Genomic DNA, 57,671 nt, shown 5'->3' with positions numbered 1-57,671 from the left:
TTACCCAGCGTATCCATTTTCTTGCGCACGGTCTCCAGTGTGTCGCGCAGGGCCGTGACCGGATAACCGGCGTTTTGGCCCGCCAGATATTGCACCCACGGATGGTTGGTATCGGCGCGCGCATAGTCGCTTGGGCGCATTGACATGTACCAGATATCGAGCCCGTTAGTGCGATACGGGCCGGGCTTATAGCTATAGGGGCCGTCTTTGCCGAACATGGTCGGCACCATCGACACACCGTCGACTATCTTCGCCTGCGCATTGATGGCGTCGGTCTGATCGCGCCAGACCTGAAGATATTTGTCATCGCCGGTCAGAAGGTACGCGTTCAAAAAGGCCACAATCGCGCGCGGCACGCGGTTGCGGTCTTCGCGCTTGCCCGTTACCGGATCGACCGGCGAAAAGCTCCAGCCGTAGACATTGCCGTACCATGCTTTTTCCGGCCCGCCGATGCGGCCTTTCAGGTCGACGAAGCTTGGGAAAATACCGTTATTGCGACGGGCGCGCTCGATCCAGGCATCCAGATAGCGGGTGATCCAGTCGCGATATTTGCGCTCACCGGCCACCATATAGCCATTCATGACCAGACTGGTCGCCTGAAGATTTAAGGGGCTATCACCGACCACATCGGTATATTCGACATAGTGATCGAGCGTTTCCTGATAGGTCGTCTCCCCGTGCTCCATGAAAAAGCCGGTCGGGTCGAACGGATCACCGGCCCAGTCGAGCGCTGTGGCTTTGCGCAGCAACGGGCCCTTTGAGCCGTTGATCATTGACCGCATCAGTTTGCGGCGCGGATCATAGTTGGGGGCGGTCTTGTCTTCGCCGGTATAAAAGCCGGAAAAGCGGCGGGCGCGATCCTGAAACGCCGGATCGTGTGGTGCTGACAGCCCCATCAGGTTAAACACCGACAGCCCTTCCGACAGGTGCTGCCAATCATTCATGACCGGAAATTCGCGGTAGTACATGCCGTCGCGCGCAATTTCGGTCTCGACCGTTTTCAGCTCAGAATACTGCTTGAGGTGCCCTTCCCACGCCTTTCTGTAAAGCTCAAGCACCCGGTCAGACCCGCCCAGCGCATGAAGATGCGGCCAGTCGTTGCAGTTCTCAATCGCATCGTCCGGCCCGTCATTGGCGCCCCAGCGCTCAAAGCACTGGAAATAGCCGCGGTCATCGAAATAGCGGTTATAGAACCATTCGACCGCCTCGCTCTGAACCCTTAAGGCCTCGCGTTGCAGCAAGGCCCACTCCGGCGGGGGCATTGGGGTGTTGATGCTGTGGGCCGCAGCCCGCGTGACAGGCAAGGTGGTGAAGGCAGCCGCAGCCGTGGCCCCCAGCAGGAAATGACGACGGTTCATACTAATGCTCAGACCTCACGACATCTTCAGGCGTTCGATCTTACCCGTAATCAGCCCAAAGGCCAGCATGGTGACGATGCAGTGAAGACCGACATAGATCAGCGCACCATCGAACGATCCGGTGGCCGCCACGATGTAGCCGATAACGATGGGGGTAACGATTCCCGCCGTATTGCCGAACATGTTGAACACCCCGCCCGCCAGACCGATATATTCGCGGGGTGCCACATCCGACACCACCGCCCAGCCCAGAGACGCCACGCCCTTACCGAAAAAGGCGACCGCCATCAGGGTGATGATCAGCCATTCCTGATCGACATAGGCGCAGGCAATGATGGACAGTGCCAAGGTCATGCCAATGAAGATCGGGGTTTTGCGCGAGGCGCTGACATTGCCGGATTTTTTGAGCAGATAGTCCGACAGGAACCCGCCGACCAGCCCGCCGATAAATCCGCACAGGGCCGGTGCGGCCGCCGCAAAACCGGCCTGCATGATATTCAGGCCGCGCTCCTTGACGAGGTAGATCGGGAACCACGTCACAAAGAAATAGGTCAGCACATTGATGCAATACTGCGCCAGATAGATGCCCAGCAGCATCCGGTTGGTTAGCAGCACCTTAAGGCGTGCGAAGCTGAAACCCGCCTTATCACCTTTGGCCTTGGCCTCCATGCTGACGGCGCCGCCGTCCTTCATGATCGCCAGTTCGCCGGCATTGACCATCGGGTGCTTTTCAGGACTCTGGATAAATTTGGCAAAGGCAAACGCGGCCACCAAACCCAGCGCACCCATGACGTAAAACACCGCCCGCCAGCCGAAATCATGCACCAGCCATGACATCAGGGGCGCAAAGGCAACCAGGGCGAAATATTGCGCTGAGTTAAAAATGGCTGACGCCGTACCGCGCTCGGACGCCGGAAACCAGGCCGCCACGATGCGGGCATTGCCGGGAAAGGATGGCGCTTCGGCCAGACCGACCAGAAACCGCAACACAAATAACGACCCGACAATCGACAGCCCGCCGATCAATCCGACAAAGCCCTGAAACGCTGTGAAGATCGACCACAGGGCAATCGCCCCGACATAGACCCGCTTGACGCCAAACCGGTCCAGCAAGGCCCCGCCGGGAATTTGGGCGGCCACATAGGCCCAGCCAAATGCCGACAGGATAAAGCCCATATCTACCGGCGACAGGCCCAAGGCCTCGGACGCCGACGCCCCCGCGATCGAAAAGGTCGACCGGTCGGCGTAATTGATAGTCGTGATAATAAACAGAAACGCAATCAGCCAGTAACGGACATGCGTGGGTTTTGTGGGGGCGGCAGCACGGCTTTTCGCCTGCGCATCGCGGGTAATATCCTGGGGCATGGTTTTCTCACTGTATTCATACCGGCCGTGTATCGCTGATGGCGACCCGGCCCCTTGTTGATGACAGTAAGACATAGTTTTGAGAGCTTGGGGAGGGTTTGATTGCGCCGTTCATTGCGTTGCACGCATTGATCGATACCGCCTTTGGCTTGGACGGGCGCGCAGCCGATCATTAGCGTTGATGTCACCGGGTAATGCGTCAGGTCTTAATGTCCCGCGACCGCAATCATACCCCAAAAAATCAAATTTAAGTACACGGAGGCCGGTAATGGCAGGCATCAGCCCAAAGGAAATGGCACAGACAATCGGAACCGGACTGTTGTCCTTTCCGGTTACGCATTTCGACAGCGATAACAAATTTGACGAAGCCCCCTACCGCGACCACTGCGCATGGATGCTGGAAAAACCGCTGGCCGGATTGTTCGCCGCCGGTGGCACGGGAGAGTTCTTTTCGCTCAGCCTGACCGAAGTGCGCAATGTCGTGGCCGCCGCCGTTCAGGAAACCAAAGGCAAGGTGCCGGTCGTGGCCGGTTGCGGTTACGGCACCCAGATCGCGGTTGAACTGGCCCAATCGGCTGAACAAAGCGGCGCGGACGGTATTTTGCTGCTGCCGCCCTATCTGATCAGCGGCAAGCAGGACGGCTTTGAGGCCCACATTGATGCGGTCTGCAAATCGACCAAGTTGGGCGTCATCGTCTATAACCGCGACAACGGCATTATCGAAGACGAAGCTCTGGCGCGGCTGTGTGACCGCAACCCGAATCTGGTCGGCTACAAAGACGGCGTTGGCGATATTGAACTGATGACCCGCATCTATACCCGCATGGGCGATCGCCTGACCTATATCGGCGGATTGCCAACCGCAGAAACCTTTGCCGCCCCCTATCTCAAGCTGGGCGTCACCACCTATTCGTCGGCGATTTTCAACTTCCTGCCCGACTGGGCGCTCGACTTCTATAAGGCCGTGCGCGCCGAAGATCAGGCGGCGGTTCTGGCGGGCCTGCGTGATTTTGTCATGCCCTACATCGCCCTGCGCAACAAAGGTAAGGGCTATGCCGTCTCGATCGTCAAGGCCGGCATGACCGCCATTGGCCGCCCCGCTGGTCCGGTGCGCACGCCGCTCAGCGATCTGGATGAGGCCGAAATGGCCGAACTGACCGCCCTGATTGCACGGGTACAGCCTTCCGCGCTAAAGAGCGCAGCCTGATGCAATTGCCGCGCCGCCAGGTCATCGGGGGCGCGGTCGCCCTCGGTGCGGCCATAGCCTCCGGACAGGCCCGATCGGCTCCCCCCAACCCACCGATCGTCCCTACTCTGTTCGGAAGGGTGCGTGGCCGCACCGAGCGCAACATTCATGTCTTCAAAGGGATAAGGTACGGGGCCGATACAGCGCCTTATCGGTTTCAGCCACCGCGCCCGCCACAACCGTGGACAGGGGTGCGCGACGCCTTTGACTATGGCCCCGCCTGCCCTCAACGCAGCGCCAAAGGTGCGGTCAGCGAAGACTGCCTGTTTCTCAATATCTGGACGCCTGCCCTGAAAGACGGCGGCAAGCGTCCGGTGCTGGTCTATCTGCACGGCGGCGCCCATGCTTCTGGCGACGGGTCATCCCCGCTGTATGACGGTGTTAATCTGGCCCGCCGCGGCGATGTGGTGGTGATTACCCTCAACCACCGCCTCAATGTATTTGGCTATGGCTATTTCGCGCGTTTAGGCGCGACAATCGGTGATGAGGATTTCGACTATTCCGGCAATGTCGGCCACCTCGATATCATTCAGGCGCTGACGTGGGTGCGTGACAATATCGCGGAGTTTGGCGGCGATCCGTCCAATGTCACCCTGTTCGGGCAATCGGGCGGGGGCGGCAAGATCGTCGGCCTTATGGCCATGCGTGCCGCCGATGGCCTGTACCGTCAGTGCCTGACCATGAGCGGCCAGCATGTCACGGCGTCAGCCCCACTCAATGCCACCCGCCGGGCCGAGGCCTATCTGAAGACGCTTAATCTAACGCCGGATCAGGTGTCGCAACTGAAAACCCTGCCGGTTGAGGCTCTGGTCAAGGCCCTGGATACGCCCGACCCGATCGTGGCCCGCGATAAGGTGCTGTTTGCGGCCACGCTTGATTTCAAAACCCTGTCCCGCCATCCGTTTTACCCCGATGCGCCGGAGGAAACGGCGCAGGTGCCGCTGATTATCGGCAACACCCTCCATGAAACGGCCGCCTTTATGCGCGGCACTATGATTGCCAACGACACGACGTGGGATAATCTGCCGGCGCGTTTGGCCAAAGAAATGCTGGTCGATATCTCACCCGAATATGTCATCGCCCATTACCGGCAATGGTATCCGGATATGACCCCGACCGAGGTTTTGCGCGCCGCGGCCACGGCGGGTCGAAGCTGGCGCCCGCACCTTATTCAGGCCGAAGCGCGCGGTGCTAAATCTACCCCGACCTGGATGTATCAGCTTGATTTCGGCTCGCCCCTGCATGGCGGACGGCTGGGGGCCTATCATGGCTACGATATCGGGCTGATCTTTGACAATATCAATGTGCCGGAAGCGGGTGTCGGCACGACGCCGGAGCAGATCGCGGCGGCACAAAAGGTGGCCGATATTTTGAGCACTATGCTCATTCAGTTTGCCCGTACCGGTAATCCGCAAAATGCCCTGATCCCTGAGTGGCCGCGCTATGAACTGACCAACCGCGCGACCCTGATCGTCGATCAGTCGCCACACATCGAAAACGATCCGCGCGCTCAGGAACGGCAACTCTTTGCCACCGTCCCCTATACTAAGCCGGGCACTTAATTTTTGTCGCGCATCTTATCCAAAAACCCCAGATACTAAGAATGCACACTTTTTGGCTTCGCCGAACTTCGTTTGGGATGCGCTTGCCTACTTCGTCCGCTCAGCCAGCGGGTAGGAAATAATCAGGGTCAGCGGCTCTGTGCCAACCTGTTTAATACCGACATTGGCGCCGGTATAGAGATAGGCCGCCATGCCGGAGGTCAGGGTTTTCGTCTCCCCGTCGGATGTCACTTCACCGGTGCCGGACAGCACATAATAGACTTCATCGTGATTGATCGGATGCAGGCCGATGGCCGAGCCGACATGCAGGATGCGCTTACGGAACTCCATATTGCGCTTAGGGGCCTGATCGCTGATGCGGTAGGACGTGCTGAGGCCGATCTTGCCGTGCGGATTGGGCTCAACCTTTTCGATCTTAGCCTCATCGACGACCACCATCGGCGGTAGTTCGCCCGCCTGAGCCACGCCGGCCGCCAGCAGGCCCAGCGATACCAAAACACAGTGCAAACGCATGATTTTTCTCCCTGATAAAGTTGCCACTATAGCCGACAGTCTGGCCTGATATCCATGCTGTTGATGAATGGTTTCATTCGCCTGAACGATAAATACGGCGATACTCACTAAGCCTGTGGCATAAAAGTTGAAACCCGCATTGCTATTGATACGGTCAGACGAACACATAAAGGGAAAACGACACGCTTATGGATCAGCTTGATACAGTTGTCATAGGTGCCGGTGTGGTGGGTCTGGCGGTCGGGCGCGCACTGGCCTTGCGCGGACACGAAACGCTTATTCTGGAAGCCGAAGATCATTTCGGCACCCAGACCTCTTCGCGCAACAGCGAAGTTATCCATGCCGGAATCTATTATCCGCCGGCTTCTCTCAAGGCTAAGCTCTGCCGTGAGGGCCGCATCCAGCTTTATGACTATGCCAAAAGCCGCAACATTGAGTTTAACGCCTGTGGTAAACTGCTGGTGGCGACCACCGAGGCGGAACTGCCCAAACTCGAAGCTATCGCCGAAAATGCCCGCTTAAGCGGCGTACACGATCTGATCCGGCTATCCGCGGATGAGGCTCATGCCCTGGAGCCCGAAGTGGTCTGTGTGGGGGGGTACCTGTCGCCCTCTACCGGCATTATTGATGTGCATGGCTTTATGCTGGCCCTGTTGGGGGATTTTGAAAATGCCGGGGGCACACTGGTGTGCGGTACACCGGTCGTAAGCTGGTCGGTTGAGGCCAATGGCTTTGTCATTGAAACGGGCGGTGCCGATCCGATGACGCTTAGGGCGCGCCGGGTGATCAATGCCGCCGGCCACGGAGCGCCGCGCCTGCTTCAGGGCTTGAGCGCCTATGCCCCGCCCTGCCCTCAGTATTTTGCCAAGGGCAATTACTTTTCGCTGTCGGGGCGCGCGCCGTTCAAGCGGCTGGTCTATCCTATGCCCGAAGCCGCCGGTCTTGGCGTTCATGCGACGATCGACCTGAGCGGTCGTGTCCGGTTCGGGCCGGATGTTGAATGGGTGGCCCATGATCAGGATCTGAAAGTTGATCCTGCCCGCGCAGATGCCTTTGCCACGGCCATCAGACGCTACTGGCCAAGTCTGCCTGAGGGCGCATTGATACCCGACTATGCCGGTATCCGCCCCAAGATACACGCCCCTGATCAGCCCATGCCGGATTTTCGCATCGAAGGGCCGGACCGTCACGGCATTAATGGCCTGATTAACCTGCTGGGCATAGAAAGCCCCGGCATGACGTCGGCGCTGGCTTTGGCTGATTATGTGACCCACATGATCGCCAGAACTGACAAAGCATCGGTAATTGCGGAAATATGAAATCCTTAACACTGTTATTTAAGGGTTTTTGAAGCATTTTGCGTCATGTCAGGTATGAGTTTTGCATTGCACATAAATTAAAGCTTTCGCGCCTGATAATTGTCGCGAAATGATCCATTTTACCTAGAGGCGCGAAGGGGTTGGTGCCAAATGAAAATTTTAATTGCCGGAAACATGGGTTATGTCGGCCCTGCCGTGGTGCGTCACCTGCGCGCCACCCATCCTGATGCGGTTTTGCACGGGTTTGACAACGCCTATTTCGCCCATTGCCTGACCGGCAGCGTGACCTTGCCGGAGCGGGCGCTGGATGAGCAGTTTTACGGCGATGTCCGCACCCTGTCGGCGGAGCGCCTGAGCGGCTATGACGCGGTGGTTGAACTGGCCGCCATCTCGAATGATCCGATGGGCAATCAGTTTGAAGCCGTGACCTTTGACATCAATCAGGGCTGCGTGGTGTCTATCGCCAAGGCCGCCGCTGCGGCTGGCGTCAAAAACTTCGTCTTTGCCTCAAGCTGCAGCGTCTACGGCATTGCCGCCGGTGGCCCGCGCAGTGAGACCGATCCGCTTAATCCGATTACCGCCTATGCCAAGTCCAAGATCGGTGCCGAAGGGGAACTATCCGCGCTTGACACCGATATGGTGATCACCTCGCTTAGGTTTGCCACAGCCTGCGGCATGTCGGATCGTCTGCGTCTCGATCTGGTGCTGAATGACTTTGTGGCCTGCGCCCTGTCGCAAGGGGAAATCACGGTATTGTCCGACGGTTCACCGTGGCGGCCGCTGATCGATGTGGCGGACATGGCCCGCGCCATCGACTGGGCGGCGACCCGCGCCGCCGACAACGGCGGGCAGTATCTGGCCATCAATGCCGGCTCCAACGACCGCAACTATCAGGTGCGCGATCTGGCCAAGGCCGTATCCGAAGCCGTACCCGGCACCAAGGTTTCAATCAATCTGGATGCGCCCGCCGACAGCCGCTCCTATCAGGTCTGTTTCGACCTTTATAAAACACTGGCCCCGAACCATCAGCCGCAGGTCAGCCTGAAACACTCGATCGAGAACCTGATCGAGGGTCTGACCCGCATGAACTTCAAGGATAGCCAGTTCCGCAATTCCGAGCTTATGCGCCTGAAAGTCCTTCAGGGGCACATATCGCAAAACCGTCTGAACATGGCGCTTGAGTGGCAATCCTGAAATACGCAGTCCACAATTGGGCCCACAATTCATCAGTATAAGCGTTCCCATCCTTAGCTGCACCCCAATAAGCCTTAGTCATCCGGGGATGCTCAAAAAACCGCAAAGGGAAAATAGTGGTAAAAGTGGCATTACTGGCCGGGGGCTTTGGCACCCGCCTGAGCGAAGAGACCAGCATCCGGCCAAAGCCTATGGTCGAAATCGGCGGCAAGCCGATCATGTGGCACATCATGAAGCTGTATGCCCATTACGGGCTGAACGATTTTGTCGTCCTCGGCGGCTATAAGGTCGAGTTTATTCGCGACTATTTCCTGCGTTATCAGTCGATGGTCAGTGATTTCACCATCGATCTGGGCACCGGCAAGGTCGACTGGCTGGAGGCCCGCACCGAAAACTGGCGCGTCACCGTGCTCGACACCGGCCCCGACACCATGACCGCAGGCCGCATCAAGCGCGCTCAGGCTCATCTGGGCAATGAAACCTTCTGCCTGACGTACGGCGACGGCGTGTCCGATGTGAATATTGCCGAACTGCTTGAGTTCCATAAGGCTCAGGGACGCTGGTGCACCGTCACCGCCGTCACCCAACCCGGCCGCTTCGGGGCGCTGGCCCTGTCAGATGACCGCACCCAGGTACGCGGCTTCCGCGAGAAAGGCAGCCATGACGGCGGCCTGATCAACGGCGGTTTTTTTGTGTGCGAACCGGAAATTTTTAGCGTCATCGATGGCGATCACCAGATGTGGGAAGAAGCTCCGATGGACCGGATCGTTGAGGCCGGGCAATTGTCCAGCTATCATCACCACGGCTACTGGCAGAGCATGGATTCCCTGCGTGACAAGATGACCCTCGAAGGGATCTGGTCGTCGGGCAAGGCCCCTTGGAAGGTGTGGAAAGACTGAGCATGATCATCGTCGATACCGCCCTAAAAAAACGTCACGCTGACAACAAACCGATCCGCGTTGCCCTGGTCGGCGCGGGCTTTCAGGGCCGCGGCATAGCGCTGAAAATCATCACCGCCACCCCTGGCATGGTTCTGGCGGGCGTCGCCAACCGCAACCTCGATCCGGCCCTTGCCGCCTATCGTGAGGCCGGGGTTGAGCCAGAAACTGCGGCCACCAAAGCCGAAATCGAAGCCCTGATCCGTGAGGGCAAACCGGTCGCCACCACCGACGCCATCGCACTTTCGACCGCTGACGGCATTGATGCTGTGGTCGAGGTGACCGGCTCGCTTGAATACGCCGCCCATGTGGTGCTGGCCGCCATCGAAGCCGGTAAGCATGTGGTACAGATGAATGCCGAACTGGACGGCACCATCGGCCCGATCCTTAAGGCGCGCGCCGATGCCAAAGGCGTGGTCTATTCGTTCTCGGACGGGGATCAGCCGGGCGTGCAGATGAATCTGGTGCGCTTCGTCGAAGGTCTGGGCGTCAGGCCGGTTCTGTGCGGCAATATCAAGGGCCTGCACGACCCTTACCGTAATCCGACCACGCAAAAGGCCTTTGCCGAAAAGTGGGGGCAGAAACCGGCGATGGTGGCCTCCTTTGCCGACGGCACCAAGATTTCGTTCGAGCAGGCCATTGTCGCCAACGCCACCGGCATGACGGTGGCAAAACGCGGCATGGTCGGCCCTGATTTTTCCGGCGGCAATCCCGGCGCCCCGCTGGTGCCGCTGGAGGACACCGTCAGCGCCTTTGCCGAGCATCTGGATCGCGTGCTGGCGCAAGGCGGTGAAGGCATAGTTGACTATGTTGTGGGCGCCCGCCCCGGCCCCGGCGTGTTTGTGCTGGGCACGATCGACAATGCCCGTCAGCAGCATTATCTGAATCTCTATAAGCTCGGCACAGGCCCTTACTATTGTTTCTACACCCCCTACCACCTCTGCCATTTCGAGGTGCCAACCTCCGTAGCGCGGGCAGTTCTGTTTGATGATCCTGTGCTCACCCCAAAGGCCGGGCCGGTTGTGGGCGTTATCGCTCTGGCCAAAAAAGACCTTGAGGTCGGTGAAACGGTCGAAGATTTCGGTGGCTATGAAGTTTATGGCGTTGCTGAAAACATCGATGTCATCCGCCGTGAAAACCTGATCCCGATCGGTCTGGCGCTGGGGGCCAAATTGCGCCGGTCTGTGCCCAAGGATCAACCGCTGACCTTTGATGACCTTGACCTGCCGTCGGGCCGCCTGATCGATCAGCTTTATGCCGAGCAGGAGGCTATGTTCGCGCCTCAAATGGCCATAGCCGGAGCCGCCCAATGATATTTCACGAAACCACCCTCAAAGACGCCTGGCTGATCGAGTTGCAAAAACGCGGCGATGAGCGCGGCTTTTTTGCCCGCACCTATTGCGAGACCGAATTTGCGGCTCATGGCCTGATCACCCGCTACGTTCAGCAGAATACGTCGTTTTCCAAAGAAAAAGGCACGCTGCGCGGCATGCACTTTCAGCGCGGAGAGGCCGCCGAGGCTAAGCTGGTGCGCTGCCTCAAAGGTGCGATTATGGACATCATCGTCGATCTGCGCGGGTCATCACCGACCTATATGCAGCACCAGGCCTTTGAACTGACGGATGAAAACCGTCATCAGCTCTATGTGCCGCCGGGCTTTGCTCATGCGTTTCAGACCCTGACCGATGATGTCGAAGTCAGCTATCTGGTGTCATCGCCCTATACGCCGTCGGCCGAAGGCGGTTTGCGATATGACGATCCGGCTTTGGGTATAGACTGGCCGGTGCCGGTCAGCGTGATTTCGGATAAGGATCGCGTCTGGCCGCTACTGTCGGCTGATGCCGAACCGATTTTTGCGTAAAGGCCGGGAGTAAGCGATGGGTGGCAACTTCCGGTTAATCAGTGATACGGCGGCCAATCCGGTGGGTACAGGCCAGCCCCTGATCACGATTGCTATAACCACAAACAACCGTTCCCAAAAGGCTGCGGAACTGATCAACGCCTTGCGCCCGCAACTGGACCCTGAGCGCAATGAGTTACTGATCATCGACAGCGGTTCTGATGCCGAGCACGCTCAGGCTTTGATAGAGACGGCGCAAATGCCGGGGTCAAACGCCGCCCGCGTGCGGCTGGTCCGGCTGGATATCTCCGGCTCCTCCCGCGCCCGCAATCTGGCACTGGCCTGCGCACATGGTAAATGGGTGGCGTTTATCCATGATGACGCCCTGATCTCCGATGACTGGGTACAGGCCTTGTTCCACGCCATAAACAACGTGCCGGAAAACTGCGCCATCATCGGCGGGCCGGTGATACCGGAATTCGATGGCGACACATCACATCTGACCGATGCCTGGCGCATCCTGATCTACCCCTACCCCTCGCGCGAAGGCGACTGCACCCTCAATCCGATGGTCACCGGCGCCAACCTTATGGTGCGCCGCGATGTGGCCATCACCGTCGGAGGGCACGATATGACCCTGGGGCGCCACGGCGACCTGTTGCTGAGCGGCGATGAACGCATTATGGTCAACCGCATCATCGCCAACGGTTGGCGGCTGTGGGTATTTGCCGAAATGGCCATCCGGCGCATAATTCCCGCGGATCGCCTGACCCTGAAATGGGCCAAGCAACGCATGTTCTGGGAAGGCGTTACTGAGCGGCGTGAGGCACACCTGATGGGCAACACTCCGGGACTTGGCCGAAATCTGTGGGTGAGCCTGAAACTGGCCGGCCATTTCCTGATGTCCTTCATACCGATCAATACCGCCAGGCATCATCTCAGCCTGGCATGGCATGAAGGCTATATTCACGAGTGGTTATTCCCCGCCCGAATTCCGCCCGCCTGAGCCGCTTTCGGCTTTACCCTCAGATCATTATGTTTTTGATAGAAACATAATGATCTGAATTTTTTAGTCCCTCGCCGGGCGGTGGCCCCGCCACCTAGGCCGCCGCCGGGGTGGCGGCTTGAGGGGTATGATTCCAGTAGAGATCATTCCGCTCTAGAAAGCGCTAAGGGCTTTGGTGCCGGACACGGTGAGCGTGGCCTTTGACCCGGCAACGTCGGATACCGGCTGACCGCCTCCGACCCACACATCGACCGGCCCGGCGTCCAGCACCCGCTCACCACCGGCTGTGACCACACTGATGGCCTTGGCATCGAGCATGAACCTTACCGTTTTCGTCTCCCCGGCCTTGAGGGCGACCCGCTCAAAGCCTTTCAGGGCGCGGATCGGCGCATCGGCACCGTTCCGTGACACATAAAGCTGCACCACCTCATCACCGTCACGCTTACCGGTGTTGGTCACATCGACACTGACGCGCACCGGCTGACCGGCTTTGATCTTGGTGCGATCCAGTTTGAGCTTGCCATAGCTAAAGGTCGTATAGCTCAGGCCATGACCGAAGGGATAGAGCGCCTCACCGGCAAAATAGCGGTAGGTGCGGCCGTCCATGCTGTAATCCTTGAACGGCGGCAACTGGTCGGCGGATTTGTAGAATGTCACCGGCAAACGCCCCGCCGGACTGAAATCACCGGCAATGAGCTTGGCGACCGCATGGCCGCCCTCACCGCCCGGATACCAGGCCTCAATGATAGCGGGCAGGTTTTTATCGGCCCAGTTGACGCTCATGGCGCTGCCGCTCATCAGCACCAGAACCACCGGTTTGCCCGTCGCGTGCAGGCGCTCAATCAATTTTTGCTGCGGCTCCGGCAAGTCAAGGCTGGTGCGATCACCACCGGCAAAGCCGGGCGCCAGCACCTTCATTTCCTCGCCTTCGAGACGGGCGGTAAGTCCTGCGGCGAATACAATGAGATCGGCATCCTGCGCCGCGGCCATCGCCTTGGTGTCATTGGCGCTGGGCTGGCTCCATTGCAGGCGGTGATCGCCACGTTCGCCCTTTTGCGCGGCTTCGATGCGGATCTTATAGGTCTTACCGGCCTCCAGCGGCACAGCCGTATCCGACGTCGGCCAGGCGATATCCCAGACATCGGCAATCAGCTTATCGTCGATCCAGACCCGGTATCCGGCATCACCGGTGTAGCGGAAACGGTAACCGCCGCTCTCGGTCGGGCGGACATAACCGCTCCAGCGGACGGAGGCCTCACGCGCCTGACGGGTCGGCCAGCCCCAGCGATACTGGGCATTGACCACTGTGGACGTGGCGACCGGTGTGCCTTCGGGTTTGGGGCCGCTGAAGTCTTCGAGTTTCAGGCCCGGCGTGGCGCAGGCCGCGTCCTGACAAAAGGCACTGTCCGGCACATTCTCCAGCGGTGGCGCGACCCAGCCGGTGCCCTCGACAAAGGTCACCTCGGCATTGGGATAGCGCGCCTTCAGGCCCGCATAGATGGTGACCGGCTTTGAGGGTGTGCCATTATAGTTGCCGACCAGCGCCTCAACACTGTTGGCATTGGGGCCGATCACGGCGATACGGCGCGGATCACCCTTAAACGGCAGCAGGCCATCGTTTTTGAGCAGCACCAGCGATTTTTCCGCCGTCTCCAGCGCCAGAGCGCGGTGTTCGGGCGTGTCGTAATCGGTCGGCTTGATACCCGCAAACGGCCCCGTATAGGGCTGATCCAGTAAGCCCAGACGATAGCGGATTTCAAACAGGCGGATCAGGGCCTGATCCAGCACCGCCTCGCTCAATAAACCTTGTTGGACCGCATTGACCGTAGTTTGCGGATCGAAAGTCTTGTTAGACACGAAATCGCAGTTGAGGTCGGTTCCGGCCTTCCACGCCACCGCGATCGCCTCTTCCGGCGTTTTGACATAGGCATGGGATTTCGGCAGGTAAAAATCGGCAATCGCGGCACAGTCGGAAACAATATGCCCCTTAAAGCCCCACTCCGTTTTCACACGGTCGCGCATATAGGGCGTATAGCCACAGGCGGGAACACCGTTGACGGCATTATAGGCGCACATGATCCCTTCGACGCGGGCTTCGGTAATCGCGGCATGAAACGCGGGCAGGTAGGTGTCGATCTCATCGCGCTTCGACGGGTGAATATCGTCGAAATGGCGGTCGGCTTCGGGGCCGGAATGGACCGCCAGATGCTTTACGGTCGCTGCGGTTTTGGGATGAGCCGGATCAGGCCCTTGCAGCCCCTTGATGAAGGCCACGCCCATGCGTGAGGTCAGGTGCGGATCTTCGCCATAGGTTTCCTGTCCCCGCCCCCAGCGCGGATCGCGGAAAATATTGACATTGGGTGACCATACGGTCAGGCCCTGATAGCGCTTGGTGCTGCCGTCGGCTGTGCGAAACCCAAGGTTCTTGGCGCGAAATTCGGTGGCGATGACATCAGCCACGCGCTGCATCAGCGGCGTGTCCCAGGTCGCGGCCAGTCCCACCGCCTGCGGGAACACCGTCGCCTCTCCGGCGCGCGCCACCCCGTGCAGGCCCTCATTCCACCACTCATAGGCGGGCAAACCCAGACGGGGCACAGCGGCCGCATTATTCTGAATCTGAGCCGCTTTTTCCTCAAGTGTCAGGCGCGACACGATATCTTCTGCCCGCGCCTGCGGGGTCAGGGTCTGCGTCTGATAAGGCGCAGGCGTTTGTGCCATTGCCGGTGCCGTCAGTGCAGCCAGCATAACCGAAGTCAAAGCCATCGTGCGAAAGGTTTTCATGATTTCACGCCCTGTATTTTATAATTTTCGCACGCAGCCTAACCTAAAAAAGAGCAGGTTGCGATCGGGATGACGACACAACCTGCCCGCACGTTAAATGGTCAGCAATTTTCGCGCGTAGTTTAGGAAGAAGGCCGCCCCAACGGGAAGGAGAGGACGGCCAGAGATGAGCGCACCAGTATCGTGAATTCAAAGTTCGCATCATTTTGATATCAAGTACAAAGCGAACTTTGATTTCAAAACAATACTAGAATTCAGTTAGTTACTAGTGTCCTGTTGAATCTGAAATTCGCTAAAGCTTGATATAGCCATGAGGCGAATTTCAGATTCAGGACACTAGTACTTATAGCGCAACCCAAGCCTGAAGTTCCGACCGGTTGAGCTGTAGGAGGTCAGCGCAGGGTCGGTGTATGCGTACTGACGTCCGGTCTCATTGGTCAGATTGAGGGCTTCGAACGTGATATTTACCCGCTTGATCGGTGCATAGCGCATCGACATATCGACATTGGTCGTGCCGTCGGTGATGCCGAACTCATTGATCAGCGGTGAGTTACAGGCCGAACCATTGGCCTGAAGCCCCGGATCGCAGCTTCCGACGCCGATCGGATAGGTCTTATAGAACTCATCACGCTTGGCGACAGAAACGCGGGCATTGAACTTTTCGGTCTCATAATAGAGGGTGAAATTCATCCCCTTGGGCGAAGACCCCAGCCACGGCCCCGGCGCCCAGGTCGCCGGACGGGTCACCACGCCGGTACCCGGTGTGACACTGCCCGGATCGATCAGGTACTGGAACTCAGACTCCAGCTTGGTCATATTGAACTGGACACCGAGGTTTTTGAAATACCACGGCAGGAAGGTCAGATCCTGCTGATAACTGAACTCCCATCCCTCAAGATAACCGCCCGGTGTGTCGCGCATCTGGCGGGCCTGAACCAGACCGTCATTATCGATCCAGGCCCGACGGTTGACATCGCCGCCGGTCAGGCCGGGGAACTGAAGCTTTAAGGCCGCACGCTCTTCGTCGGTCAGGAACTCAGACAAAGCCCCTTCATAGAAAATCGTCTGCGGGAAGGAATCGATCTCCTTGCGGAACCAGCCGAGGCTGATCAGACCGCCCTGAGTGAAGTACCACTCCGCCGAGACATCAAACGACTTACCGCGATACGGCGCCAGTTTCGGATTACCGACCGAGAGCGTGCCATAGGCCGACAGGTCCGTACCGGACGGGATATTGATCGCGGTGATCTGCGGGCTTAAGACCCCCAGCGACGGACGGGCCATGACCTTGGCGGCGGCGGCGCGGATATAGAGGTTTTCAAACACCTCAAAGGTGACGTTCGCCGCCGGCAGGGTATCAGTATATTCGTTATGGCCGGTAACGATGCGGCCGACCGTATTCTGACCGATCGAGTTGATCTCGGTCTTGGCCTGACGTACCCCGATATTACCGGACAGACGACGCCCGCCCAGAACCTCATATTTGAAGTCTAACTGACCATAGAACGAGTCGTTTTTCTCAGAGACGTTGTAGGCAGCACGGCCGCGCTTGGTGGAAATGCGCCAGTCGCCATATGCGTTGACGCAATCACACATAAAGCCAAAAGTCGCATCGAAGGCTTCGAGATTGGGCACGAAGAAGCTGGTGACCGTCCCTTCCTGAAGATCAAGCCCCTGCCCGAATTCAACGATGTTGCCCAGTGAAGCGACGCTGACGCCGGCTTCTTTTTCGGTCGGATTGACGATATCGCTGCCGCGCGTCCAGTTCTGGGTAAAGAAGTCGAATTTGCGCTGGGTCGCGCCAAATTTGAAGGTCAGATGCTCGGTCAGATCGTAGCTGAAATCGGCTTTCCAACCCGCATATTCGTTTTCGGTGACGCTGCGGTAGTGGCGCATGGCCGACAGCCCCTTGACGATACCCCAGTTGGCCGGATTGGCCGCATCAAAGCCCGGATCGAACACCGGCAAAGAATCCTTATTGCGCTGATCCCAGGTGTAGGTTTCCTGCGCATCCAGCCGATTGAACTCGACCAGATACCCGTGCTGGTCATTGCTCGATTTCGATGCCCCGACGGCCAGTTTACCAAACAGGCGCTCACTGAACTGATGGGTCAGTTCAAACGACACCTGCGAGAACTCGGTCGTATAGACGCCCCGGTCAGCGCCGGAACGCCAGTCGACATTGGAAAGCTCAAGATAGGTGGCATTCTGGCCTTCGACTTCTGCGGCCAGAACCTTGGTCGACGGACGCCCGATCAGATCGCCGCGGAACGGCAAGGTCGCCGCAGGGCCCGCATAGCCGGGGGAATTGACGTTGGTGTAGTATTCATACGGATCGAGATTTTTGGGGTTAAGGCTGTAGGTATAGCCCGCCGCCGGTGTGGTGCCGTAAATTTGCTGGCCGCAATCATAACCGGCATTGAGCGCATCTTCGACCGCGAACGAACACCCGCCGGGATAGAGGGCGCGGCGCTGGGCATCGGTCATGGCGGTGCCTGAGCGTGCGGTGGCGGTCGGCACGTTGGCCCCAAAGGCATAGGCCGCATTGGTGTTGTTGCGGTTCAGGCCAACGGCACCCAACTGGTAATTGGTGCTCTCACTCTCAAACTTTGAATAGAGGAAATCGACCGACAGGCGGGTACGCGGGGTGATCTGCGCCTGAAATGCTGTGGTGATCCCCAAACGCTCGGTGTCGACATTGCGCTGACTGACAGAGGCCAGAGCCGGAAAGCGGATCAGGGAATCGTTACAGCCGGGCGACGTGGGCGTCAGGTTTGCCACTGGCTGGGACGTTGTCGTCGCACAATTCGGATGCAGCTTGGCATAGGCCGCCGGATCGGAACCGGTCAGTTCCGCATAGGCCAGAGGATTGGCGACCGGATTATAATAGTTGGCCGGATTGGCCTTATAGGCCGTAAGTGCGGCCCCCGTGACGTTAGCTGGCGCCGGAATCAGCGCGGTAAATACAGTCCCGGTCGGAGCCGCGAAACCGGCGCGCCCCGGCAGTTCGTCACCGGTGAAGTCTGTTGAGCGATAGACATATTCCACGCCACCGGGGCTGCGGGCATAGTTATCGTCTTCGGACGACCGCTTGGCCCAGGCGACCGATCCCAGAAAGCCCAGACGCCCGTCGGCCCAGCGGCGGGAGAACAGGCCGGTCACGCGCGGGCTGCTTTTGCCGCTGTTCTCATAGTATGAATTTTCCGCCGAAAAGGCGATGGCGCCGGTCTTAAAATCAAACGGACGCCCGGTGATCAGATCGACGGTCGCGCCCAGCGAACCTTCGTCGGCTTCGGCGGATGAGGACTTGCGCACCCGCACCGAACTGAACAGCTCAGACGCAAAGGCGTTGAAATCGAACGAGCGTGACCGGTTGGGGCTGCCGTCGGCATTGTTGGCACCGCTGGTCGACAGGGCTTCCATATTGTTGATACGCACCCGGCTAAAGCCGCCATCAAGACCGCGCACGCTGATGGTACGGCCTTCGCCATTGTCCCGGTCGATGGAAATGCCGGGGATACGCTGCAGCGATTCAGCCAGGTTCGAGTCCGGGAAATCGGCAATGTCTTCGGCGTCAATCGCATCCATGATGACATCAGCATTCTTCTTGCTGCGCAGCGCACTTTGCAATGAGGCCCGGTAGCCGGTCACGACCACTTCGGTCACATTGTCAGCCGGTGCAGCCGGTGCGGCTTCCTGCGCCATGACACCGGTGGCAATCATAAGCGCACCGGCCGAAATTCCGGCCAGCAATATCCCGCGCGCACCTGCGTGCGCCTCCCTTTTGATTTTCATTTGGCATTCCCTGTTGTTTTCGCGTTCGCTTTGTATCGAACTTTTCGCACCACCAAGCATTGGCGACACTATTTGTAATTTCAATACGCAAATTATCGTATATTCGACAATGTTAGCGCTAACCTATTTCGTTTTGCAAGGCAGTAAATGAAAATAACGAATCTCATTTTATGCAAATTAAACCAGTGTTGCACGATAACAACTGTTTAAATTATAAATTTAAACACAACAATACACGAACAATACTTTAGTATTGCACGGTATAAATAAAATAATTCATTGCACATCTGAATGGCACATTACGGCGCAACCCGGCGAACAGTGCCTTCATCTCAGAAGACATCCGGGGATGGAAAATCAGACAAAATTTATGGAAATTATCTCAGGCAGGTGCGCAACACCCCGACAGGCCTTAACGGCTGTAGCGGAAACCGACATAAAGCTGGCGGCCGCTGTAGCGTGCATCCCCGACCAGATGGGCATCGGTCTTGTCCCAGGTGACATTGGGCTCATTCGACAGATTAAGCCCCTCCAGCGTCAGGGCCAGTCTGGGCGTCAGGCGATAGGTGAACGCCGCATCGATATAGGTCGCGGCTTCGATCCCGCCCGCATCGGCCCCGTATGAGCCCGGCACACTGGTCAGGTACTCGTCCCGGTAATTGACGGATATCCGCCCCTCAAAACGGGCGCGTTCATAATAAAGCGTGGCATTGTACGATGAGCGCGATACGTTGGTAAGGTCTGCAGAAATCAGCGCCGGGGACACATAGTTGGTCGTAAGGTACTCCAGCGAACTGTTGACATAGGTGTAGTTCAGATTAACCCCGAAATCGCGCCAAAAATCATGTAAGGCGGGGCTGAGCCCGGACAGCCGGTTCTGATAATAAAGCTCCACACCGCTTAGCCGACCACCGGGTGTATTGACATATTGCGCGACTGAAAATTCATCCTGCGCCGACACGCCCGTGCCTTCGATCAGACTGAGCGGCAGATCCGTATCTGAAAACCGCGCTATATAGGTGCGGTTTTGAATGTAATTGTGAAAGCGTTTGTGAAACAGCGCCACCGACATCAGGCCACCCCCGCCGGGGTAATATTCATAGCTGGCATCAAAACTGGTAGCCCGAATGGGATCAAGGTTCGGATTACCGGTTGTAATCTGGCGGCGCCCGCCGCTCACCTCCACCGTGGTTGCGGTCGCAATGGCGGCCAGAGGCGGCTTGGCCACCACCTCCGCCCACGACGTCTTAAGGTATGTCTGCTCATTCCACTTCATCATCAGGTTTACCGACGGCAGCACATCGTTATAGCGGCGCGCGGCAGATGACATGTAGGTGTTTGCGGCCCCGCCCGCGCTTCGGGTCAGGTAGAAATCGCTGTCCTGGCGGGTGCTGACCGCCCGGATCCCGGCATTGCCAAATACAGTCCGCTGAAACAGCTTTGTCCTGAACTTCAGCTTGAGATAGCCCGCAACCTCATCCTCATCCACCGCTTGATTCAGTGCCCGCGCCGACGGCGCAGAAGGTGACAGGGCATTACGCCCTGTGCCGGAATAGAGGTCATAATAGTCCACAAAAGCCGCCACATCCGGCACCCGCCAGCAGCGCGGGCTCATCCCCGGCGGATTGATGTAACTTAAGCCACAAAAGATTTTGGTCAGTGCGCTAAGGTCTGTGTCCGGTGCCGGATAGCCACTTTCTCCTTCAGTGAGGCGGGAACCTTCGGAGCGGTATTTATAACGATTGACCTCAAGACCGGCCCCGATCTGCATATGATATGACAGATCGTAATAGGTGCGCAGTTTCCAGACATCATAATCATGACGCACACCATTGGGCCGCAACCTGATCTCAGGCCCGGCCGCCCCCGTTCCGCCGGCCTGAGTCACCACCGGCCCGAAGTACCAGTTGCCAGCGTCCGCAACATCAAAACCATAGTTTATATCCGGCCGCAGCAGGCCGTGCTCCCGCGTATCAAAGCTGTAGCCATCGACATTGAACCGGTCGATGTGCACGGCCAGATCCTCACGGTTATCAAACCGCGACCGCGACGCCGCAAAGGCCAGATCGAACCGGAATTTGTCGCTGACGTTTTCTTTGTAGAGGACCGAGTAGCGCTTAAAATCCGTGGTGAAATTATCGACGACCATTTCGGAGCGGACATCGACATTATCAAAGGTGCCGGCCCGAAGCGCCCCCTGCGGATCAACGAACACATCCCGCGCCACGATTTCCGGCTTGCCACCCTGCGTCGCACCACGACTGAACCCGATAGCCTCCAGAAAATAATCGCTGCGCTGCGTGGCATAGCGGGCGGCCATTAGGTTGACAGACAAATAGCTGGACGGGCGGGGCCGCCATTGCAGACTGGCGATAGCCCCGGTCCGCTCCACCTTGCCGATCAGATGGGTATAGCGGTAAAAGCGCGGATGAAACACATCCGGCCGGTTGAGCGCGCCGTAAGCGGCCTCAGCCTTCGTGAAATCGGCGGCGGGCACATCGCACAGGCCGCCTGTGCCCACAGTCGGCGCACAAAAGCCACCATCGGCCACCGCCGTGCTCCATCCGCCGCTGTTAACGCCCTGTATTTCCCGCGGGCTAAAAGTGTGCGCCACCGCCACCAGCACCCCCAGCTTACCGCCCATAAGCTTACGACTGTAAAGCGCCGAAATCCGCCCGCCGCTGCGATCGCTCAGATCATTGTAACCGGCCTGAGCATTAAGCGACACAACCCGGTCGGCAAAATTGAACGGCTTTGGTGTCACCAGATTAATGGTTGCCCCGATTGAGGCCGCCGATTCATCCGCCGTAGTGGTTTTGCGCACATCGATCCGGCTGAATAGCTCGGTCGGAAAGACATTGAAATCGAACCCGCGCCCCCGGTTGACCCCGCCTATCAGACCATCGGTGCTGGCCTGAGCCTCCATGTCATTAATCAGGACGCGGGTAAATTCCGGCCCCAGCCCGCGCACGGAGACGCTGCGCCCTTCGCCCTGATCGCGGGTGATGGCCACACCGGATATGCGCTGCACGGCCTCGGCCAGGTTATTGTCCGGAAACTTCATGATATCTTCGGCGACGATGCTGTCCAGCATCCCCGATGCTCCGGCCTTGACCCTGGCCGACTGACTCAAACTGCTGCGATAGCCCCTGACGATCACTTCGGGGATAGTCTCTTCGCCCACGCCCTGCGCGTCACCCTCATACGGCATGAGCGGCGGAGATACGGGCGGCGGTGCCATTTCCCGCTCAATCAGATAGGTTCCGGCCGGTGTGCGCGAAATCCGAAGCCCGCTGCCGTCCAGCGCTTTTTTTATCGCCGCGTCAGAGGACGCCTCACGGATCACCGGAGCCCTCAGGCCCGATACCAGTTCCGGTGAATAGGCGATGTTCACCCCGCCGGTTCTGGCGATTTCCGTCAGCGTTTTGTCAAGGGCTTGTGCCGGCAGGTAAAAACGTTCGCGCGCCTGAGCGGCCCCTGCCGCCAGCAGGGTCCAAACCATAAGCGCCCGAACCGTTGGCACTACGATCCGCCTCGCACGTTTTCGCGCACTCACTATTCTGGAGTCCATTCCTGCGACCTGCCCGGTGATCCTGCTGCCACCGGTGATTAATTAGTCACGATGATAACCGTAGCAAAACCCTAGCGCCAGACTCGGACAGTCATTTTAGACACGGGCGGTGTTTTTACCACGCCCCCTCATCACGACTTGCCGTCTATTCTGATATCTCAATCGCCTGCCCGCTATCGCGCACCTTCAGGTCATTCAGCCGCGCAACCGCCACCGCAAAATCAGCCGCATCCTGTGTGCCGAACACGCCAGAAACACGGATCGCAGCCACGGATGATCCTTTGAGTTTTATCGGCTTTGTCGCATAGCGGTTCATCTCCTGCGCCGCCGCCATCAGGGTTGTATTGGAAAACACCACCTTGCCCTGTTCCCAGGCTGTAACGGCGGCAATGTCAGGCTGATCGACAATGACCCGTTCACGGCCTGAGACTATGGCCCTCTGCCCCGGCGCCAGTATCACCGCGCCCTGTACGCTTTGGAACGGCTTCAAAGGCGTGCCGACCTCGACCCGTCCATGCAGCAGGGTCACCGACGTGGCCTCAGACAGATCACGGACCACAAAGGCAGTCCCCAGTGCGGTCACCCGCCCTTTGCCGGTCGTCACGGTAAAGGGCCGCTTAGCCTCAGGGGCGACATTAAAACGCGCCTCACCGGCGACCAGATGCAGATCACGCGCCCACGGCCTTAACCGCACCTCAAGCTTGGTGCCGGTGTTCAGAACCAGAACCGAGCCGTCGGCCAGGGTCACCGTGCGGGTTTGGCCGCGCCCGGTATCATAGATCTGCGGTCGGTCTGCCGCCCAGATTCCGGTCAGTACCGCAAGTCCGGCCAACCCTGCCGCCAAAGCCACCGTTACGCGCCACGCCTTTACATTGCGCGCAGGCATTGTGCGCCGCATGTCCTGAGCCTGTAATATCCGCGCGGCCCCCGGCAGGGATTCCCAAACGCCGGTCAGTTCGTCAAACGCCTCACGCCCCCCTTCGGTCTGACGCAGCCACTCCGAAAAGGCAGCTTCGGTGGCGGGGGTACGCGCCTCACTGTGCAGGCGTGCGACCCAGACAGATGCCTCCGCATGAACCTTCGATTTCAGGACATCACTCATTGGCCCACCCATTTCAAAAGCTCCAGCGTGGCTCTGGCGACCTGTTTTTCGACCGCCGCCACCGTCATGTTTTCCTCGGCGGCAATTTCTTTAAAACTTTTGCCGTCAATGCGGCGGCTCAGCAGAATACGGCGGGAGCGTTCCGAAAGCTGACCCAGCCCGTCGGCAAGCTGGCGCAACCGCTCCTGCGCCAGCATCACATCGTCAACGGCGGGCCGGTCATCCACGGCCACAGGCACATGGTCTCCCGCAATCATAACGGGGGAATTCAGGGTTTTGCGGCGCAGGTTGTGAGCCAGGTTTTTTGCGGTTGTCACAATCAGGGCCTCTTCTGACTTTACCTGTTCACGCCGTTCAAATTCACGCACCCGCAGATAGGCATCATGAACAATGTCCTCCGCATCCTGAGGCGCCGTCCCTTTGCGGACAATCACCCGGCGGGCCTTATCAAGAATGTCCTTAAGGTGCGACATGATGCCAAATTCCACGATGCTGCCATATAGACACCTGCGTCCGCGAAATCAGACAATCTATTTTTTAAGTTCGCGTGCGATATGTATTTCCCAAACAGCAGGATAGCTCTAATATATGATCATGTCGAAGCGCCTTTCCGGTTTCCTTAGTCTGGTGATGTTTGCCCTGGTGGCAATGTCCTCGACGACGTATGCGCATATGACGTCACCTGAGGCCGCGGTTCATCAGGTGGCTCAGGACGCCGCTGCCTGCCACGATAAAGATACCGCGCCCGTGAAACCGGTATCTGACTGTGCCGGTGCCTGCGACTGCGCCCTTACCCACTGTCCGGCCACGACCGGCCTGATCGGATCGGGGATTGACGGCGCGCCGGTGATCTATGGGGCGAGCTTAGCTTTGCCGCTCCGTGACGACACGCATGGGCACGGCCTTATGGTTGACGCGCCGGAGCGTCCCCCCAGAGCCTGATCAGAATAGATCCATCTGTTTTCTGATTTATCTGCTATCTGGACTCATCATATGAAACACGCAATTCTTGCGGGTCTTTTGGTGTGGGGGCTGGCGCTTATGCCCGCCACCTCGACCGCTGAAACCCGCGAATATACCCTGACGATCGCGCGTCAGGACGTCACCATCACCGGTGAAAAACTGAGCAAGATCACCGTCAACGGCACCCTTCCGGGGCCGGTGCTGCGCTTTGCCGAAGGCGATGACGCGGTCATCCACGTCAAAAACGCCATGAAGACTGAGGCGACCTCTGTGCACTGGCATGGGCTTTTGCTGCCCGGCCTGATGGATGGCGCGCCCGGCTATAATGGCTTTAAAGGCATAAAGCCCGGTGAAACCTTCACCTATCGATTTGAGATTCGTCAATCCGGCACCTACTGGTATCACGCCCATACTCTGGGGCAGGAACAGGAAGGGCTTTATGCCGGCATTATCATTGACCCCAAGGGGCCGGATCCGATCAGGGCCGACCGGGATTATGTCGTGCTGTTGTCGGATTTCAGCCGCGAAACCTCCGGCCAAATTCTCGGCAATCTTAAAAAGTCCTCCGAATATTATCAGTACAATCGCCGCACGCTTGGTGATTTTTTCAGGGATGTTCGCCAGCAGGGCTTTTCCAAAGCGCTCAAAACCTCCGGCGAATGGGGCCGGATGCGCATGTTGTCGTCCGACCTGTCCGATGTGACGGGCTACCATTTCCTGATCAACGGACTGACCAAGGATCAGAACTGGACGGGGATATTTACCCCCGGCGAAAAGGTGCGCTTAAGGTTCATCAACGCCTCGGCCATGACCATGTACGATATCCGTATCCCAGGGCTAAAGATGACAGTCGTCGCGGCTGACGGCCAGCCCGTCGTGCCGGTCGAAGTGGATGAGTTCCGTTTTGGCAATGCTGAAACCTATGACGTGATTGTCGAGCCTAAGGATGACAGGGCCTATACGATTGCCGCCGAATCCCTTGATCGCGAAGGCTTTGCGCTGGGCACCCTGGCCCCGCGTGTGGGCTTGCGCGGCGACATTCCGGCTCAGCGGGCGCGCGCCATCCTGACCATGACCGATATGAACATGGAACTGATGATGCGCGACGATCCGGATATGGATATGTCGGATCTGCCCGACAGCGGCTGGGCAAAAACCGGCGCGCCTGAGGGCACCACGACGCTCAGCTACCGCGATCTGAAAAGCCTGACACCGCAGACGGATACCCGTGAACCCACCCGCGATATTACGGTGCGTCTGGGCGGCAATATGGAGCGCTACATCTGGACGATCAACGGCAAGACCTTTGATCCGGCCGATGGTATTGAGACCGCCTTCAATGAGCGGGTGCGCATCATCTATATCAATGAAACCATGATGGCCCATCCCGTCCATCTGCACGGCATGTTTGTGCAACTCGAAAACGGGCAATCCACGGCCAGCCTGCCCAATAAACACACCCTGATTGTCCCGCCAGGGCAGAGGGCTTCGGTGCTTCTGACCGCCAATGAAGTCGGCACCTGGCCCCTGCATTGCCACCTGCTGTACCATATGTCGTCGGGCATGATGACCAGCTTTATCGTCCATGAACAGGGGACGATTGCCCCCTCTGAGGCGTCCTCCGCTCATAAGGAGGCCGGCCATGACCATCATGACTAAACCTCTTGTGATCGCGGCCCTGATGGCCCTGCCCGGCCTCAGTTATGCGGCTGAAAACGCCACCCACGATCATGTCGGCGCGACCTATCATGCGGTCCGGCTTGAGACCGATTATGGACGCACCAAAAGCGCTGATACCGCATCGTGGGACATTGACGCCTGGATCGGCGGTGACACCCACAAGCTCAAACTTATCAGTGAGGGAGAACTCACCGACGGCGACATTGAACACGCCGAAGTCTGGGGGCTCTACAGCCGCAATATCGCCACCTTCTGGGATGGACAAATCGGCGTAAGGTATGATGCCGAACCCAAAGGCCATACCTACCTCACAGTAGGAGTGGAGGGCCTTGCCCCCTATTTCTTTGAAACCGGCGCGCACCTGTTTATGCGTGACGATGGCGCGGTCAGTGCGCGTCTGCGTCAGGAAAACGAGTGGCTGCTAACCAATCGCCTGATCATGCAGCCCTATGCCGAGGTCAATCTGAACGCCAGAGAGGATGCCCTGACCGGCCTTGGCACCGGCCTGACCTCGGCGGAGATAGGGGTGCAAACCCGCTACGAATTCAGCCGCCGGTTTGCCCCCTACATCGATCTTCGGTATGAGCGCAAATTCGGGAATACCGCTGATTTTGCCCGTAGCAACGGCGAAAAGCCGGAAAGCCTCTCGCTTAATGCCGGTATTCGCTGGCTGTTTTAGCGCGGAATGATTTTTCAATGAATCATTCCGCTCAAGCCGCCATTGAGGCGGCGGCCAAGGTGGCGGAGCCACCGCCCGGCGAGGGACTAAAGATAACCCAGATCATTATGTTTTCCCCTGAAAACCTAATGATCTGGCATGAACCATCCGGTAAAGGGCCGGCAGCACCAGCAGGGTCAGCAGGGTCGATGAGATGATCCCGCCGATCACCACCGTGGCCAGTGGTCTTTGCACCTCCGCTCCGGCACCGACATTCAGCGCCATCGGCACAAAGCCCAGACTGGCCACCAGTGCGGTCATCAGCACCGGTCTCAGACGTGTCAGAGCCCCTTCAAAGATCGCGGCGTCCAGCGACTTACCCTCACTCAGCAGGCTGCGGATGAAGGTGACCATCACCACCCCGTTAAGCACCGCCACCCCGGACAGGGCGATAAAGCCCACCCCCGCCGAAATCGACAGCGGCAGGTCCCGCAGCATCAGGGCCGCAATCCCGCCGGTCAGGGCCAGCGGTACACCGGAAAAGACGATGGCCGCATCCTTAACCGACCTGAACAGCGCAAACAGCAAGCCAAAAATCAGCACCAGTGTCATCGGCACCACCCATTGCAGACGCTGAGCGGCCGAGATCAACTGCTCAAACGTACCGCCATAGGTGATCCAGTAACCGGCGGGCACCTCAACCTCGGCACCGACCTTTTGCTGAACCTCCGTGACGAATGAGCCCAGGTCGCGCCCCCGGACGTTGGCCGACACCACCACTCTTCGTTTGCCATTTTCGCGGCTGATCTGGTTGGGGCCGGTTTCAACCTCGATCCGTGCCACATCCTGCAAGGGCACAAAGCCGGTGGTGCGGCCATCCCCATCACGCAGCGGAATGCGCAGACGCCCGACCTCATCAATATTGGCGCGTATATTTTCGGGTAAGCGGACAACAATATCAAAGCGCCGGTCACCTTCGAAAATCTCTCCCGCCACAGTGCCGGCCATCGAGGTTGAAACAACGTCCTGAACATCGGCAATATTCAGCCCCATCCGGGCCAGAGCATTTCGATCCGGGGTGATTTGCAGCACCGGCAAGCCGGTCACCTGCTCAACCCCCACATCGGCAGCCCCCTCGATCCGGGAGATGACCTCTTCGATCTTATTCCCCGTCGCCAGCAGGGTCTCCAGATCATCGCCGTAAACCTTGATGGCCACATCGGCGCGCACTCCCGACAGCAATTCATTAAACCGCATCTGGATGGGCTGGGTGAATTCGTAGTTATTACCTGGCACTTCAGCGACCGCCTTTTGCATTTCCGCCACCAACTGAGCCTTGGGTTTGCGCGGATCAGGCCAGTCCTTGCGGTCTTTCAACAGAATAAAGGTATCAGCCACCGATGGCGGCATGGGATCAGTCGCCACCTCCGCCGTACCGATCTTGGCCACCACGCGTTCAACTTCGGGAAACAACTTGAGGCGTTTTTCGAGCACGCTTTGCATCTCGACCGCCTGCGACAGGCTGGTGCCGGGTATGCGCAGCGCGTGCATGGCGATGTCGCCTTCGTCGAGGTTGGGGATGAACTCCGACCCCATACGGCTGGCGGCAAAGCCAGCAATCACCACCAGAGCCACGGCCCCGCCGACAAACAGACCACGCTGGTTTAGCGCGACCGTCAGGGCCTTTTCGTAGACACTACGGCTGGTCCGCATCACCACGCCGTCTTTTTCCTGCACCTTGCCGGTGACAAACAGGGCAATGGCGGCAGGCACGAAGGTCAGCGACAGGATCAGCGCCGCCGTCAGGGCCATGACCACCGTAATGGCCATCGGGTGGAACATCTTGCCTTCGACGCCGCTCAACGCAAAGATCGGCACATAGACCAGAGTGATGATCAAAACGCCAAACAATGACGGCCTGATCACCTCACTGGTCGCCTGCGCCGTCAGGGCAAAGCGCTCCTCACGGGTCAAAAGCCCGCCCTTAAGCTGTTGGGCATGGGCAAACCGTCTCAGGCAGTTTTCAACGATGATCACCGCCCCATCCACGATCAGACCAAAGTCCAGCGCCCCCAGTGACATCAGATTGCCCGACACCTTAGTCTGCACCATGCCCGTAATGGTCAGCAGCATCGAAAAGGGAATGATCGCCGCCGTAATAAGTGCGGCCCGAATATTCCCCAGCAGCAAAAACAGAACGACAATCACTAAAAGTGCACCTTCCAGCAGATTTTTTTCCACCGTGTGCACAGCCCGTTCGACCAGATCCGTGCGGTCATATATGGCTTGCGCCACCACACCGGGCGGCAGGGCCTTACTGGCCTCTTCGAGTTTTTTAGCCGCCGCCTGCGCCACGGTGCGGCTATTTTCGCCAGCCAGCATGAAGACCGTGCCCAGCACGACTTCCTGCCCGTTTTCCGTGGCCGCCCCGGTGCGCAGTTCCTGGCCCATGCCGATATCTGCAACATCTGCCACCCTGACCGGCACACCGCTGCGATTAACGACGATTATAGAGGCCAGATCAGCAATAGTTTCCGCCCGACCACCTACCCGTATCAGATACTGTTCTCCGAACCGTTCGACATAGCCCGCGCCCTGACTGGCGTTGTTACGTTCAATGGCCGCAATAACATCCGACAGGGTGATGCCGTAGGCCGACAACCGATCCGGCAGAGGGGTCACATGGTACTGACGCTCAAAGCCCCCGATGGTATTGACCTCGGTCACTCCCGGTGTATTGCGCAGTTGCGGGCGGATCACCCAGTCCTGAAGCGTGCGCAAATCTTCGGCGGTCCACTCGGAGCCATCGGCTTTGCGTGCCCCCTCTTTCGCTTCGACCGTATACATGAAGATTTCGCCAAGGCCCGTGGCGATCGGCCCCATTTCCGGCGTCAGGCCCGGCGGCAGTTGCGATCTGGCGCTCTGAAGACGTTCATTGATTATCTGACGGGCAAAATAAATGTCCGTACCGTCTTTGAAGACAACCGTGACCTGAGACAGGCCGTAGCGCGACAAGGAGCGGGTATGGTCAAGGCCGGGCAGCCCCGCCAGAGCCGTCTCAACCGGATAGGTAATGCGCTGCTCGGTCTCCAGAGGTGAAAATCCGGCGGCTTCGGTATTGATCTGCACCTGAACATTGGTGATGTCAGGGGTCGCATCAATCGGCAGGCGCTGAAAGCTCCAGATACCAATGCCCGCAGATACCAGAACCAGCGCCAGAACCCACCAGCGATAGGTGATGGCAGCGGAAATCAACCGCTCAAGGACAGGCATTTTAGAAATTGTCATCTGATCCTCCCCCTTAGTGATCATGGCTCGCGCCGGACTTTTCGATGTCGGCACGAATGAGGAAGGCACCGTCGGTGACATAGGTTGAGCCGGGTTCAAGCCCGCCCAAAACTTCCGTCCACTCCGGCGTCTGACGGCCAAGGGTCAGCATCCTGACTTCGTAGGTGTTCTCAACCTTGACAAAGACGACCGTAAAGTCACGGAACCTTTGCAGGGCCTTGGTTTTAACGGCCAAAGGCACATTGACACTATTGACCGAAAACGCCCCCTCGATCCCCATGCCCGGGCGCAGGGTCTGCGAAGCTGAGGCCGGCAGATGGACGTGGGCCAGCAAGGTCTGAGTGGTCATATCAGCCGACGGCAAAATGGCTTCGACCTCGGCGTGCAGACGCGTTTCACCGGACAGGCTGCGCACTTCGACCGCCTGCCCCACGCGAACCTTTTCGGCATCGCGCGGATAGATAAAGAACTCGGCGTGCAGCTTCGTCGGGTCGGCAATGACCAGAAGGGGCCGCTCACCTGTAATATCGCCAACATTGGCATTCTTTTCGATCAGAATACCGCTCATCGGTGCGGGAATGGGATAGGTTTGCAGGCTCTCGCTTGATTCAACCCGCGCCAGAACCTGTCCTTTGCGCACCGTCTCGCCAATGCGGCCCGTTATCGACATGACACGCCCCGGATACCAGGCCCGCACCTCACTCTTGCCTTCAGGGGTCAGTTCTACCCGTCCGGAAATATCGACCCGTTCATCGATAGCCACTGGCCCCGCAACATCCGTTACCACGCCACCAGCCTGCGCGGCCTCGGCCGAAATCGTCGTGCGGCCTTCATACGACGCATATGCCCAGGTGTGGGCCTTACCGGCATGGTTCGCCACGACCTTAACATCGAACGAATGGGGCTCAGCCACCACGCCATCGCCGCGCAGATAACCGGATTGCGGCGCAAACTTAAAGCTGTTGCGAATATTGCCCAGACGCGTCAGTTCAATCGTCAGCGTCACCGATTGCGGCGCAACGGGTTTACCTTTCTGATAGGCATAGACCCGAAATTCCGGCTCAACACCCTGCTCAAAGATCGTGACTTCTACGGCGAAGTCGCCATCCCTCAACAACCGCCCCCCCTGCGGGCCGCGCTCAAATTCAGCGCTGTCGTCTGCGTGCTCTCCACCTTCGTGGTCATGGTCATCAGGGGCCGTCTTTTTACCGCAGGCCGTCACCGTAATCAGGGTACAGGCCGCGACAAACCCCATCAGGGTGCGTCGATTAACAGTTGTCATTATTGGGAATCCTTAAGGGCGACGAGGCCGGCATGGCGGCCATCCAGTCGGTTGAGCGTGGCCATATCCAGATGAAAGGCCGTCAAGAGGGTGAGGCGGCGCGCCTGTACGTCGGCCAGAGCATTGGCCGCCAGAGTGACGTCGCTGGGGCTAAAGCCGCCACGGGCGAAGCCTTCGCGCACCTGCGTCAGGGTTTTACGTGCTAACGGCAGGATGTCATGGTCGATGCGCACGACCTCGGCCCTGGCCATATGCAGCCGCCCCAGAACCTGAGCGCGTTCGCGAAGATGGGCTAACCGCTCCGCCTCTATATCGCTCTCGATGGCTGCCCGCTCAGCTTTCACTCTGGCGATATTGCCCCTGTTGGTGTCATAGCGTCCCAAAGGGATAGATCCGCCGATGACAAACGCCGCATCACGGCCTTCGTTGAAATAGCGCACGCCGCCGCGCACATTGATATCCTGAACCGACGCGGTCATTTCCGACTTCAGACGGGCCGTCATGACCTCCCGCATCAGGATCAGCCGCTGCATTTCGACGGTCGACTCTGGCGGCACATCATCCGTGGGCAGGCTGAGGTTTTCCAGTTGCCCGCTAACGTCAACGCCCCCCTCGCCCCAATAGGCCGCAAGGTTCCTTCGCGCCTCCGCCGATTTCAGGCGCGCGTTGTCCAGATAAAGCCGGGCCTGTGCCGTCAGTGCCTGTACGTGAGAGCCAGCAAACAAAGGATCGCGCGCGGCCTTGACCCGGCGCATCACTTCGGCTTCGGATTGGCGGGCGATATTCAGCCGATCCTGCGCCAGATTGATTTCAGCGTCGGCTTCCAGCACCGCCACCCAGGCTTTTTCCACGGCCTCCATCAGGTCAAGTTGCGCGATGACAGTATCCAGCCGCACAACGTCTATTTCAGTGCGGGCCACCGCAGCACGGGCCTGACGCTTGCCGCCGCGCTCTATCTTTTGCTCATAATAAACCGTCGTCTCCGAGGTATCGAGCATAGAATAATTACCGGAGCCGGCCAGGTTTTCGACCTCAAAACCGACAACCGGATTGGGCTTCACACCGGCCTGATCGGCAGCGGCGCGCGCCGCCTGTTCACGGGCCAGACCTGCCGCCAAGACCGGACTATGGGCACTGGCGCGACTTAAAGCTTCATTGAGCGTAAGGGTTTCGGCATGGCCTACGCCGCTAAACGCCATAAGGCAGGCGCCGAACAGCAGGGCGGCCACACGCCTGCCCCTGCGGCGCACCGGCGCCGGTTGAATAGTGAATATCATGGGAATATATCTTCTGAAAACTAAGCAGATGCAGACGCAAAGGGCATTTAACCCCTTACGCGGTTCAATCAGGCCCAGAGATCAGATTTCGGTGGTCGGTCCAGTCCGTGGATCACGGCCTCAGGCACACGGTCATAAATGCGTGCGGTATGCTTCACCTGTTCAACACGCGTAATGCCTCTGACTTGCGGGATGGCAACACACAAAAGATAAACCCCGCAGATATCGGGATGAATATGATCAGGCGTTTCCGGTGAGGTCGAGGGGACTGAGGTGGATGACAGATGCGGCTCATGGTGGTGGTCGTCGATTTCAACGACCGTAAACACCGACTGGCCGTGGGCGACAGCCCGCCCCAGATGGCTCAGATTATCCGCCGCATTCACTGACGTCGCCAGCATCAGACACAGCATCAGGCCGATCCCCAACAGGGTCGTCCAGCCTTTCCATGTCTGTTTGCGAGTCAATATCATGTCACTAAACTAGGCCTTTATCACCGTTCTGGCAAGTTCATCACCACGGGATCAATAATATCGCCCTGTGGTGACAAACCGCTGCCAGCGCGACTGAGATACCTTATCCAGTTTTTCAGGCCATGAGGTCTGCCCCGGTCTGAGGTCTGAGGCCCGCACGGTCACAGGCGCCCACACCGACTGCCCGCCTTCGTCCCTCAGGTCAAAGGTCACCGTTGGATCGGGCTTTGACAGGTCAAAATCAACCACACCGAAATTGACATCCTTAGGGTAAGCCTGCCGCACGCGCAAAACGGGCCGGTAATCTAAAAACAGGTCTTCGGTGTCCTGCGCCAGAGGTGAGCTTACGAATTCATAAAGGTCATAACCGCCCTTATCTGACCACGGCAGGCAGTTCATCTCACCGAAATGGGTATCGCCGGACAAAAGGATAACGCCGGTGATATTTTCCTTCATGATCAGGCCAAACAGGCGGTCACGTTCATGGGTAAATGAGGCCCACGAATCCGCCCCTACTGCCTTTGAGTCCGTCCAACCTGAACCCGAAACCAGCACCTTGAATGGCGCTTTGGAGGCGCGCAAACCCGCCAGCAACCAATCGAACTGCGCCTTACCCAGCATGGTTTTCTGCGGTGTGTCCGGGTCCATATTAGGGTCGCGGTTATAGCGCACATCAAGAAAAAAGAAATCGACGCCGCCGTAGCCATGCTTGAAAAACGTCCCCGGCACGCCGGTCAGGCCCGCCGCCGGATTGGGCCAGTATTGCTTAAACATCTTAAGCGCACCGTCCTTGTGCGGATGGCGGCGATCATGGTCGTTCAGGCCATAGTCGTGATCATCCCAGATCGCCAGTTGCGGTACCGAAGCCATAAACGATCGGATTTCAGGCAGATCGCGCTGACGGCGGTATTCTTCGGCCACCACCGATGGATCGGGACTGTCGGCATAGACCGCATCGCCCGCCCAGATAAACAGATCCGGCTGCGCCTGTTCCACTGCCTTCCAGATCGGCTGCACCGGATAGCGGGCGCGACGGGCACATGAGCCAAAGGCCATCCGAAACCGCGCGGGCTCTGAGGACGCGGTACGCAGGCGATGCGGCTCAAATCCCACCTCATCGGGGTTGGGTTTGCCATTGATCAGCACGCGGTAGGCATAGGTTTCACCGGGTGTCAGGCCGGTAAGACGATGCACCTGTGTGAAGTCATCATCGACGTTTGCGGTCAGGGCGGGGGTCGTCTTTGCCGCCGAAAAACGCGGGTCTTTGTCGTACTGGATCGACACGGCACAGGCGCCGCTGGCGCGCGTCCAGACCGTAGCTTCTGTGCCAGAGCACCACCCCAGCACCGGCCCCTGCATCAGACGCGGAATGCCGTCCCAGTGCACATTGGACTGCGCCAGTGCATTCAAAGGTGACACGGCAAACAGTCCGCTCGCAATAACGGTACGGCGATCCACAGACATGAGCCTCTCCTGAAAACAGTGATGGCGCCCCCTCCGTCAGGAGGGGACGCCGTTATGCAACATTACCCTTGGACTAGAAGCTGTAGCGCAGCCCCAGGCCATAGGTCGCCGGCGCGCCCACCAGACGCGAGGCCCCGTTCTTCTCCGGGAAATAGACCTCATCCGTGACGTTCTTACCATAGGCATAGACTGACCATGATGCCGGTGAGGCCAGATCAATATGGAGATTGGTCAGGGTATAGGCTTCCGCCGTGTTATTGGGCAGAGCGTTCAGGCGATTGGACTCTTCGCCGTGATGCGCCACCGTCAGACGTGAGGTCAGATCCCAGCCGCCGCTGAAGGCCACCCGATGCGTCAGGCTTAGGTTCGCCGTCACATCCGGTGCGCCCGGCAAAGGATCGCCAACGGTGGCCGTCACATCCGCCGCACGGCGCGACTGGTACTCGGTGATTTCCGACTCCAGGAAGGCCGCCGACAGGTCAAGATCCAGCTTTTGGGTCTCACCGTTAAACAGACGCGCCCCGACCGCCAGATCGATGCCCGACGTTTCGGCCTTACCCACGTTGGTGCGGCCATTGGTGTCATTGGCCAGACGGGTCGTCGCCTGAAGGTTCTTGAAGCTGTAGGCAAAGACATCTGCCGAAGCGCGGAAGCGGCCTTTGTACCAGCGCGCACCGGCCTCATAGGCGGTCACGGTTTCTGAATCAAACGGCAGGGTTTCTTCCAGCGTCATGATCGAGGTGCCGTCAAATCCGCCGCCGCGATAGCCGGTTGAGGCCGAGGCGAACACATTGAGGCTGTCGCTGATGAAATATTGCGCTGTCAGACGCCCCGACAGGTTGTCGTCCTCAAAATTCCGGTCCCAGCTAAAGCCGCTGACCGTGGCAAAGGTCGTGTTGTAGATCGAGATGCCCCACGGATTATGGTCGATGTTCTGGCCCTTGTAATCGACTGTGTCGCGGGTGTAGCGCAGACCTGCCGACAAGCGCAGTTTATCGGTGACATTGTAATCGCCCTGACCAAACAGCGCGAAGGAGTTACGGCGCTGCTCGTGATTGTTGTCGTAGACTGAGCGCACGGTAAAGCTGGTCCAGGTCGAGTCAAAATCAGCCGAGTCGCTTAGGTAAAACGCGCCCAAAATCCAGTCGAACTTACCGCCGTTATCGTCGCTCAGGCGCATTTCCAGTGAGGCCTGAGACAGGGTTTCATCAAAGGCGTACTCATAGCCGGGATAGGGTGAGCCATCGCCATTGCCGCCGTCAGTGCGGTCGGTCGATTGCACGCCGCCGACCACGGTCAGGTTGAGATTGTCCTTCAGGCGGTGCGTCAGGGTGCCCGACAGGCCGCGGATATCATAGGCGTGGGTAAAGTATTTCTGCGAATAGAAGCTATAGGGATCGGCGTTTTCACCGGCATTGAACTGAGTATTGTCCTGAGCGCGGGCCAGACGGTCATACTGACGGCTGTCACCGCGGTCACGGCTGGCGAAGGTTTTGAGTGTCAGATTGGTCTCAGGCGCGAAATCAAACGAAAAGGTGGCGCGGGCGGCAACCATATCCTTATCGCCAAAGCCTTCGCGCTTGCCCGGATCGGTGACTGCAGGCACTTGTGTCTGCACCACGCCACCTACGCTGGGGCGAAAACCGGCCAGGGTGCCCGCCCCTTCGCCGTCCATGAAGCCGCCGCCGTTTTCAGCCATGACAGCTAAACGCACGCCGAAGTTTTCGCTGACCTTACCGCCGAAGGCCGTTTCAAAGCGGGTATAGTCATAGTTACCGGCGCGGACATCGGCATAGCCGTCAAAGCCTTCCGACGGGCCTTTGGTGATGGCATTGATAACGCCTGCGGTCGTGTTACGGCCATAGAGCGTGCCTTGCGGGCCTTTCAGAACCTCAATCCGGTCAAGGTCAAACAACGGCATGCCGACATAGGCGTTCGAGGTCTGGTAGATGCCATCGACATGCAGGGCCACTGACGGCGAGCCATTGGGCTTATAGTCGTCGGCCCCGCCGATGCCGCGGATGCTCAAAAGGCCATAGCCCGTGCCGCCGGTCGAATAGTTGATGGAAACACCCGGCACTTCGTCAACCAGACCGTCCGCGCCATTGATGCCGCGTTCGCGAATTTCACTGGCATTCATCGCGACCACCGCCGCCGGAACCCTGGCGATGGCGGATGAGCGCTTAAGCGCCGTGACGACTACCAGTTCAGGTTCTTCTTCGGCGACCGCGGTGGCCCCCAGCGAGAAGGTGCGGCCATCGGCGCTGACGCTTTTGATACCGACGCCGGTGCCGTTAAGCAGGGCGTTCAGAGCCTTGTCGGCCGGCAAGGTGCCGCTGACCCGGTTAGCGCGCTTACCGCGCACCATATCCGGCGTAAACAGAACCTGCACATTGGCGACGCGGGCGAATTCGATGAGGGCCTGATCAAGGGGCTGATCCTGAATGGCGAACGCGACCGGAGTTTGCGCCTGCGCCATAGACAGCGGCGCCACCATGCACGCGGCAGCCGCACAGAACGTCATGAGAAATGGCTTGAAACGGTTAGAAGTCATCGTGGTCTTTCCTGATACAGGGCAATCAACCCGGCCCAACTTCAGGAACGCACCCGATTAACCAATCCTCACTCCGTCGCAAAAATTTCATATTTCCGGCTGAGGTTTCAGCCCTTACGGATGGCCCAGCGGTGCGGCCCGTTTGTGGTAACCTCAAGCCCAAGAACGGTTTCAAGTGCGGCCGGAAAATCTTCGACCCCGTCATAGCGAAATGAGCCCGACAACCGCAGTCCGGCCAGTTGCGCATCCTCAATCACAAACTGATCAGAAGAATAGCGGTTAAAATCGGCCACCACTTCGGACAAAGGCTGATCGCGGAACACCAGCCGCCCATGCCGCCATTCGGTTTGTGTGCGGACATCTGCGGCCCCGACCCGTGAGGCAGCGGCCCCGGCATTGGCCAGTGTCTGCCCCGACCACAGCTTGCGCACCCGGCCGTCCGAAGACCTGACCGTAGCGCCACCGTCGGCGATGATCACATCGGCACGGCCTGCGGTCAGCGTTACCTGAAACTGGCAGCCCGCCCCCTCAACCGTGCAGTTACCCGCCGTCACTGACAACGGCGCACCTTTACGCACCGCCGTAATGAACGCCTGACCCGCCAGCAGATTTACCTCGCGCTTGCCGCCGGTGAACCTAACCCGCGCTTCGCTCAAGGGCGCCAGCGTCAGTTCCGACCCGTCCGGCAGTTGGGTCGTCAGTCGCTCACCCGCGGCCGTGACATAAGCCGCCTGCGCCCCGCCCGGCGTCAGGACGGTCCAGCCGGTGCCCAGCACAAGGGCGGCGGCGATCCCGCCACCGGCCATTTTAAACAGACCGCGCCGCCCCATGTCCACAGTCTTAGGCGACGTCTCGCGCAATGCCCGCGCCCGCCGCGCCTGAATTTCTGGTGACTGCGACAGCGCTGACAGTTGCGCCCAGCGGGCCTCGCACTGACGCAACTGAGCCTCATGGTCAGGATTTTGCGCCAGCCACGCGCGCAGATCGGCCTCGTCCTGCGGGGAAACCGGATGGCCTGAATGCAGGCGGACGAACCATTCGTCAGCGGTTTTAGGTATATCCATAACGCCCTGTGATTAGTCGATTTGCTTAAGGGCGTCCATCGCCCTGACCATATGTTTTTCGACGGCGCTGATCGATATCCCAAGCCGCCTGGCGATCTGAGCATAGCTCATATCCTCAAACCGGCGCAGGATAACTATGGTTTGCGCACGCGCGGGCAAGGAATCCAGAGCCGCCAGCATCCGGTTCAGCCGTTGCCGCGACTCAAGGCCCTGCTCGGCTGACGGCGCGTCCGTGGCGATATCCAGATCGCTGACATCATCGTGGCGGTCGGTTGAGCGCGCCGTATCGCGCCGCACCTTATCGCGGATCAGGTTCGAGGCGGTTTCAAATACATAACCGTCCAGATTTTGCAGGCTGAACAGATCCTTGCGGCGCAGCAGGCGTAAAAACAACTCCTGCACCAGTTCCTCGGCATCCGCCTGCGAGCCTGTGCGGCGCATAAAGAACTGCATCAGCGGGGTGCGCAGACGACGGGACAGGGCATCGAAACTGCCGCCGCCATAAGCCATCGTCATTGCACAGGTATCCGCCATGCGGCGGCCATAACAGACCTTTGTGACAGTTTGGCATAGGCTGAGCGCCAACATAATGGCGACTTGCCCCCTGAAGACAAAAAAACCGGCCCCTGTCAGGGCCGGTTTTTCCATCAGGCGTGGTTAGACTTTTATTTCAGCAACAGCGTTTTCAGCTTGGCTTCATCGGCTGCCGTAAGGCCTAGGTCTTCGCGCACATAGCGTTCCCAGCCACCGCGGGCCTCGATCTCGGCAAACGCGGCTTCAAGGTAGGTGCGGTCAACGCCCATCAGGGCCTGAACCACTTCCGGCGGCAGACGGCTGAAGGCCGCATACATTGGATCCGGCTTATCGCCCGCCTTAGGCATTTCCGGCTTATAATACTGGTTCGACAGCAGGTAATCCTCGATCACCGTCTCACGCGGAACGCTCAACAGGGTCAGGATGAGTGCGGTCGCCACACCGGTGCGATCCTTACCCGCAGAGCAATTATAGATCATCGGCGTCTGACCGTCGATAATCAGGCGCAACATACGCTTATACTGACCGGCGAACTTGAACGGTGCGTCACGGTAAAAGGTCGCCATCATCGCCTTGGTCTGCTCGGCCGTCACATCTTTCTGCCGGAAGAAGGCCATGAACGGGGTCATGTCCATGTCGTAGTCCTGCGAATAGACCGTAACCTTCATGTCGGCGGGCCAGACCATCGGGGTCGACTGGCGTTCCTGCGTGGCGCGGAAATCGACATTGGTCTTGATACCGAGCGCCCGGAGCTGATCAAAGCCTGTGGGGGTGATCTTGTTCATGGCGGCAGAGCGGTAGATGATGCCCCACTTCACTTCGCGGCCATCGCTGGTTTTGTAGCCGCCGATGTCACGGAAGTTGTTGGCGCCATCAATGCCGACCACGCGGTTGGTGGCAACGGAAGGGGCCGGCGACAGAGCGAAAGCCTGCCCGGCCACAGTCCCCATCAGGAGGGCGGCCAAGGCGACTGATTTCAAAAGAGTCATATTTTATTTCCTTGTTTTAGAAATTGAAGCGGATACCGGCCATGAAGCGGCGACCAATCTGTTCGACTTCGGAGGGGTGGCTGAGGTCGCCCTCATAGGCGATGTAGGTTTCATCGGTCAGGTTCGAGGCGTCGGCATAGACCGTCAGGTTCGGATTGACCGCATAACGCAGGGTCAGATCGAGGTTTTCATAGCCCTTACGGTATTCATCGCCGCCAGAACCTAAGCCCAGACCACCCAGCGTATCCGCCCAGTCATCGCGCCACTGATAGCTCAGGCGGGCCGACAGGCCGTATTTTTCATAGTAGATCGAGGTATTGACGATGGTGTCCGACGTGCCGGGGAACGGCACATCCTTACGGGCGGCGGTATCGAACGCGCCATCCAGCACCGCGACATTGCCCTGGAAACCCAAACCGTCAAACGGCGACGGCAGCATGGCAAAGCGTTGCTGGTAGTTGAACTCAAGGCCGTAGAGCTTGCCTTCGTCGCCGTTCAGGGTGGAGGTGAAATCATATCCTGTGCGATCAATGCCATTACCGTCATACCGGTCATCGGTAATTTTGGTGCGCGAGTCATAAAGCACGTTTTCGACATGGCGATAGAAGCCGCTGACCGACAGGACGCTGTCGGTGGAGGGGTAATATTCCAGCGACGCGTCCCCGCCCCAGGTATATTCCGGCTCCAGATAAGGATTGCCACCGGTGATGGTGCCCGGTGTGGCCGTATCGTTGATCGAGGCCCCGGCCCGCACCGCCCCAAAGCTTGGGCGGGCGATGCCGCGCTGGGCCGAGCCGCGAAAGACCAGCTTTTCATTGAGGTCAAACTTGGCGTTCACGCTGGGGAAAAAGTCAGTGTAGTCGGTTTCAACTTCAACCGGCGTAATGACACCGGCGGCATTGGTGAAGCCCTTAATGGTTTGCTTCATGTTTTCGACACGCGCGCCAAACACAACTTGCCATGTGTTGAATTCAACCTTGGCCATGCCGTAACCGGCAGTCAGCTTCTCAGCGATGCTGTACATATCGGATTTGGCAATATTATTGGCAGGATTATACCGGCCCAGCGATTGCATCACCGCAAGCTTCCCCTCCATATCCGTGCGCAGGCGCTGGTTATCGAGATAGTTGATGGTGAAGCCGAGCGGGAAGCCCGTGGACCAGGCCTTGGTCGAGACATAGTTCGCGGCCCTCAGATCCGTACCCGCCGGAAGTCCCGTCGTCAGCACCACAACCGGCTGACCGATCACGTTACCTTCGATGTCGCGGGAGTCGTACTGAAAGCCGGTCTTGTAGGTCCATGCACCGGACTCATGCGTCAGGTCAGCCTTGGCCGTCCAGTTATCCGCCTTGATGTTGGAGGTGATCGGAATGGCGATATTGATGCTGAAAGCCGACTGATCAAGTGCCGTCAGAGCCGCACCGCGCACATAGGTGCCTGCCGTCGTACCGGCTGCTGTCCTGAAGAGTGAAACGTTCGGGAAGTTCGGATCGCTCAGCGAATAGGTCATGGAGACGCGCTGAAGCGGTGAGGCCTGCTGCTGCATCAAAAGCGGCAAGTAGGTGGTGTTTTCCATCTTGGTGGCATTTAAGCGCCAGTCAAGATTCCAGTTTTCGCCAAACTCGTGGTCACCGCCAAGGGTCGTCAGGGTATTGCGGGTACGGTATTCGCCATATTCGGCCGTTGAGCGCACCGGCACGCCCACCAGATCGCCCCCCGTTTCAGTGCGCGTACCCGATAAGGCGTTGGCCAGTTGGAACGTATAGTGGTTACGCTCTTCGTCATCCTTGAATTCCGAATAGACCGTCTTCAGGAACAACTTGTGGCCCTCGGCGGGGCGCCACTCAAACCCCAGCGAGGCCCCGTTGTTTTCACGGTGCAGCAGGTAGTTGCGCGCATCAAAGCTCGACAGGCCTCTGGCATCATAGGCAAATTCACGGTTGTCGGTGACCTGATTGCGGCTGTAATGCGATGCCCCTGCCACGACGCCAAACGTCCCGTTCGACCAGGTGGTGCGCAGTGAGCCCTGCTGCTGCTGGCCGCCGCCCAGTTCCATTTCCCCCAGACCGAGTTCGCCCTGAAGGTCAAAACCGTTTTTATGGAACGGCGAATAGGTTTTAAGGTCGATCTGCGCCACCACCGCCTCAGCCGGCAGATCGGGCGTCAGGGACTTATTAACCGCGATAGATTGCAGGATCACCGCCGGCACGGCATCAAAACGGAAAGCGCGCGAAGAACCGCCCTCGTCCACACCAATTACCGTAACGCCATCAAACGACACGCTGGTCCAGCGATTGGGTGCGCCGCGCACCTGAATGTAGCGTTCCTGTCCCTGATCGCGCTGAACGGCAACGGCGGGCAAACGTGACAGGGCGGCGGCGGAGTTCTGATCCGGGAAGCGGCCCACCGTGTCAGACGCGATAATGTTGACCAGATTGTCGGCATTGCGTTGTTCGCGCAGGGCCGCAATCTGTGAATCGCGGATCGGCGCATAGATGACGACTTCGGTGATGTCTTCATCGGCGACGGCCGGTTCGGGCGCGGGATCCGCCGCCAGAGCGCCCGTGGCGCTGACCGCCAGAAGTGATACCCCTGCCAAAGCCGCGGCTTTGAAAGTGAATGTGGTTAGATTGCTGAACATGATGACCCCATCAGTATTGCCGAAGATGGAGCCTCAATTAGAACGTTTGTTTGTATTTTTTTAAACGTTTGTATGAAGCAATTTTTACAACCTCACGACACTTACGTGTCAAATCCGACCGCACACGGCACAATCTTACACCCCAACACACTGATCACTAGCGACACCCCCTGAAAATAGTATATACAATCCCTCATTCGCACACATACCCGCCAAATCTATTACAAAATAAGCTTTTATGAAGACAATCAAAAGCCTGAAAGCCAGTCCCGTCACCGACACACCGCCCGCAGACCGCCTTTTGGAAGCCGTTCAAGCCGCCTGGCCGCCCCTTGGACGAGCCAATATGACCGCCCGCCAAATCAGTCAGACCGCCGAAGTTCAGACATCTCAGATAAATTATTATTTTGGCAATTTTGAACAGTTGTTAGCTTCGGCACAAGCTCAATCCATGATCGCCGCGCAAATCTGGTGTGACCGGCAACTGTCGCAGACCGACGGCCTTCCGGCGATTGCCCCCGAAGGATTCGGTGCGATGATGGCCGCCCTGATTGATGACTGGACGGTTACTCAGCGGCCCCACGCCTTTGCCTGGCGGGAATGTCAGATGATGGCGGCGCGCGATGACACCTTCGCCCCCCTCGCCCGCCAGTGGCGCGACATCTGGAAAGCCTTTTGGGATGATATGTGCGCCCGCATGGGCTTTGGGGCCTATGCCGATATCACGCGTCAGTTTTTCGACGGCGAATCATTTTTGCACCGGATTACCTGGCGTCGGGCGCTTGACCGGGCCTGCCTTACCGAGACCTGTCAGGGCTGGGCGCGACTGCTGACGACCAGTCGTGCCGGTGACGGGGCGCTTCGTCATTTCGCAAGGCTTGAAAGCGAAAAACTCACCACGCCGATCATCGCCCACGGCTCAATCGCCGAACAGATCGCCGAGGCTGCAGCCATGATTGTGGGCCGCTTTGGCGCCGCCGCCGTCACCCACCGCGCCGTGGCGCGCGAAAGCGGGGTTAATCTGGGGGCGGTCACCTACCACTTCCCGACCAGCGACACCCTGATGCACGCGGCCTGGATAAATATTTATCTGCGCCTGACCCGCAATGTGGTTCGCGATGAAAACGAGCCTTACACCCACCAACAGTTCAAAGACAATCTGATCCACTTTGTCCAGAAACCCGCACTTGTCGAAGATCTGCTCGGCATGGAAGAACTGATGTCGGCCTCGGCTCGTGCTGATGATCTGAACGGTGTCGGGGCCATGATCCGCTACAGCCGCGGGCGATCGACCTATCACGGTCTGTCGCGCATGATCTCACCGCTTGGGCCCTTGGGGGCTCAGGACGCGGCATTGATATCGAACTGGACGCAAGGGCTACGGCGCGATCTGATGGTTCTGCCGGCCGATGAGGCCCTCAGCGGCGCCCACCATACGATCGATCAGATCGTGGCCCTGCTTCGCGTCGAATAAACTCAGGTTCATTTTGTAATATAACTGTCACCTAAGCCGTCTATTCAGCAGGCATGGCGACTGGACTACCCGAACATTTCTGGGTGCCGCAGGAGCGCGGCCGTCTTATGCAGTTTGTCGCGGGCAAGGTGCGCGATGAGGCCGTGCGCGAAGACGTGGTGCAGGAAACTCTGGCCCGCCTGATCAGCTACAGCCGCCGTCATGCGGTTGAAAATCTCACCGGTCTGGCGCGCGCCATCGCCACCAATCTGATCAACGACCATTTCAGGGCCGCCAAAGCGCGCCCTACCGAAGAAATCGACACTGACCTTGCCTGCGATCAACCCTTGCCGGAGCAGATCCTGATGCACCGCCAGCGACTGGATGTTTTCACCGACGCCTTAAAAGGCATGCCGCCGCTCAGGCGCGAAGTGCTGATCCGGCGGCGTGTCCGGGGTGAGACGTGTGAGGAGATCGGGAAAGCCCTGAACCTCAGTCCTGATGCAGTCGAAAAACATATCTCACGGGCCCTGCGCCAACTGCACGATCATCTCGAAAAAGCCGAAAAGAAACGCGTAAAATATGACTCCTGAGACGGCGGATATCACAGACACCATTTGGGATGCCGCCGCCGGATTTGTTGATCGCCACCTGCACGATACAAAGTTCACGACCGCTGCCTTCGATGAGTGGATCACGCACGATCCCCGCCACCGGATCGCCTATGATACCCTCATGGGCGTGGCGCGCGACACAGCACTGAACGATGCCCTGGCGGCCTTTGATACCCCGCCTGCCGTCAATATTACCGCCGTCAAGGCTGCGCGGCGTAAGGTATTTATTGGAGGCATTATGGCCGCCGCTGCGGTCGCGGTCTCAGCCTTTGTACTGCCGCCGGTGGTCTACGACCAGATTACGCCGCTGACCGTCTATGAAACCGAGGCCGGACGCCCGCGTGAGGCGCGCCTGAGCGACGGCACCGATCTGCACATCAATGGCGCCAGCCGCGTGGAAGCGCGCATTACCCCCTATCGCCGCCATGTACATTTGCGTCAGGGCGAGGCCTATTTTGCCGTCGCCAAAGATGCCGACCGGCCCTTTACGGTCGCCCTAGACGGTGGCGATGTGCGCGTTTTAGGCACCCAGTTTAACCTGAGCTATATGCCCGGCGGCGTTGAACTGAACGTCTATGAGGGCAAGGTCAGGCTCAAAGGCAGCGACCGTAAATTTGGTCTGTTCACCCGTGGCATGAGGGCGCGCCTGACGAAAGGTGCGATCACGCCGCTTAAGGCCTTTGACCCGGATGGCGGCGACTGGCGCACCGGCTGGGTTGAGCCCGATAACTGGAGTCTTGAGCGGGTGGCGCAGGAATTTACCCGCCATTCCGGCACTCCTATACGGTTTGAAAACAATGCCCTGAAAGATAAGCGTATTATCGGCCGGTTGCGGTTAGATGATCCGCATAGCCAGTTGGAAACCCTTGCGGTCGTGCATGGTTTTGAGGTCGCCCGCGATAACGGCACTATAATTATACGTTAAAATACATAAGCTTAAATCTGTCACGAATAATTCACGAAATGACCTGTCGGGTAAATCGGTCTCTTATCCGTCCCTTTAACCGTAAGACGCTCGTCACTGGGGCTGAGCATATCTATTCATGGGGATCTGGTTTTGACCTTTAACTTTCATCGCATTCTGTGCCTGTCGGCGTCGCTGGCCGCGCTCAATCTGGGGGCGGGCATGGTCGCCGTCACCGCGCAGGCTCAGACGGTCGTGGGCCGCGTCGTCGCGGTTGACATCAAGGCCGGTGACCTGAACACAGCCTTGGTGCAGTTGTCGCGCACCTCAGGTGTGCAGGTCGTCGCTGACCCCGCCCTTTTGGCCGGCAAGACCACCCGCGGCGTCAAGGGTAATGTCAGTGTTGATCAGGCACTTAGCAGCCTGCTGTCCGGTCAGAACCTGAGCTACAGCCTCAAGGGCGATACGGTGATTGTCAAAGCGGGCGTCACGAAAGCTACCGCCCAGACAGTCACTCCGGTCATGGCAGCCGCCACAGTTGCACAGGCTGACACCACCGCCCCGGAAGCCATCGAAGAAGTCGTCGTCACGGGCTTTCGCAGTTCCCTGGCCAAGTCGCTGAATGAAAAACGTAAGGCCGTCAACGTCATAGACGTCATCAATGCCGAAGACATCGGCAAGTTCCCGTCGAACAACATCGCCGAAGCGCTTCAGCGCGTACCGGGCATTTCGATCACCCGTGATCGCGGCGAAGGTCTGTTCGTGCGCGTCCGTGGCCTCGGCCCCAACTTCCAGAACGTGACCATCGATGGCCGCAGCGCCGCCGTGAACGAAAACGTGCGCGATTCCGGCCAGTCGGGCCGTCAGTTCCGCTTTGATACGATGGCCTCCGAACTGGTGTCCGGCGTCGAGGTGATCAAGTCGCCGCTGGCCTCGCTCGACGAAGGCGCCATCGGCGGCACGATCAATATCCGCACCTTTAAGCCGCTCGATTTCAAAAAGCCGACCACCTCGCTCAGCCTGACCACCACCTATGTCGAACTGGCCGACAAGGTCGACCCCAAGGCGTCGGCTCTGGTAAGCTGGAACAACGAAGACCGCACGTTCGGGGCGCTGGTTTCGGCCAATTACGGCATCCGCTCCCTGCGCTCTGATCGTATCACCGGCGTGGGCTGGACGGCCAGCAAGGTCGATGTGACCGGCGACGGTATTGCGGATACAAACTTTCTGCCCTCCGCGGTACGACCTACTCTTGAGCGCGAACGCCGCGAACGCTGGGGCCTTACCGCCGCCCTGCAATGGCGCCCGACCGAAAATACTGAAATCGCCCTGACCAGCTTTTACACCTATCTCGACAACTTCTATGACGAACTGACCTATTCGGCTGACTTCGTTGTATCTGCCCTTCAGCCAGGCTCGGCGCGCGTCGAAAACGGCGTTCTGGTGGGTGGTCGCACCACAACGACCAACACCCAGATCGGGCGTGAGATCGACTATCTGACTCACGACAACATGCTGACCGATCTGACCATCAAGCATCGTCTAGGTGAGTGGGATCTGTCGGGCAGCGTCTATGTGGCGCGCGCCTATTCCAATACCGATAAGCCAATTACCCGCACCCGCGTGCAGGGTAATTCCGGTGGACTTGAATTCTACATCCCGCAGGTCGGTGATGGCGTGCCCAGTCTCAAGTTCCTCACGCGCGATCTCAACAATCCTATCCTGCCGTTCCGCCGTACAGAATGGCGCGTCAATAATTCGACCGACGAAGAAAATGCCGCCCAGTTTGATGCCAAACGCGACCTGAGCTGGGGTGTGTTGAGCCAGATTTCCGGTGGCGTCAAATTCCGCGACCGCTCGCGTGAATATAACCGCCGTGATATCAACTTCACACGCAATAAGTCGGGCCAGACCATCGGCGGCAACAATACCCTGTTCGGCCGTGAGTTCTATGACGGCTTCCCCGAAGACGACTTCCTGAGCGAAGCGTCCGGCACCCTGCCCCAAACCTGGCTGCTGCCGAACCGCGATGCGTTTCTGGCCATTCTTGATACCTCAGCAATCGCCAACACTGCACCGGCGCGCGGTGACCTGAGAAACTCATATTATGTGGCTGAAAAGATCAAGGCCGGCTATGTCGCCGCCAATATTGATACCACGGTGTTTGACCGGGCTTTGCGCGGTGAAGTCGGCGTGCGCTATGCCGAAACCGACCAAACTTCACAGGGCCACGCCGATACCGGCTCAGCCGCCGTACCGGTCAGCTTCGATAAGACCTATAAGGATACGTTGCCGAGCGCCAACTTTGTCTATGAACTGCGTGACAATGTTCAGGTTCACGTCGCCGCCGCCAAGGTCATCACCCGTCCGTCACTGGCTGACCTGTCGCCGCGTCTGACGCTCAATTCGTCCGGTGTGCAATTCACCGCCGTCGGTGGCAATCCGCTGCTGGACCCGTTTGAAGCTAATCAGTTCGACCTGACCGCAGAATGGTACTTCGCACCGGGTTCGGCCCTGATCGGCGGGGTGTTCTATAAGGACATCACCACCTTTGTATATAACCAGAACACCACCATTGCCATTGATGGCCAGAACTACCTGCTGACCGCGCCGGTCAATGGCGGGGAAGCCTGGGTCAAGGGTTTTGAACTGGCCTGGCAACAGAACTTCAAGTTCCTGCCCGCACCGTTCGATGGTCTGGGGGCTCTTGCCAACTATACCTGGACGGACTCTGAGGCCACCTATTCGGCCACGCTTAAGGACAAGATGCAGAATGTGGCTGAAAACAGCTACAACATCACGGTCTTTTACGAGAAAGATAAGCTGGGCGCGCGCCTGTCCTATTCGTGGGTTGATGATGTGCTGGCTTCGGTCGGCACCGGCGGCCTGACCAATCTGAACGAAAAAGAATACGGCTCGCTCGACGGCAATATCAGCTACAAGATCGATGACCGCTACAGCATCGTGGCCGAAGCCCAGAACCTGACCAACGAAGCCCAGTGGCAGTTTGCTCAGAACGGCCAGTTTGGCGGCTATACCTATAATGGCCGTACCGTCTCCTTCGGTGTGCGGGCGAAGTTTTAATCTTCGCGATTTAACGCTATGACCTCCCCGCTCAGGCTTTCAACCTTGGGCGGGGTTTTTGTAATTTTGTTCAGGAGTAAACCGATGAAAGCCGCCTTGTGTCTTGCTACCGCCCTCATGACAACACCGGTCTGGGCGCAGACATCACCGTATCCGGCTCTGGACGCCGCTCTGGCGCGCACGCCCAATACGGCTAAGGCGAAAAACATCATCCTGTTCATAGGTGACGGCATGGGCATCAATTCGGTCACTGCGGGCCGCATCATGGCCGGGCAGGCCCGCGGCTTAGACGGTGCCTCCTACCGGCTGGCCTTTGAGAGCCTGCCCTATTCGGCGTTTTCCAAAACCTATTCGGCAGATAAATTCGTAACCGATTCTGCCAACGGCATTTCGGCTATCACCACCGGCATAAAGACCATTAATGGGGCCATCGGCGTTGATGCCACCGTTACCTCAAAAGCCTGTGCGCCTAAGGCCGCCCATATTCCTACCATAGCCGAACAGGCCAGGCGCATGGGTAAGGCCGCCGGTGTGGTGACCACCTCAGGGCTGACCGATGCCACACCCGCAGGGGCTTATGGCCATGTCTCGACGCGCGGCTGGCGCTCAGATACTGAACTGCCTGCCGACGCTGCAAAAGCCGGGTGCATCGACATCGCCCGCCAGCTTGTCGAAGCCCCTGAGGCGATCCGCATGGATGTGGTGCTGGGCGGCGATCTGGCGCGGTTTCAGACGGCGGATAAGGGCGGCAAACGCAAGGACAAAGACCTGATCCGTCTCTGGGCCGCACAGAAAGGTGCCAAGGTCGTGACCGGAAAATCAGCCCTGAACGCGGTCGATCCGAAAACGACCTCAAAGCTGTTAGGTCTGTTTTCTGAGGGCGACCTGCCCTCCGTTGTTGACCATAAAAACCAGACCGAAGTGCCCAATCTGGCCGATATGACCGCCAAGGCCATCGACATATTGTCACAAGACCCTGATGGATTTTTCCTGCTGGTGGAATCGGCCGCTATCGACAAATGGCACCATCAGAACAATGCCTACCGCGCCCTTACCGATGTCGATGAACTGGATAAGGCCGTACAGGTGGCCCTTTCCAAAACCGATGCCAAAGACACCCTGATCATCGTCACCGCCGACCACAGCCACGGCCTGACCCAATCGGCGGGCTCGACCCGCGAAGAACCGATCATGGGCCTGGCCCGCAATCGCGGCGTTAATGAACCCGACAAAAACGGCAAGGGCCGCACGGTGCTTAGCTATGCGTCCGGCCCGTCAGCGCTTGAGCCTCACGATCATGATCTGACGCAGGATGAGGTTTTACAGCCGGATTTCAAACAACCGACCCTTGTGCCGCTGTCCAGCGCCCAGCATACCGGCGAGGATGTGCCCGTCTATGCCTCCGGCCCGCAGGCGCATCTGGTTTCCGGCACGGTGGAGTCGACCTTGTTGTATGAAGTCATGCGCTACGCCATAAGTATAAAACCCTGAGGGCGTGCCTCAAAAACATTACCGGCAGTTAGCCGGATATTAAACTTGACGACGTAAGGTCAGCCGGTTGCAACCTGTTTATATGAGTTGATCGCGCGCCTATGTCATCGTTGTTTGTCCGGCTGACCCTTTGCGGCATGTTCTTAAGCGCCACGTCGATTACGGCGCAGGCCGCCCCGGCGCGGGATGCGGGCAACCTCAACTGGCCCGGAAAAAGCGTTGCCGATGCCGCCCCAAAAGCCGGTCAGTATGGGGTGCCGCCCTCCCCTTACGGCGATGTCGGGAATTTCTTCAAAAAAGAACTCAAATGGCCGACCAAACCGACGCAAACCGTGCCCGCAGCGGCCAATTCTGCGCCCGTATCCGCCCTACCTCAGGTATCTTCGACTGAGCCCTCAATAGCCGAGCCTCGCAGCCCTCGCCCTGAGCGCTATGTCAGCGCCCCGGTTGAAGCCTATACCTACCGCCCGCAGGTCTACACCCCCGTACCCCAGGTCGCCAGCCGCACGGCTCCGTCTGTGCCAATGGCATCCCTGACCACACCGCCCCCCTTGCCCGCGCCGGCACCACGCCTTACGCCAGAGCAGATGCGTGAACTGGAAACGGCCCCTGCGCCCACCCAGCGCGTGGCGGTTAAGCCAGTACCCAAACCCGTCACTATGGCCCCGATACCCAATCCCGCGCCGCAGGTTGCAGAGGCCAAATCCACCCCCAAGGCGACCACGGCAGTTGCGACCGCTCCCACGCCATCTGCCCCGACGACGGCCCCTGATATGGACGCCTACCAGATCCCGCGCACGTCAAAATATTATCGTGGCCCGCAAACTGACACCGCCCCGCAAAGCGCCCCCGGCACGGCCGCCGGTGTCGGCTTTACACCGGGTCAGACCATCACCGACCCCACCACCCAAAGCCCGCGCTTTTATTCGCTGCACCGTGAATATGGCCTGAGCCCCGACACCATCCAACAGACACAGGAACCAGGTCAAAACGACCTTCCCGTAGCTAATGAGTCAGCGTCCCCGAGATAGAATATTTCTGCCCCTTAAGGTCTGCACATGCCTTCTCCGTTATTATCCCTGATCGAACTGGCGAAAGAACCGTCAAGTTCCAAGCGGCGCGAACTTTTGCGCGAAGTCACCAACCTGTTTCTGGCCAATCATGAGGCGATTTCCAGCGCGGAGATGGTGCTTTATGACACGGTCATGAGCCAGTTGACCGAAGAGATGGAAGCCGTCGTCCGTGCCGAAATCGCCCACAAAATGTCAGGGGCGGCAACCGCACCGCAAGGATTGTTGCGGCAACTGATGGTCGATCATATCGACGTGGCCGAACCCATCCTCATGCGCTCAAACGCTTTGTCGGAAAGCGATCTTTTGCACGTCGTCAACACGCAGGGGCAGGAGCACCTGCGGGCCGTGTCGCGCCGTGAAACCGTCACCGAAAATGTCACCGGCGTCATTGTGCGACGCGGCGATGACACCACTCTGAACGTGCTTTTGAAAAACGAAGGCGCGCGCCTGTCGCGGGAATCGAACGAAGCGGTCGTCGCCCGCGCTCAGGCCAATCCTGATCTTCATGCGGCCGTCATTGGCCGTTCTGACCTGCCCGCCGACCTGATGAATGAGATGTATTTCGTGGTCGAAGCCCGCCTTAGGGAACGCATCCTTGAGGAAAACGCCAAGCTCGATCCGGCCCTGCTGGATGAAGCCATGAGCAAGGGCCGTAACAGCGTCGCCATCGCCCACGGCTCATACCCCGCCGACTATGAAGCCATTTCGGCTGAGGTCGAAGGGCTGCGCAAGAACGAGAAACTGACCCCGCCGCTTTTGGCGCGTTACATGCGCGATCCGAACCCGACCTGGTTTCTGGTCGCCCTGTCACAACTGGCCGATATCGATTTCCTGACCGCCAAGCATCTGGTCGAAAAGCGGGAAATTGACGCGCTGGCCATTGCGTGTAAGGCCGCCGATCTGGAAAAATCGCTGTTCCTGACCTATGCCATGATCATGCTCAACCATCAGGAAAACGCGATGGCCAAGGCCCAGGAATATGGTCGTTTATATGCCGACCTGCCGCGCGAGACGGCCCTGCGCACCATCCGCTTCTGGCGCCTAAGACGCGCTGAGGGGCATGCGGCGTAACTCGCAGAAAAGTTTTGGCACTATGTGCCAAATACGTTTTCTGCGGATCAAGTTCGGTGAAAATTTTCTTGGGGCGGCCCTGCGAAAATTTTCGCTTTATTTTGCAGAATTGACCGACAGGTTTTTCATAAGAAGAACCAAATCTTCATAGCGTCTTCCCGTTTTATAAGTGTTATTTGACCGTCATTTACTCAGACTATTGCACATCTGTCAAAGCCCGACATAATAAGCGATAGTCGAAAAGTGTAAGCGGTTTTCGACAACGATATCGCGACAAAATAATCTAAAAAAACATAACATCAGGGAAGATCAACATGCTTAAAACCACGTCACTTATCATGGCGGGCCTTATGCTGGCCACGACCGCCACCGCAGACCCTCGCGCACCGGGATCAAATCCGCTGTTTACCGACATGTTCACTGCCGATCCGGCGCCTCTGGTGGTGGGCGATACGGTCTATCTTTACACTGGCCATGACGAAGCGCGCGGCACTGAGATGTTCACCATGAAGGACTGGCGCGTCTTTTCGTCCAAAGACCTTCTGACCTGGACCGCCCACGGCCCGATCATGAAGGCGACCGATTTCAAGTGGGCTGCAAAAGACGCCTGGGCGGCTCAGACGATTGAGAAAGACGGCAAGTTCTATTTCTACGCCGCCGTTGAACACGACAAAACCCAGCCCGGCAAAGCGATCGGCGTGGCGGTCTCAGACAGCCCGACCGGCCCATTTGTCGACGCGCGCGGCACGGCCCTGATCCATAATCAAATGACGCCGCAAGGCCCGCATACCTGGGACGATATTGACCCGACCGTGTTCATTGACGACGATGGCTCGGCCTGGCTGATCTGGGGCAATTTCAACTGCTATTACGCTAAGCTGAAACCCAATATGATCGAACTGGACGGCCCGATTAAGCAGTTCGACCTGCCCCATTTCGAAGAAGGCCCGTGGATCACCAGGCGCGGCGACATCTATTACCTGACCTATGCCTCCCGCGATAAGTCAAAGGATAAGGATGAGACCATATCCTATGCCACCGCGCCATCGATTACCGGCCCGTGGACATTTCGCGGCGTGCTGACCGGCTCCGGCAAAAACAGCTTCACCATCCATCCGGGCATCATCACCTTCAAAGGCAAGGACTATTTCTTTTACCATGATGCGTCGCTTACCATCGGTGATCAGACCGGTGCGATTGGCCGGCGCGCCGTACGGGCCGAGCATCTTTACTACAATCCCGATGGCACGATGCAGCCGGTTGAGCAAACCGAGGCCGGGCTTACGGCCCCGCGGAAGGACTAATTCCACCCATACTTATCGTTCGGCTAATCTCAGAGTTTAGAAATAATCGCATGCACTTTTTTGTGTGCGATTATTTCGCAAACTGTGATCACAGGCCCATTGCTGCCTGTGGATAAATTAGGTATATATTAACCAGGCTTGGAAAAGTTAAAGTCCGTAAGGGCTTTACCTCCTAAGGGGTGAGAATTCATAACCCCTTATGAACTTTAACTTTTTTGATTGCTTTTTTGGAATTGGCCGCAGGTTTGTTCATGCTCTGCATTGACACATCATCCGAAACTTCAGGATCGCTATCTGCGGCGTCCACGACTACGCGCGCGTCAGGTTTTGACGTGTCTGAAAATACCCTGTCGGGCCGGAACGACACGTCGTCGTACCGGACCGAACCCAAAGGCACCGCGGCTAACCGCCGCTACCCAAGGCAGGATTAACACAGCCGATCGTTGAAGGTTTTTCTTCGATGTTCGGTTTTCAGACCGGAGTCGGAGGAAAGCAAATGGCTGAACACGCACATGCCCGCCAAAGGTTTTTACGCGCTGCCAAAGGCGGATTTCTCACATCCGCAGACAGGTTCAGCGAACAAACCTCCCCCCAACTTGATACCCCTGACGGCCGCCCGGGCAGTCTCCATGTCCTCAAAGCCGCCCCCGTAGTTCGGTATGACCGCGAAGGTTTGCGCCGGCTGGTTGAAGGGCCGGACTGGGAGGCTTTTGAGACAAATCACCTCATGCCCGCCCTGACCCCGGTTCATGATCCGGCGGTGTTTACCCTCAAAGCCGCCGGGCTTGATGATATCCTTGAGCAGATGGATCCCTATGAGGTTCGGATGCGGGAACTATCGATCCTCAAGGACAGGATGGGGTATGGCAACAGCCATTTTGCCGATGGTGCCACCCATGACTATCTGCACGGCTGGTCGCTGGGGATTGTGAAAAACTTCCGGACATTAATTGAGCGCAAGGTGTCGGATATCCGGCGCACCCAGTCACACATCATCGCGGGCGGCGTACTGGCTGCGATCATCACCGGTATCTGCGTCGCCGTTTACGGGCACTGGCCGGGGGCCAGGCTTTATGCGGTCATGGTCGGCATTATGACGCTGATTGTTCTGAGCTTTAGCATTCACCGGGTAGTTGCTGCCGCGCATGAACGCCAACGCCATCGGGCCGACAGCTTCGGGGGCCATACCCGCGAAACCCACCTGAGCGCCACAGCCTTCCTGCAGGCGCGCGAAGCCGGGTTCGAAGCCTTTCAACACCTGTGTGCCGAGCAGGCCGATCACAGCCGCGAGGATAGCTGGCAGGCACATAAACCCGCCGAATGGGCCACGCTGCGCCGGCGGTGGACCCTGATGTCCCGCTATGGCCAGGCCCGCGCTCAGGCGCAGGCGCGGATTACCCAGCTCTATCTGGAACTGATGGCTATGGCGACAACCGGCCTGAATGTGCGGTCAGTCTATAAGGCGCATTTCCTGCGCTTCTGGCTGAGGCGCACAGTCGTTCACGCCGCGGTAAGCGCTTTGGCGCTGATCGTGCTGGGGGCGGTCGTGACTTACGTGACGCTTCAGGATCTGATGATGGGGTTAATGACCCTGATCATGCTGGTGGCACCTCTGGTTTGTGTAGTCATGGTCGCGGCCAATCTTGAGACGCCCCTGAAAACGCCTGAGGATCCCTCGGTAATCTTCAGCCACCTTAATGAACCGGATATGCCCGACGATGCGCTCACAGCCATAAGCGACTACCTGCGTGTCGATGCGCTGCGTCAGTTGCGTGAGGACGAACGGCGCAAGTAGCCATCTACGGCACCGACGACAGATTAAGGAGATTGGGAATGACATCAGTAAACATAGATGCTAATTCTTATTTCAAATATAATTATTCCGGGAAACGCAAGATATGACGACGCGCCGAATGTTCATCAAAGCCGGAGCGGCGGCCCTGTGTACTTGCGGATTGCCAGCATCAGCCCGCGTCAGCACGAACCGGTTTCCTGATCTGACACCCCCGGATTACGCACAGGTGAAGCTGTCTGAAGGGCGATTGCAAACGCAGCTTGATCATCAGCGCGATCTTTATCTGGGGATTGATAATGACCGGTTGCTTAAACCGTTTCGTGTCCGTGCCGGGCAGGCAGCTCCCGGCGCAGATATGGGCGGTTGGTACGACGCTTCCGACGACTTCCATATTGATCCGTCCGACTGGAGCACGGCCAACTGGCACGGTTACATTCCCGGCCACAGCTTTGGTCAATATTTGTCAGGGCTGGCACGCAGCTATGCCATTACCGGTGCCCCGAAGACGCGGGAAAAGGTTGCCTCAATGGTCAGGGACTACCTGCCGACCATTTCAGCGGCGTTTTTCAAAGACTATCCTCTGCCCGCCTATACCTACGATAAGATCGTTATTGGGATGGTCGATGCCTTTCGCTATGCGGGCGTGCCGGAGGCTAAGATCGCACTCGATAAGGCAACAGACGCCGTCCTGCCCTACCTGCCGGAAAAGGCCCTGACGCGTGAGGAGCGCCGCGCCCGTCCCTACACCCAGGAAGCCGAAATCTGGGATGAACCCTACATCCTGCCGGAGCACCTGTTTCAGGCATGGAAGCTGGGCATGGGTGACCGCTATCGTGATCTGGCCATCCGCTTCCTTCAGGACGACGCCCTGTTCAATCCGCTGGCCGATGGCGTCAGTCCGTTAAAAGGCAAGCATGCCTACAGCCACGTCAATGCGCTTAATTCCGCGATCGAAGCCTGGTATGCCACCGGCGACCAGACATACCTGAAAGCCGCAATCAACGGCTTCGATTTTGTCGAGCGCCAGTCCTACGCCACCGGCGGCTGGGGGCCGAATGAGGAACTCGTCGCGGCCGACGATACCGAGACCCTTTATAACATGTTGACAGACACACACCGGACGTTTGAAACCCCGTGCGGTGCCTATGGCCATTTCAAGATTACCCGCTCGCTGCTGGGCATTACCAGGAACAGCCGTTATGGCGACAGCATGGAACGGGTGCTTTATAACACCATCCTTGGTGCCAAACCTACCGAGCCGAACGGCGATACTTTCTATTATTCAGACTACAGTCACACCGCGACCAAATTTTTCCGCGGCGAAGCCTGGCCGTGCTGCTCCGGCACGTTTATCCAGATAGCCGCCGATTACGGCATCAGCGCTTATCTGCTGGAAGCCGACAGTGTTTATGTGAACCTCTACATAGCCTCAAACCTGACCGCGACGGTCTCTGGTGAAACGGTTCGCTTTACTCAAGTCACCGACTATCCTCTTGCCGATACGGGCCGTATCGAGATCACCCCCGCACACGAAACACGCTTTAATGTTTTTCTGCGTATACCGGGCTGGAGCGGTGCCAGCACAAAGATCACCGTCAATGGCATAGCTGTCACCACAGAGGTAACAGCCGGGCAGTTTCTCAAAATTGATCGCACATGGCGCAAGGGCGATATTATCGAGATCAGGTTTGACATGGGCATACGTCTGGAGCCGCTGAATGCCAGCCATCCGGAAATGGTCGCCGTGATGACCGGACCGATGGTGCTCTTTCCCATTGAAGCGCCAGAAACACCCCTGACGGCCGCCACATGGTTAAAAACTGCGCGTGTGTCACCTGAGATATGGAGCGTAAACACGCCGCAAGGTGATATTGCCCTCAAACCCTTCATGGCGATCACAAACGAAACCTATCGGCTTTATAATCACGTGCGGGTCTAGCTAATTAATACCGAAGGATGATACCCGCTCGACGAGTTTGGCGGTGTGTTTCGGGGGCGCAGAAAAGCCTCCGCAAGGAGGCTATAATCTGTTGATTTAGTTGCGGTAAGTGTAATTTCGGGGGCGCGATTTGGGTCGCTTTACTCCCCGACCCAGCCACTGATCGGCGGGCTTACGCACGCCTGCGGCTGCGGTTGAACTGACGTTTCTCGTCCGTTCAGTATGAGCCCATAACCAAACCAACATGACCAAACTAAAAAGGCGCCCGAAGGGGCGCCACTTTAGTTTGGTTGCGGGGGCCAGATTTGAACTGACGACCTTCAGGTTACCACCTATGCGGTATTTACGCAAATTCTGTGCTCAGCCTGTGCTAGGCATTTTTCGCTTAAAACGCAGAAAAGCCCGCTTTCGCGGGCTTCTAAGTCATTGTATCTGCCTAAGTTTTGGTTGCGGGGGCCAGATTTGAACTGACGACCTTCAGGTTAT

At 58.2% G+C, this 57,671-nt stretch carries 40 protein-coding genes (1 of these 40 running past the window's edge); 22 read left to right on the top strand and 18 right to left on the bottom strand.

Annotation, left to right across the window (positions count from 1 at the left end; all coding sequences use genetic code 11):
* On the bottom strand, positions 1-1,358 hold the 5' portion of the coding sequence (locus PQU98_RS13830; protein WP_272745546.1) for a DUF8034 domain-containing protein. 481 nt of this gene lie to the left of the window's left edge; the window shows 1,358 of its 1,839 coding nt (coding positions 1-1,358); its start codon is at positions 1,356-1,358; the stop codon falls past the left edge of the window.
* A 15-nt stretch (positions 1,359-1,373) separates the two neighbouring features.
* Complete coding sequence (locus PQU98_RS13825) at positions 1,374-2,723, bottom strand: MFS transporter (protein WP_272745545.1); 1,350 nt, start codon at positions 2,721-2,723, stop codon at positions 1,374-1,376.
* A 268-nt stretch (positions 2,724-2,991) separates the two neighbouring features.
* Here PQU98_RS13825 and kdgD point away from each other — a divergent pair, with 268 nt between their 5' ends.
* Positions 2,992-3,930: a 5-dehydro-4-deoxyglucarate dehydratase gene (gene kdgD / locus PQU98_RS13820; RefSeq protein ID WP_272745544.1), complete on the top strand. Its 939-nt coding sequence runs from the start codon at positions 2,992-2,994 to the stop codon at positions 3,928-3,930.
* Complete coding sequence (locus tag PQU98_RS13815) at positions 3,930-5,531, top strand: carboxylesterase/lipase family protein (RefSeq protein ID WP_272745543.1); 1,602 nt, start codon at positions 3,930-3,932, stop codon at positions 5,529-5,531. Before kdgD ends, PQU98_RS13815 begins: the two co-directional genes overlap by 1 nt.
* 87 nt (positions 5,532-5,618) lie before the next feature.
* Here the strand turns inward: PQU98_RS13815 and PQU98_RS13810 are convergent, their stop codons facing one another.
* Positions 5,619-6,044 (bottom strand): cupin domain-containing protein, encoded by a 426-nt coding sequence (locus tag PQU98_RS13810; protein WP_272745542.1) that lies wholly within the window; start codon positions 6,042-6,044, stop codon positions 5,619-5,621.
* A 188-nt stretch (positions 6,045-6,232) separates the two neighbouring features.
* On the opposite strand from PQU98_RS13810, the gene PQU98_RS13805 reads away from it, so the two are divergent.
* From PQU98_RS13805 to PQU98_RS13780, 6 genes are all read left to right on the top strand, one after another.
* On the top strand, positions 6,233-7,363 hold the full coding sequence (locus PQU98_RS13805) for an NAD(P)/FAD-dependent oxidoreductase (protein WP_272745541.1): 1,131 nt from the start codon (positions 6,233-6,235) through the stop codon (positions 7,361-7,363).
* 150 nt (positions 7,364-7,513) lie between these two features.
* Positions 7,514-8,557, top strand: a complete 1,044-nt coding sequence (locus tag PQU98_RS13800; protein WP_272745540.1) for an NAD-dependent epimerase/dehydratase family protein — start codon at positions 7,514-7,516, stop codon at positions 8,555-8,557.
* A gap of 116 nt (positions 8,558-8,673) precedes the next feature.
* The gene (gene rfbF / locus PQU98_RS13795) at positions 8,674-9,456 is read left to right on the top strand and encodes a glucose-1-phosphate cytidylyltransferase (protein ID WP_272745539.1); all 783 of its coding nucleotides are present in this window, start codon (positions 8,674-8,676) and stop codon (positions 9,454-9,456) included.
* A gap of 2 nt (positions 9,457-9,458) precedes the next feature.
* Entirely contained in the window at positions 9,459-10,808 is a 1,350-nt protein-coding gene (locus tag PQU98_RS13790) for an NAD(P)H-dependent oxidoreductase (protein ID WP_272745538.1), read from the top strand.
* On the top strand, positions 10,805-11,356 hold the full coding sequence (rfbC, locus tag PQU98_RS13785; protein ID WP_272745537.1) for a dTDP-4-dehydrorhamnose 3,5-epimerase: 552 nt from the start codon (positions 10,805-10,807) through the stop codon (positions 11,354-11,356). The genes PQU98_RS13790 and rfbC overlap by 4 nt, the downstream gene beginning before the upstream one ends.
* Before the next feature lie 16 nt (positions 11,357-11,372).
* Positions 11,373-12,341: a glycosyltransferase family 2 protein gene (locus PQU98_RS13780; RefSeq protein ID WP_272745536.1), complete on the top strand. Its 969-nt coding sequence runs from the start codon at positions 11,373-11,375 to the stop codon at positions 12,339-12,341.
* 153 nt (positions 12,342-12,494) lie between these two features.
* On the opposite strand, the gene PQU98_RS13775 is transcribed toward PQU98_RS13780, so the two are convergent.
* The 5 genes from PQU98_RS13775 to PQU98_RS13755 all read right to left on the bottom strand — a co-directional run bounded on the left by PQU98_RS13775 (position 12,495) and on the right by PQU98_RS13755 (position 24,063).
* Positions 12,495-15,122: a glycoside hydrolase family 3 protein gene (locus PQU98_RS13775; RefSeq protein ID WP_272745535.1), complete on the bottom strand. Its 2,628-nt coding sequence runs from the start codon at positions 15,120-15,122 to the stop codon at positions 12,495-12,497.
* A 336-nt stretch (positions 15,123-15,458) separates the two neighbouring features.
* Positions 15,459-18,917 (bottom strand): TonB-dependent receptor domain-containing protein, encoded by a 3,459-nt coding sequence (locus PQU98_RS13770; RefSeq protein ID WP_272745534.1) that lies wholly within the window; start codon positions 18,915-18,917, stop codon positions 15,459-15,461.
* A gap of 412 nt (positions 18,918-19,329) precedes the next feature.
* Positions 19,330-22,419 (bottom strand): TonB-dependent receptor, encoded by a 3,090-nt coding sequence (locus PQU98_RS13765; protein ID WP_272745533.1) that lies wholly within the window; start codon positions 22,417-22,419, stop codon positions 19,330-19,332.
* A 214-nt stretch (positions 22,420-22,633) separates the two neighbouring features.
* Positions 22,634-23,590 (bottom strand): FecR family protein, encoded by a 957-nt coding sequence (locus PQU98_RS13760; RefSeq protein WP_272745532.1) that lies wholly within the window; start codon positions 23,588-23,590, stop codon positions 22,634-22,636.
* Positions 23,587-24,063 (bottom strand): RNA polymerase sigma factor, encoded by a 477-nt coding sequence (locus PQU98_RS13755; RefSeq protein ID WP_272745531.1) that lies wholly within the window; start codon positions 24,061-24,063, stop codon positions 23,587-23,589. The genes PQU98_RS13760 and PQU98_RS13755 overlap by 4 nt, the downstream gene beginning before the upstream one ends.
* A gap of 121 nt (positions 24,064-24,184) precedes the next feature.
* On the opposite strand from PQU98_RS13755, the gene PQU98_RS13750 reads away from it, so the two are divergent.
* From PQU98_RS13750 to PQU98_RS13740, 3 genes are read left to right on the top strand one after another with little or no spacing between them, the layout of a single operon-like run.
* Positions 24,185-24,532 carry a hypothetical protein gene (locus PQU98_RS13750; protein WP_272745530.1) on the top strand — a complete coding sequence of 116 codons (348 nt, stop codon included), beginning with the start codon at positions 24,185-24,187 and terminating at the stop codon, positions 24,530-24,532.
* A 51-nt stretch (positions 24,533-24,583) separates the two neighbouring features.
* Positions 24,584-26,212, top strand: a complete 1,629-nt coding sequence (locus PQU98_RS13745) for a copper resistance system multicopper oxidase (protein ID WP_272745529.1) — start codon at positions 24,584-24,586, stop codon at positions 26,210-26,212.
* Complete coding sequence (locus tag PQU98_RS13740) at positions 26,196-26,912, top strand: copper resistance protein B (RefSeq protein ID WP_272745528.1); 717 nt, start codon at positions 26,196-26,198, stop codon at positions 26,910-26,912. The genes PQU98_RS13745 and PQU98_RS13740 overlap by 17 nt, the downstream gene beginning before the upstream one ends.
* Before the next feature lie 105 nt (positions 26,913-27,017).
* Here PQU98_RS13740 and PQU98_RS13735 read toward each other — a convergent pair whose 3' ends face one another.
* From PQU98_RS13735 to PQU98_RS13690, 10 genes are all read right to left on the bottom strand, one after another.
* Positions 27,018-30,179 carry an efflux RND transporter permease subunit gene (locus PQU98_RS13735; protein ID WP_272745527.1) on the bottom strand — a complete coding sequence of 1,054 codons (3,162 nt, stop codon included), beginning with the start codon at positions 30,177-30,179 and terminating at the stop codon, positions 27,018-27,020.
* 13 nt (positions 30,180-30,192) lie between these two features.
* On the bottom strand, positions 30,193-31,461 hold the full coding sequence (locus PQU98_RS13730) for an efflux RND transporter periplasmic adaptor subunit (RefSeq protein WP_272745526.1): 1,269 nt from the start codon (positions 31,459-31,461) through the stop codon (positions 30,193-30,195).
* Positions 31,461-32,738 carry a TolC family protein gene (locus tag PQU98_RS13725; protein WP_272745525.1) on the bottom strand — a complete coding sequence of 426 codons (1,278 nt, stop codon included), beginning with the start codon at positions 32,736-32,738 and terminating at the stop codon, positions 31,461-31,463. The genes PQU98_RS13730 and PQU98_RS13725 overlap by 1 nt, the downstream gene beginning before the upstream one ends.
* Before the next feature lie 68 nt (positions 32,739-32,806).
* Positions 32,807-33,211 (bottom strand): hypothetical protein, encoded by a 405-nt coding sequence (locus PQU98_RS13720; protein WP_272745524.1) that lies wholly within the window; start codon positions 33,209-33,211, stop codon positions 32,807-32,809.
* A 51-nt stretch (positions 33,212-33,262) separates the two neighbouring features.
* Positions 33,263-34,675, bottom strand: a complete 1,413-nt coding sequence (locus PQU98_RS13715) for an alkaline phosphatase D family protein (RefSeq protein ID WP_272745523.1) — start codon at positions 34,673-34,675, stop codon at positions 33,263-33,265.
* 73 nt (positions 34,676-34,748) lie between these two features.
* Positions 34,749-37,229 (bottom strand): TonB-dependent receptor, encoded by a 2,481-nt coding sequence (locus PQU98_RS13710; protein ID WP_272745522.1) that lies wholly within the window; start codon positions 37,227-37,229, stop codon positions 34,749-34,751.
* A 107-nt stretch (positions 37,230-37,336) separates the two neighbouring features.
* Complete coding sequence (locus PQU98_RS13705; RefSeq protein WP_272745521.1) at positions 37,337-38,293, bottom strand: FecR family protein; 957 nt, start codon at positions 38,291-38,293, stop codon at positions 37,337-37,339.
* 12 nt (positions 38,294-38,305) lie between these two features.
* A complete protein-coding gene (locus tag PQU98_RS13700; protein WP_272745520.1) occupies positions 38,306-38,827 on the bottom strand; it encodes an RNA polymerase sigma factor in 522 nt (173 codons plus the stop codon).
* A gap of 131 nt (positions 38,828-38,958) precedes the next feature.
* Positions 38,959-39,816, bottom strand: a complete 858-nt coding sequence (locus PQU98_RS13695) for a tyrosine-protein phosphatase (protein ID WP_272745519.1) — start codon at positions 39,814-39,816, stop codon at positions 38,959-38,961.
* A 16-nt stretch (positions 39,817-39,832) separates the two neighbouring features.
* Entirely contained in the window at positions 39,833-42,457 is a 2,625-nt protein-coding gene (locus PQU98_RS13690; protein WP_272745518.1) for a TonB-dependent receptor, read from the bottom strand.
* A 238-nt stretch (positions 42,458-42,695) separates the two neighbouring features.
* Here PQU98_RS13690 and PQU98_RS13685 point away from each other — a divergent pair, with 238 nt between their 5' ends.
* The 11 genes from PQU98_RS13685 to PQU98_RS13635 all read left to right on the top strand — a co-directional run bounded on the left by PQU98_RS13685 (position 42,696) and on the right by PQU98_RS13635 (position 57,185).
* On the top strand, positions 42,696-43,931 hold the full coding sequence (locus PQU98_RS13685; RefSeq protein ID WP_272745517.1) for a TetR family transcriptional regulator: 1,236 nt from the start codon (positions 42,696-42,698) through the stop codon (positions 43,929-43,931).
* Positions 43,932-43,984: 53 nt separating this feature from the next.
* Positions 43,985-44,503: an RNA polymerase sigma factor gene (locus PQU98_RS13680; RefSeq protein ID WP_272745516.1), complete on the top strand. Its 519-nt coding sequence runs from the start codon at positions 43,985-43,987 to the stop codon at positions 44,501-44,503.
* Positions 44,493-45,449, top strand: coding sequence for a FecR family protein (locus PQU98_RS13675; protein ID WP_272745515.1), 957 nt, complete (start codon positions 44,493-44,495; stop codon positions 45,447-45,449). Before PQU98_RS13680 ends, PQU98_RS13675 begins: the two co-directional genes overlap by 11 nt.
* Positions 45,450-45,581: 132 nt before the next feature.
* The gene (locus tag PQU98_RS13670) at positions 45,582-48,512 is read left to right on the top strand and encodes a TonB-dependent receptor (protein WP_272745514.1); all 2,931 of its coding nucleotides are present in this window, start codon (positions 45,582-45,584) and stop codon (positions 48,510-48,512) included.
* Positions 48,513-48,596: 84 nt separating this feature from the next.
* Positions 48,597-50,003 (top strand): alkaline phosphatase, encoded by a 1,407-nt coding sequence (locus PQU98_RS13665; protein ID WP_272745513.1) that lies wholly within the window; start codon positions 48,597-48,599, stop codon positions 50,001-50,003.
* A 101-nt stretch (positions 50,004-50,104) separates the two neighbouring features.
* Positions 50,105-51,034: a hypothetical protein gene (locus tag PQU98_RS13660; protein ID WP_272745512.1), complete on the top strand. Its 930-nt coding sequence runs from the start codon at positions 50,105-50,107 to the stop codon at positions 51,032-51,034.
* 27 nt (positions 51,035-51,061) lie between these two features.
* On the top strand, positions 51,062-52,147 hold the full coding sequence (locus PQU98_RS13655) for a DUF2336 domain-containing protein (protein WP_272745511.1): 1,086 nt from the start codon (positions 51,062-51,064) through the stop codon (positions 52,145-52,147).
* A 314-nt stretch (positions 52,148-52,461) separates the two neighbouring features.
* Entirely contained in the window at positions 52,462-53,451 is a 990-nt protein-coding gene (locus PQU98_RS13650) for a glycoside hydrolase family 43 protein (RefSeq protein ID WP_272745510.1), read from the top strand.
* Positions 53,452-53,702: 251 nt separating this feature from the next.
* A complete protein-coding gene (locus PQU98_RS13645) occupies positions 53,703-53,882 on the top strand; it encodes a hypothetical protein (RefSeq protein ID WP_272745509.1) in 180 nt (59 codons plus the stop codon).
* 65 nt (positions 53,883-53,947) lie between these two features.
* Complete coding sequence (locus PQU98_RS13640; RefSeq protein WP_272745508.1) at positions 53,948-55,246, top strand: hypothetical protein; 1,299 nt, start codon at positions 53,948-53,950, stop codon at positions 55,244-55,246.
* A gap of 103 nt (positions 55,247-55,349) precedes the next feature.
* Complete coding sequence (locus tag PQU98_RS13635) at positions 55,350-57,185, top strand: beta-L-arabinofuranosidase domain-containing protein (protein WP_272745507.1); 1,836 nt, start codon at positions 55,350-55,352, stop codon at positions 57,183-57,185.
* Positions 57,186-57,671: the final 486 nt, after the last annotated feature.

Origin of the sequence: Asticcacaulis machinosus (genome assembly GCF_028550435.1) — a bacterium.
GTDB classification, from domain to species: domain Bacteria; phylum Pseudomonadota; class Alphaproteobacteria; order Caulobacterales; family Caulobacteraceae; genus Asticcacaulis; species Asticcacaulis machinosus.
This window is presented reverse-complemented; position numbering and strand designations above follow the sequence as displayed.

Bases quoted from the DNA above. Each gene is read 5' to 3' on its own strand.
- PQU98_RS13705 (WP_272745521.1), bottom strand. From the start codon at position 38,293: ATGGATATACCTAAAACCGCTGACGAATGGTTCGTCCGCCTGCATTCA.
- PQU98_RS13770 (WP_272745534.1), bottom strand. From the start codon at position 18,917: ATGAAAATCAAAAGGGAGGCGCACGCAGGTGCGCGCGGGATATTGCTG.
- PQU98_RS13665 (WP_272745513.1), top strand. From the start codon at position 48,597: ATGAAAGCCGCCTTGTGTCTTGCTACCGCCCTCATGACAACACCGGTC.
- PQU98_RS13825 (WP_272745545.1), bottom strand. From the start codon at position 2,723: ATGCCCCAGGATATTACCCGCGATGCGCAGGCGAAAAGCCGTGCTGCC.
- PQU98_RS13730 (WP_272745526.1), bottom strand. From the start codon at position 31,461: ATGACAACTGTTAATCGACGCACCCTGATGGGGTTTGTCGCGGCCTGT.
- PQU98_RS13660 (WP_272745512.1), top strand. From the start codon at position 50,105: ATGTCATCGTTGTTTGTCCGGCTGACCCTTTGCGGCATGTTCTTAAGC.
- PQU98_RS13775 (WP_272745535.1), bottom strand. From the start codon at position 15,122: ATGAAAACCTTTCGCACGATGGCTTTGACTTCGGTTATGCTGGCTGCA.
- PQU98_RS13645 (WP_272745509.1), top strand. From the start codon at position 53,703: ATGCTCTGCATTGACACATCATCCGAAACTTCAGGATCGCTATCTGCG.
- kdgD (WP_272745544.1), top strand. From the start codon at position 2,992: ATGGCAGGCATCAGCCCAAAGGAAATGGCACAGACAATCGGAACCGGA.
- PQU98_RS13765 (WP_272745533.1), bottom strand. From the start codon at position 22,419: ATGGTTTGGACCCTGCTGGCGGCAGGGGCCGCTCAGGCGCGCGAACGT.
- PQU98_RS13800 (WP_272745540.1), top strand. From the start codon at position 7,514: ATGAAAATTTTAATTGCCGGAAACATGGGTTATGTCGGCCCTGCCGTG.
- PQU98_RS13635 (WP_272745507.1), top strand. From the start codon at position 55,350: ATGACGACGCGCCGAATGTTCATCAAAGCCGGAGCGGCGGCCCTGTGT.
- PQU98_RS13690 (WP_272745518.1), bottom strand. From the start codon at position 42,457: ATGTTCAGCAATCTAACCACATTCACTTTCAAAGCCGCGGCTTTGGCA.
- PQU98_RS13650 (WP_272745510.1), top strand. From the start codon at position 52,462: ATGCTTAAAACCACGTCACTTATCATGGCGGGCCTTATGCTGGCCACG.
- PQU98_RS13700 (WP_272745520.1), bottom strand. From the start codon at position 38,827: ATGGCGGATACCTGTGCAATGACGATGGCTTATGGCGGCGGCAGTTTC.
- PQU98_RS13710 (WP_272745522.1), bottom strand. From the start codon at position 37,229: ATGACTTCTAACCGTTTCAAGCCATTTCTCATGACGTTCTGTGCGGCT.
- PQU98_RS13760 (WP_272745532.1), bottom strand. From the start codon at position 23,590: ATGAGTGATGTCCTGAAATCGAAGGTTCATGCGGAGGCATCTGTCTGG.
- PQU98_RS13735 (WP_272745527.1), bottom strand. From the start codon at position 30,179: ATGACAATTTCTAAAATGCCTGTCCTTGAGCGGTTGATTTCCGCTGCC.
- rfbC (WP_272745537.1), top strand. From the start codon at position 10,805: ATGATATTTCACGAAACCACCCTCAAAGACGCCTGGCTGATCGAGTTG.
- PQU98_RS13810 (WP_272745542.1), bottom strand. From the start codon at position 6,044: ATGCGTTTGCACTGTGTTTTGGTATCGCTGGGCCTGCTGGCGGCCGGC.
- PQU98_RS13715 (WP_272745523.1), bottom strand. From the start codon at position 34,675: ATGTCTGTGGATCGCCGTACCGTTATTGCGAGCGGACTGTTTGCCGTG.
- PQU98_RS13755 (WP_272745531.1), bottom strand. From the start codon at position 24,063: ATGTCGCACCTTAAGGACATTCTTGATAAGGCCCGCCGGGTGATTGTC.
- PQU98_RS13725 (WP_272745525.1), bottom strand. From the start codon at position 32,738: ATGATATTCACTATTCAACCGGCGCCGGTGCGCCGCAGGGGCAGGCGT.
- PQU98_RS13655 (WP_272745511.1), top strand. From the start codon at position 51,062: ATGCCTTCTCCGTTATTATCCCTGATCGAACTGGCGAAAGAACCGTCA.
- PQU98_RS13780 (WP_272745536.1), top strand. From the start codon at position 11,373: ATGGGTGGCAACTTCCGGTTAATCAGTGATACGGCGGCCAATCCGGTG.
- PQU98_RS13675 (WP_272745515.1), top strand. From the start codon at position 44,493: ATGACTCCTGAGACGGCGGATATCACAGACACCATTTGGGATGCCGCC.
- PQU98_RS13745 (WP_272745529.1), top strand. From the start codon at position 24,584: ATGAAACACGCAATTCTTGCGGGTCTTTTGGTGTGGGGGCTGGCGCTT.
- PQU98_RS13740 (WP_272745528.1), top strand. From the start codon at position 26,196: ATGACCATCATGACTAAACCTCTTGTGATCGCGGCCCTGATGGCCCTG.
- PQU98_RS13750 (WP_272745530.1), top strand. From the start codon at position 24,185: ATGTCGAAGCGCCTTTCCGGTTTCCTTAGTCTGGTGATGTTTGCCCTG.
- PQU98_RS13720 (WP_272745524.1), bottom strand. From the start codon at position 33,211: ATGATATTGACTCGCAAACAGACATGGAAAGGCTGGACGACCCTGTTG.
- PQU98_RS13685 (WP_272745517.1), top strand. From the start codon at position 42,696: ATGAAGACAATCAAAAGCCTGAAAGCCAGTCCCGTCACCGACACACCG.
- PQU98_RS13815 (WP_272745543.1), top strand. From the start codon at position 3,930: ATGCAATTGCCGCGCCGCCAGGTCATCGGGGGCGCGGTCGCCCTCGGT.
- PQU98_RS13790 (WP_272745538.1), top strand. From the start codon at position 9,459: ATGATCATCGTCGATACCGCCCTAAAAAAACGTCACGCTGACAACAAA.
- PQU98_RS13680 (WP_272745516.1), top strand. From the start codon at position 43,985: ATGGCGACTGGACTACCCGAACATTTCTGGGTGCCGCAGGAGCGCGGC.
- PQU98_RS13695 (WP_272745519.1), bottom strand. From the start codon at position 39,816: ATGACTCTTTTGAAATCAGTCGCCTTGGCCGCCCTCCTGATGGGGACT.
- PQU98_RS13640 (WP_272745508.1), top strand. From the start codon at position 53,948: ATGGCTGAACACGCACATGCCCGCCAAAGGTTTTTACGCGCTGCCAAA.
- PQU98_RS13805 (WP_272745541.1), top strand. From the start codon at position 6,233: ATGGATCAGCTTGATACAGTTGTCATAGGTGCCGGTGTGGTGGGTCTG.